General features: G+C 71.1%; 47 protein-coding genes, 1 pseudogene and 1 riboswitch (2 of these 49 running past the window's edge). Of the genes and pseudogenes, 21 read left to right on the top strand and 27 right to left on the bottom strand.

Annotated features, from left to right (window positions below):
* From MCHT01_RS19290 to MCHT01_RS19240, 11 genes are all read right to left on the bottom strand, one after another.
* Window positions 1-6317, bottom strand: partial view of a filamentous hemagglutinin family protein gene (locus MCHT01_RS19290; protein WP_067067487.1) — the beginning only. 7375 nt of this gene lie to the left of the window's left edge; only the first 6317 of its 13692 coding nucleotides appear in the window; its start codon is at window positions 6315-6317; the stop codon falls past the left edge of the window.
* Window positions 6318-6504: 187 nt separating this feature from the next.
* Entirely contained in the window at window positions 6505-7521 is a 1017-nt protein-coding gene (locus MCHT01_RS19285) for a FecR family protein (protein ID WP_067067484.1), read from the bottom strand.
* A 206-nt stretch (window positions 7522-7727) separates the two neighbouring features.
* Window positions 7728-8264: an RNA polymerase sigma factor gene (locus tag MCHT01_RS19280; RefSeq protein ID WP_067067481.1), complete on the bottom strand. Its 537-nt coding sequence runs from the start codon at window positions 8262-8264 to the stop codon at window positions 7728-7730.
* A 57-nt stretch (window positions 8265-8321) separates the two neighbouring features.
* On the bottom strand, window positions 8322-9194 hold the full coding sequence (locus MCHT01_RS26400) for an STN domain-containing protein (RefSeq protein WP_067067478.1): 873 nt from the start codon (window positions 9192-9194) through the stop codon (window positions 8322-8324).
* An 87-nt stretch (window positions 9195-9281) separates the two neighbouring features.
* Window positions 9282-9815: a YbjN domain-containing protein gene (locus MCHT01_RS19270; RefSeq protein ID WP_084453000.1), complete on the bottom strand. Its 534-nt coding sequence runs from the start codon at window positions 9813-9815 to the stop codon at window positions 9282-9284.
* 134 nt (window positions 9816-9949) lie between these two features.
* Window positions 9950-10780, bottom strand: a complete 831-nt coding sequence (locus MCHT01_RS19265) for a hypothetical protein (protein WP_067067475.1) — start codon at window positions 10778-10780, stop codon at window positions 9950-9952.
* Between the two features lie 10 nt (window positions 10781-10790).
* Window positions 10791-12569, bottom strand: coding sequence for a putative porin (locus MCHT01_RS19260; protein WP_067067472.1), 1779 nt, complete (start codon window positions 12567-12569; stop codon window positions 10791-10793).
* A 63-nt stretch (window positions 12570-12632) separates the two neighbouring features.
* Window positions 12633-13409, bottom strand: a complete 777-nt coding sequence (locus MCHT01_RS19255) for an energy transducer TonB family protein (RefSeq protein ID WP_245643424.1) — start codon at window positions 13407-13409, stop codon at window positions 12633-12635.
* Window positions 13410-13419: 10 nt separating this feature from the next.
* Window positions 13420-13827, bottom strand: a complete 408-nt coding sequence (locus tag MCHT01_RS19250; RefSeq protein ID WP_067067469.1) for an ExbD/TolR family protein — start codon at window positions 13825-13827, stop codon at window positions 13420-13422.
* Between the two features lie 2 nt (window positions 13828-13829).
* The gene (locus MCHT01_RS19245) at window positions 13830-15614 is read right to left on the bottom strand and encodes a DUF2341 domain-containing protein (RefSeq protein WP_067067467.1); all 1785 of its coding nucleotides are present in this window, start codon (window positions 15612-15614) and stop codon (window positions 13830-13832) included.
* A gap of 79 nt (window positions 15615-15693) precedes the next feature.
* Window positions 15694-17367 (bottom strand): ShlB/FhaC/HecB family hemolysin secretion/activation protein, encoded by a 1674-nt coding sequence (locus MCHT01_RS19240; RefSeq protein WP_067067465.1) that lies wholly within the window; start codon window positions 17365-17367, stop codon window positions 15694-15696.
* A 240-nt stretch (window positions 17368-17607) separates the two neighbouring features.
* Here MCHT01_RS19240 and MCHT01_RS19235 point away from each other — a divergent pair, with 240 nt between their 5' ends.
* On the top strand, window positions 17608-18027 hold the full coding sequence (locus tag MCHT01_RS19235; protein ID WP_067067462.1) for a hypothetical protein: 420 nt from the start codon (window positions 17608-17610) through the stop codon (window positions 18025-18027).
* Between the two features lie 36 nt (window positions 18028-18063).
* Window positions 18064-18376 (top strand): annotated as a pseudogene (locus tag MCHT01_RS25760) (IS21 family transposase); the annotation flags it as partial.
* 374 nt (window positions 18377-18750) lie between these two features.
* Here the strand turns inward: MCHT01_RS25760 and MCHT01_RS26395 are convergent.
* From MCHT01_RS26395 to MCHT01_RS27500, 3 genes are read right to left on the bottom strand one after another with little or no spacing between them, the layout of a single operon-like run.
* Window positions 18751-19416, bottom strand: coding sequence for an RHS repeat-associated core domain-containing protein (locus MCHT01_RS26395; RefSeq protein WP_148661614.1), 666 nt, complete (start codon window positions 19414-19416; stop codon window positions 18751-18753).
* A 37-nt stretch (window positions 19417-19453) separates the two neighbouring features.
* Entirely contained in the window at window positions 19454-19993 is a 540-nt protein-coding gene (locus tag MCHT01_RS26390) for a tetratricopeptide repeat protein (RefSeq protein ID WP_148661613.1), read from the bottom strand.
* Complete coding sequence (locus tag MCHT01_RS27500; protein WP_084452998.1) at window positions 19954-21435, bottom strand: RHS repeat domain-containing protein; 1482 nt, start codon at window positions 21433-21435, stop codon at window positions 19954-19956. The genes MCHT01_RS26390 and MCHT01_RS27500 overlap by 40 nt, the downstream gene beginning before the upstream one ends.
* A gap of 402 nt (window positions 21436-21837) precedes the next feature.
* Here MCHT01_RS27500 and xth point away from each other — a divergent pair, with 402 nt between their 5' ends.
* Window positions 21838-22602 carry an exodeoxyribonuclease III gene (gene xth / locus MCHT01_RS19220; RefSeq protein ID WP_067067550.1) on the top strand — a complete coding sequence of 255 codons (765 nt, stop codon included), beginning with the start codon at window positions 21838-21840 and terminating at the stop codon, window positions 22600-22602.
* 152 nt (window positions 22603-22754) lie between these two features.
* On the top strand, window positions 22755-24194 hold the full coding sequence (locus MCHT01_RS19215) for a methyl-accepting chemotaxis protein (RefSeq protein ID WP_084452996.1): 1440 nt from the start codon (window positions 22755-22757) through the stop codon (window positions 24192-24194).
* Window positions 24195-24274: 80 nt separating this feature from the next.
* On the opposite strand, the gene MCHT01_RS19210 is transcribed toward MCHT01_RS19215, so the two are convergent.
* Window positions 24275-24793 carry a MarR family winged helix-turn-helix transcriptional regulator gene (locus MCHT01_RS19210; RefSeq protein WP_084452994.1) on the bottom strand — a complete coding sequence of 173 codons (519 nt, stop codon included), beginning with the start codon at window positions 24791-24793 and terminating at the stop codon, window positions 24275-24277.
* A gap of 77 nt (window positions 24794-24870) precedes the next feature.
* Between MCHT01_RS19210 and MCHT01_RS19205 the strand changes: the two genes are divergently transcribed.
* Entirely contained in the window at window positions 24871-25437 is a 567-nt protein-coding gene (locus MCHT01_RS19205) for a PaaI family thioesterase (protein ID WP_067067446.1), read from the top strand.
* Here the strand turns inward: MCHT01_RS19205 and MCHT01_RS19200 are convergent, their stop codons facing one another.
* Window positions 25438-26073 (bottom strand): bifunctional 4-hydroxy-2-oxoglutarate aldolase/2-dehydro-3-deoxy-phosphogluconate aldolase, encoded by a 636-nt coding sequence (locus tag MCHT01_RS19200; RefSeq protein ID WP_174549069.1) that lies wholly within the window; start codon window positions 26071-26073, stop codon window positions 25438-25440.
* A gap of 94 nt (window positions 26074-26167) precedes the next feature.
* Window positions 26168-27988, bottom strand: a complete 1821-nt coding sequence (gene edd / locus MCHT01_RS19195; RefSeq protein ID WP_067067444.1) for a phosphogluconate dehydratase — start codon at window positions 27986-27988, stop codon at window positions 26168-26170.
* A 297-nt stretch (window positions 27989-28285) separates the two neighbouring features.
* On the opposite strand from edd, the gene MCHT01_RS19190 reads away from it, so the two are divergent.
* On the top strand, window positions 28286-28918 hold the full coding sequence (locus MCHT01_RS19190; protein ID WP_169806165.1) for a gamma-glutamylcyclotransferase: 633 nt from the start codon (window positions 28286-28288) through the stop codon (window positions 28916-28918).
* A 97-nt stretch (window positions 28919-29015) separates the two neighbouring features.
* Here the strand turns inward: MCHT01_RS19190 and MCHT01_RS19185 are convergent, their stop codons facing one another.
* Window positions 29016-29660 (bottom strand): nucleotidyltransferase family protein, encoded by a 645-nt coding sequence (locus MCHT01_RS19185; RefSeq protein ID WP_067067435.1) that lies wholly within the window; start codon window positions 29658-29660, stop codon window positions 29016-29018.
* 153 nt (window positions 29661-29813) lie between these two features.
* On the opposite strand from MCHT01_RS19185, the gene pdxH reads away from it, so the two are divergent.
* Window positions 29814-30449, top strand: a complete 636-nt coding sequence (pdxH, locus tag MCHT01_RS19180) for a pyridoxamine 5'-phosphate oxidase (protein ID WP_067067431.1) — start codon at window positions 29814-29816, stop codon at window positions 30447-30449.
* A gap of 223 nt (window positions 30450-30672) precedes the next feature.
* Here pdxH and MCHT01_RS19175 read toward each other — a convergent pair whose 3' ends face one another.
* The 7 genes from MCHT01_RS19175 to MCHT01_RS19145 form a co-directional block, all read right to left on the bottom strand.
* The gene (locus MCHT01_RS19175) at window positions 30673-32904 is read right to left on the bottom strand and encodes a TonB-dependent receptor (RefSeq protein ID WP_067067428.1); all 2232 of its coding nucleotides are present in this window, start codon (window positions 32902-32904) and stop codon (window positions 30673-30675) included.
* 180 nt (window positions 32905-33084) lie between these two features.
* Window positions 33085-33549, bottom strand: a complete 465-nt coding sequence (locus MCHT01_RS19170) for a hypothetical protein (protein ID WP_067067426.1) — start codon at window positions 33547-33549, stop codon at window positions 33085-33087.
* 67 nt (window positions 33550-33616) lie between these two features.
* Window positions 33617-34228, bottom strand: a complete 612-nt coding sequence (locus tag MCHT01_RS19165) for a DUF3299 domain-containing protein (RefSeq protein ID WP_245643422.1) — start codon at window positions 34226-34228, stop codon at window positions 33617-33619.
* Between the two features lie 266 nt (window positions 34229-34494).
* Entirely contained in the window at window positions 34495-35937 is a 1443-nt protein-coding gene (locus tag MCHT01_RS27495; RefSeq protein ID WP_084452991.1) for an ABC transporter permease, read from the bottom strand.
* The gene (locus MCHT01_RS19155) at window positions 35934-36761 is read right to left on the bottom strand and encodes an ABC transporter ATP-binding protein (RefSeq protein WP_245643420.1); all 828 of its coding nucleotides are present in this window, start codon (window positions 36759-36761) and stop codon (window positions 35934-35936) included. Before MCHT01_RS19155 ends, MCHT01_RS27495 begins: the two co-directional genes overlap by 4 nt.
* A gap of 2 nt (window positions 36762-36763) precedes the next feature.
* Entirely contained in the window at window positions 36764-37339 is a 576-nt protein-coding gene (gene msrA, locus MCHT01_RS19150; protein ID WP_067067421.1) for a peptide-methionine (S)-S-oxide reductase MsrA, read from the bottom strand.
* A gap of 104 nt (window positions 37340-37443) precedes the next feature.
* Window positions 37444-41478, bottom strand: coding sequence for a DUF748 domain-containing protein (locus MCHT01_RS19145; protein ID WP_148661612.1), 4035 nt, complete (start codon window positions 41476-41478; stop codon window positions 37444-37446).
* Between the two features lie 48 nt (window positions 41479-41526).
* Between MCHT01_RS19145 and MCHT01_RS19140 the strand changes: the two genes are divergently transcribed.
* Window positions 41527-42294, top strand: coding sequence for a YdcF family protein (locus tag MCHT01_RS19140; RefSeq protein ID WP_067067416.1), 768 nt, complete (start codon window positions 41527-41529; stop codon window positions 42292-42294).
* A 222-nt stretch (window positions 42295-42516) separates the two neighbouring features.
* Here MCHT01_RS19140 and MCHT01_RS19135 read toward each other — a convergent pair whose 3' ends face one another.
* Window positions 42517-44070 carry a UbiD family decarboxylase domain-containing protein gene (locus tag MCHT01_RS19135; protein ID WP_067067414.1) on the bottom strand — a complete coding sequence of 518 codons (1554 nt, stop codon included), beginning with the start codon at window positions 44068-44070 and terminating at the stop codon, window positions 42517-42519.
* 304 nt (window positions 44071-44374) lie between these two features.
* Here MCHT01_RS19135 and MCHT01_RS19130 point away from each other — a divergent pair, with 304 nt between their 5' ends.
* The 12 genes from MCHT01_RS19130 to MCHT01_RS19075 all read left to right on the top strand — a co-directional run bounded on the left by MCHT01_RS19130 (window position 44375) and on the right by MCHT01_RS19075 (window position 55447).
* Complete coding sequence (locus tag MCHT01_RS19130; protein WP_067067410.1) at window positions 44375-45223, top strand: lytic transglycosylase domain-containing protein; 849 nt, start codon at window positions 44375-44377, stop codon at window positions 45221-45223.
* A gap of 147 nt (window positions 45224-45370) precedes the next feature.
* A riboswitch (ZMP/ZTP riboswitch) is annotated at window positions 45371-45512 on the top strand.
* A gap of 83 nt (window positions 45513-45595) precedes the next feature.
* Window positions 45596-46846, top strand: coding sequence for a serine hydroxymethyltransferase (gene glyA, locus MCHT01_RS19125; RefSeq protein ID WP_067067407.1), 1251 nt, complete (start codon window positions 45596-45598; stop codon window positions 46844-46846).
* Between the two features lie 16 nt (window positions 46847-46862).
* On the top strand, window positions 46863-47306 hold the full coding sequence (gene nrdR, locus MCHT01_RS19120) for a transcriptional regulator NrdR (protein WP_067067404.1): 444 nt from the start codon (window positions 46863-46865) through the stop codon (window positions 47304-47306).
* A 250-nt stretch (window positions 47307-47556) separates the two neighbouring features.
* Window positions 47557-48180: a GspH/FimT family pseudopilin gene (locus MCHT01_RS19115; RefSeq protein WP_067067401.1), complete on the top strand. Its 624-nt coding sequence runs from the start codon at window positions 47557-47559 to the stop codon at window positions 48178-48180.
* Window positions 48177-48605, top strand: a complete 429-nt coding sequence (locus MCHT01_RS19110; RefSeq protein WP_067067398.1) for a type IV pilin protein — start codon at window positions 48177-48179, stop codon at window positions 48603-48605. Before MCHT01_RS19115 ends, MCHT01_RS19110 begins: the two co-directional genes overlap by 4 nt.
* A gap of 8 nt (window positions 48606-48613) precedes the next feature.
* Window positions 48614-49378: a PilW family protein gene (locus tag MCHT01_RS27490; protein WP_084452986.1), complete on the top strand. Its 765-nt coding sequence runs from the start codon at window positions 48614-48616 to the stop codon at window positions 49376-49378.
* Window positions 49379-49467: 89 nt separating this feature from the next.
* The gene (locus MCHT01_RS26840; protein WP_169806164.1) at window positions 49468-50565 is read left to right on the top strand and encodes a hypothetical protein; all 1098 of its coding nucleotides are present in this window, start codon (window positions 49468-49470) and stop codon (window positions 50563-50565) included.
* Between the two features lie 713 nt (window positions 50566-51278).
* Window positions 51279-52370 carry a bifunctional diaminohydroxyphosphoribosylaminopyrimidine deaminase/5-amino-6-(5-phosphoribosylamino)uracil reductase RibD gene (gene ribD / locus MCHT01_RS19095; protein WP_067067539.1) on the top strand — a complete coding sequence of 364 codons (1092 nt, stop codon included), beginning with the start codon at window positions 51279-51281 and terminating at the stop codon, window positions 52368-52370.
* Between the two features lie 46 nt (window positions 52371-52416).
* Window positions 52417-53535 carry a bifunctional 3,4-dihydroxy-2-butanone-4-phosphate synthase/GTP cyclohydrolase II gene (gene ribBA, locus MCHT01_RS19090; protein WP_067067390.1) on the top strand — a complete coding sequence of 373 codons (1119 nt, stop codon included), beginning with the start codon at window positions 52417-52419 and terminating at the stop codon, window positions 53533-53535.
* 12 nt (window positions 53536-53547) lie between these two features.
* Window positions 53548-54012 (top strand): 6,7-dimethyl-8-ribityllumazine synthase, encoded by a 465-nt coding sequence (ribH, locus tag MCHT01_RS19085; protein ID WP_067067387.1) that lies wholly within the window; start codon window positions 53548-53550, stop codon window positions 54010-54012.
* Window positions 54009-54524, top strand: coding sequence for a transcription antitermination factor NusB (nusB, locus tag MCHT01_RS19080; protein ID WP_067067385.1), 516 nt, complete (start codon window positions 54009-54011; stop codon window positions 54522-54524). The genes ribH and nusB overlap by 4 nt, the downstream gene beginning before the upstream one ends.
* Before the next feature lie 131 nt (window positions 54525-54655).
* Complete coding sequence (locus MCHT01_RS19075; protein WP_067067383.1) at window positions 54656-55447, top strand: SDR family NAD(P)-dependent oxidoreductase; 792 nt, start codon at window positions 54656-54658, stop codon at window positions 55445-55447.
* Window positions 55448-55495: 48 nt separating this feature from the next.
* Here MCHT01_RS19075 and MCHT01_RS19070 read toward each other — a convergent pair whose 3' ends face one another.
* Window positions 55496-56404: a LysR family transcriptional regulator gene (locus MCHT01_RS19070; RefSeq protein ID WP_067067381.1), complete on the bottom strand. Its 909-nt coding sequence runs from the start codon at window positions 56402-56404 to the stop codon at window positions 55496-55498.
* A gap of 247 nt (window positions 56405-56651) precedes the next feature.
* Here MCHT01_RS19070 and MCHT01_RS19065 point away from each other — a divergent pair, with 247 nt between their 5' ends.
* Window positions 56652-56957, top strand: the start of a protein-coding gene (locus MCHT01_RS19065; RefSeq protein WP_218017915.1) for a zinc-dependent alcohol dehydrogenase family protein. 693 nt of this gene lie beyond the right edge of the window; 306 of the gene's 999 nt are visible here — the first part of the coding sequence; its start codon is at window positions 56652-56654; the stop codon falls past the right edge of the window.

The raw sequence follows: 56957 nt of genomic DNA, 5'->3' as shown, positions 1-56957 counted from the left end.
GTGAAGCCGTCCGTTCGGCGGCCCCCCGCGGCCAGGATCTCGTAGCTGCTCGCGCCCGTCAGGCGGGCGACGATGCCGTTGCCGTCCTTGCCCGGGGTCTTGAGCAAGGTGGCGTCCATGACCAGCGCCGGGCCGGCCGGCAGGGTCGGCGTGGCCGAAGCCGCGCCGCCGGCCGCCCCGGTGGCGCCACCGGAGCCGGTCGGGGCCGTCACCGGCAGCGGCGCGGTCAGCGCCAGCTCCAGCGCCTTGCCGTCGCGCTCCAGCAGCGGACGCGGCGCGCCCGCGCGGGCCGCCTGCTGCAGGGCGAAGTCGGCGTAGCTGGTCTCGTTGTACTGGGAGTAGGCACGCAGCGTGTCGCCACTGGTGACGATGACCTGCGTGGGCAGCGTGTCGCTGTAGCCGGTGTTGGCGATGCCCATCCGCGCGGAGGTGCTCCACGAGCCGTTGCGCATCGGGCTGGTGCTGCCGAAGGCGGCGGGGCTGGCGGCCAGGCCGTTGAGCTCCACGCGGAAGGCGCCGGGCAGCAGCGCATAGGTGGAGGGCATCAGCGTGTAGGTGCCCGGGGGCAACCCCGGCACGCCCGCCCCGATGGTGATCTGGCGGCCGAGCGCCGGGTCGCCGGCGCCCTTCTCCGCGCCCACCGGCGCATAGCCGGGCTGCACCCCCGGCACGATGGCGTAGACGGGATTGGTGCCCAGACCGGGCAGCACGAAGCGGCCCTCGCCGCGCTGCACCAGGGGGTTCAGGCGCGCGTCGGTGGAACCGCCGCGGCCCGACAGGAAGGCCGCGCCGGTGAGCGTGCCACCGCCGGAGAGATCGATCACCGCGCCGGTCCGCGCGTCCAGCGCGTCCGAGCGCACCACCAGCGCGGGCTCGAAGCCCACGCCGTTGTAGGCCACGTCGGCGCCGTTGTAGGTGTAGCTCAGCCCGTCGACCGTGCCGCCGTAGGGCATGGTCAGGCCGTTGGCGCTGACCGAGGTCACACTGCCCGGCAGCAGGTTCACCTGCGTCGTCCTGCCGTTGCTCACGGCCCCCAGCGTGAGCTTGCCCAGCGGCGCGCGCAGCACGCCGCCCTGGTTGATGACGCCGGCCTCCAGCGACAGCGTGTCGAAGACGCTGTAGGGCACGGCCGGCAGCGTGGTGCCCACGCGCTCGATGTCCAGCGACACGTCCGGGTCGAAGCTGCGTTGCAGCGTGCCCCATTGATCCAGCTTGGAGACCGATCCCACCACCACCGTGCCGCTGCCGTAGACCTGCGCCGCCGCCAAGGTCGTGTGGCCGGGCGAGTACAGACCGGCGCCGCGCAGGCGCAGGTCGCCCTGGCTCTGGAGGCGCAGGTCGCCGAAGGCGTCGCGCTCGATCTTGAGCGGCCCGTCCTGGTTGCGGATGATCTCGCCGCGCGCGCCCATGCTGACATCGCCCACCACGTCCACCAGCTGGCCGGCCAGCGTCAGGCGGGCATCCTCGGCGACGAGCGGCACGCCCAGCGTGCCGGCGGCGGCGCCGGCGTTGCGCGAGCCGAAGACCGGGTTGGGCATCAGCGAGCCGTCGATCTGCCGCCGGCTGCTGCCCGACAGGCGCAGATACGGCGCGGCCAGCGACACGGCGCTGTCGCGCGGCGCGGCGGCGGACAGACCGACGCCGCTGGCCGTCAGGTACAGCCCCTGGTTCAGGCGCAGGTTGACGTCGCCGTCGAAGCTCAGCAGGCCATTGACGAACAGCGCGGCCGTGTCGAAGCCGCCCGCGCGGATCGCGTCCGCGCCGTAGCGGGCCTGGCCGTAGGCCAGCGTGGCGTGGGCCTCGCCGGCCTTGGCGTCGGTGGACAGGCCGCTGCCGCCGTAGGTCTGCTCGATCACCAGCTCGCGCGGCACCCGCACCCCGTCGTTCACCGCGGTGCCCAGCATGTCGAAGCGACCCACGCCCAGATAGACGGGGGTCTCCAGCCGCAGTGCCAGCGTACCGCCCAGCGCGCCGGCGCCACCGGCATCGGCCTTGAGCCGACCGTCGACGTACAGGCCGTTGGCGCCGCTCAGCGCGATCGTGCCGCCATGACTGGCCAGCGTGGTCGTGCCGATCTCGGGCAGATCCAGCGTGGCCTGCGCGCCGGACGCTTCCAGCCGCGCGCCGGGGCGCACCACCAGGAAGGCGTCGATGGCGTCGGCGTTGCGCGCGTCGATGTCGAACTTGCCGCCGACCTCGATCGTGCCGCCGTTCAGGACCTGGCCGTAGCGTCGGCCGGCGCCGTCCGTGGCGGTGTAGGCCTGACCGGAGGCGTCCAGCACCGCTCTGTCGCCGATCCACAGCGAGCGCGCGTTGGGCGTGCCGTCGGGCGCGTTGGCGGCGTTGCCTTCGCCCAGGTCGCCGGGCAGCACCGAGATCCTGCCGCCGTGCGCGGTCAAGGCGCCCTCGATGGTGATCTGACCGTTGCCCGTCAACGCGAGCGTCTTGCCCGGGTCCACGGTGATGCGGGCGCCCTCGCCCACCAGCAGGTCGCCGGCGCCGCGCACGTTACCCGCGCTCAGCGAGAGGCTGGCGCCGGCGCGGGCGGTGTGGGTCCGCGCGGCCGGGTCGTCCAGGCGCAGCGGCGGCAACCATTCGGTCAGCGCGCCGGCGGGGTCCTCGCCGCTGGCCAGCAGACGGCCGGCCTCGCGGTCCAGGCGCAGCACCGGCATGACGACGTCCAGCGCGGTGCCGGGCATCACGGTCAGGCCGTCGCGGCCGTTCACCGCATAGCTGCCGAAGCCGGAACGGAACAGCGCCGGGTCGATGGCGAGGAAGGACTCCACCGCCACGTCCTGCGTCCAGCGCGTGCCCGGCGGCAGCCGCGTGCCGCGCGGCACCACGAGGTCCTTCGCGGTCTTGCTGCCGGCCGTGTAGCTGAAGATCTGCTGCGGCACCGGCAGGCCGTTGGGGAAGGCCGCCGCCGGCAGCACGTAGCCGGCGGGCAGGTCGGAGATGCCCTGCAGCACCGTGCCGGCCGGCAGCGTGGTGCCGGCGTACACCACCGGGCCGTTCTGGATCTGCACCGTCACCGGCAGCACCCACGGCGCGGCCAGCGTGACCGGCTTGCTCGACGAGACCTCCGGACGCAGGGTGATCGGGAAGGCCTGGCCGCCCGCCACCCGCGTGAGCGTCACGCTGAAGCTCACCGGGATCACCTGGCCCGCCTTGACCGTGACGTCGGCGGCCAGGCGCAGGGTCAGCTCGCTGGTCTTGCCGGCGGGCAGGTGCTCGACGGCGTCCGGCAGGCTGCCACCGATGCTCACCAGCGTGCCGTTCTCGATGTTGAGCGCGCCGCCGCCCTTCACGCCCGAACCGCGGATCTTCCCGTCCAGGAGCAGCGCGCCGGAGCCGTTGTACTGACCCGTGGCCAGCGTCACGCTGCCGCCGCGGCCCCCATTGACCTTGTCGTTCACGTCCAGCGACGCGCCGGAGGACACGTCGATCAGGCTGCCCGCGCCAAGCGTCACGTTGCCGGTGCCGCGGATGGACACGGTGCCGCCGTCCACGAAGGCCAGGCCCGCGCGATGCTCGTCGTGCTGGCGGTTGGTCCACACCCCGCGCGCGTCCAGCATCACGCCGTCGCCCACCAGCACCTGGTGCGGGAGCGCGCCGGCGCTGAAACCGCCGATGGGCTTGTCCTGCCAGACCTGGCCGGAGTCGGTCTTCTGCACGACCATGTCGCCCAGGCTGATGCGCCCGGCGCGCGCGGTGAGGCCGGCGTTGATGCGGGTGTCGGTGGCATGCAGCGCCAGCTCGCCACCGGTGGCGACGGTCAGCGCCTGGTCGACCACCAGCTCACCGGTGGCATAGGCCTTGAACGCGCCCAGCTTCTGCGCGTTCAGCCAGGCCGCGTCCAGATCGATGCGGCCGGCCTGCGGCGTGGCGCCGGCCTTGACCTCACCGATGTAAATGCCGCTCGCCACCGCGCCGGGGCCGTGGCGAAGCTGGCCGGAGGCCTTGTCCCAGACCGGCGTGTCGCTGCCGATGATCAGCTGCGCGCCCTGCGCCATCGCCGTCTGGGCCTGGTTGTAGCCGTCCAGCGCGTCGTCGCGCGCGCGCTGCTGGCGATCGCCCTGGAAGGTGGCGCTGGCGAGGTCGCCCTGCAGCACCGCCGCCTTCGTGGCCACCACCAGGCGGCCGGCGTCGCGGCCGACCGTGTAGCCGTTCTCCAGCCGCGACGACGGCGCGATCAGCGGGTTGTGGAAGCTCTCGCTGGCCTTGGCGCCCCAGCGCGCATGCGAGGTCTCGTACCCGGTGTAGAGGCCGGTGTAGAGCAGGTCGCCGGGCGCGGTGGAGGCGTTGTAGAGCCGGCCGTCGGCGCCCTTGAGGAAGGTCTGGTTGACGCGGCCGTCCTGCACGTCCAGCGTGCCGCCGGAGAGGTTGATCGAGCTGCCGCGCGCGGTGGTGAGCGCGCCCCCGCCGAACTGCACGGTGCCGCCCTGCGCGGACCACTCGCCGATGCCGTGACCGGTGATGCCCAGGTAGCCGCCCACCTCGAGCAGACCGCCGGCGGTGTACCAGCGGTCGGTGTCGTAGCCCTTGCCGGCGGGCACCAGCACGAGGTCGCGGCGATCCAGCCAGATGTCGCTGTTGTTGAGCGACTTGTCGTCGCGGTTGCCCGCGGCGTCGCGCTGCTCGTTGCCCTGCACGTTGATCAGGACGTTGTTGGCCTCCATGGCCACGCGCACGCCCACGGCGCCCGCCACGTCCAGCAGCGCGCCGTCGGCCACGCGGCTGGTGCCGGCGGCGTCCACCAGGATCTGGCCGCCGGTGGCCAGCGTCAGCGAGCGCCCCCGGAAGTCCACATCGCCGCCGCTGACGATGCGCACCAGCGACTGGTCGCGCCGGTCGGGCACGTCGCCCACGGTCTTGTCGCTGTCCTTGACCAGCGCCTGGCGCTGCACGTCCAGCGCGGTGGTGGCGCTCTCGTCCAGCAGGACGGCCGTCACGCCGTCGCCGCCCAGCCTGACGCGGCTGGTGGTGTCGGTCGCGTCCGCCACCAGGTGCACCGTGCCGCGCGTGTGCACCGACGTCGTCGCCGCCACGGTGCCGTCCTGGCGGACGTCGTGGCCGGTGAGCGTGATGTCGCCGGTCTCGGCGCGGATCAGGCCCGTGTTGGTCACCTGGCCGGTGATGGACGGCGGCGGCGTGCCAGTGCCAGTGCCAGTGCCAGTGCCAGTGCCCGTGGGCGTCGGCAGCCGCAGCGGCGTCACCTCGTTGCCGCGCGTGCTGGAGGTCTGGTTCGCCTCGGTGCTCATGCCGGGCCGCACGACGAAGGCATCACCCGCGGCCAGCAGCGCCTGTCCGCTGGGCGTGGCGATGCTGCCGTCGTTGCGCACGGTCTGGCCCAGCAGCATCACGTAGCCGCCGCCCTCCGTGACGCCGGTCGGCGCCGAGGTGGCGATGGTGGCGCCCGCGGCTACCACCACCTGGCCCGTGGCCGCCGCGTGGCTGAAGCTGCTCGCGGTGCTGCTGAGCGCGTTGGCGAAGGTGGGGACATAAGCGCTGCCCTGCGCGTCGCTGAACAGCCCCTTCTTGAACTGCGCGTCGGCCAGGCCGACAGCCGCGGCCACCAGGTTGCGCGTGTTGACCTGGCTGGTGCCGCCGAACACGATGCCGTTGCGGTTGACGATCAGCACCGTGCCGTCGGCCTTGATCCGGCCCTGGATCTCGCTGGGGCGCGCCAGCGGGTCGTTGACGCGGTTGAGCACGCTCCAGCCGGCCTGCTGGTCGAACGCCACCGTGGTGTTGCGCCCGACGTTGAAGGTCTCCCAGTTCAGGATGGCGCGGTCGGCGGTCTGCGCGATGGTGACGGTGGTGCGCCCGTCCGCGGTCTGCTGTGTCGGCGCCTTGGCGTTGAGCCATCCGGCGGTGAGGCTGTTCGTGTCCACCTGCAGACCGCCCTTGCCCAGCCCGTCGGGCACGGTGGCGGGTTGCGCGCCCGCCTGCTGGCGCGCGTCGGCCTGGCGGGCCTGCTGCGCGGCGATGGCCTGCGCGGCCAGGCCCAGGTTGCGCACCGACAGCTGCAGCTGCTCGCGCGCCTTCTGCTGCTGCGCCTGCGATTGGGACAGCGCCGAGGCCGGGGCGCCGCTGGGCAGCCTGCCGGTGGCGGCGGCCTGGTTCTGCGCCGCGCCCTTGTTGGCGAACCACGCCGGACTGAAAGCCTGCTGCGCCCGCGCCGGCAGCGCGCCGGCGCCCAGCAGCACGGCGATGGCCACTGGCGTCAGCCGGCGCGACATCAGGCGCAGGCGCCGCGCGCGACGGCGCGCGAGGGAGTCAACCGGACGGCGGGACAGCGGGGAGCGGGCTTGCATGGAGAACACTTTCGTGTGGGGTCGTCGGACAGGGTCGGTGTGTATGCGGAGCGGACGGGCCCCTCGGGAGCCCTCCGTCCTGTCCGTCTGTGTCGTGTTTGCCGGGGCGGAAACTGCCACTTCGGCGCTTGAAATTTTTGTGACAGCGCCCGGGCTCGCCCGATGGCGAGCGCCCGGGCGACCGGACTCAGCCCAGCAGCACGAGACCGCCGGGCATGCGGCGCACGCGCGCACCCAGCGCGGCCTGCAACTGGTCGAAGACCTCGTCCAGCCGCTCGATGCGGAAGGTGCCGCTGAGGCGCCGGCGCGCCAGGGCCTCGTTCATCACGACGACGCGGCCGGCGCGGTAGCGGTTGATCTCGTCCACCGCCTCGGCCAGCGGCGTGTCGCGGAACATCAGCACGCCGTGGCGCCAGGCGCTGAGCCGTTCGATGTCGACCACCTGCGCGTCGCCCAGCACCTGCGGCGTGAAGCGCAGCCGCTCGCGCGGGCGCAGCCGCGCCAGCCCGGCGGGATGGTGCAGTTCCACCGCGCCGGCCAGGCAGGTGACGTACACGCCGTCCTCGGCCAGCCGCACCTGCATCTGCGGCGCTTCGGCGACGGCGTCGGCATCGCCGTCCGCCGCGCCGCGCGCCAGCATCACGCGCACCTCACCGGTCCGCACGCCGATGGCGGGGCCACCGGGGAGTCGCGGGCCGACGGCGATCAGCTCGCCGGCGATCAGGGTCACCCGCTCCTCACCCGGCGCCGCTTGATGACCCGCCGCCGTGCGCGTGTTGAGTTCCAGCCAGCTGCCGCCGGCCAGTTCGACCCGGCGGCGCTCGCCCGGCCCCGTGCGCAGGTCCGCGCGCAGCTCCTGCAGCGACGGCCACAGGCCCAGCGGCGGGTACACCGCCGCTGCCGCGGCCGCGGTGCCTGCCAGCGCGAGGCCCGCGCCGAGGAACAGGCGCCGCGCCGGTCGCGGCGCCGGGGTCGCGGCGGCGGTGGGCCCCATGACGCGCCACGCCTCGCCCACCGCGCCGAGCGCGTCCCAGGCCTGGCGCGCGCGGTCGAAGGCCAGCGCATGCGCGGGGCTCAGCGAGCGCCAGTGCCGCAGCGCGGCCACATCGCGCGCGGTCGCCTGGCCGCTTTTGATCTTGAGCAGCCAGCGGTCCGCCTCGCGCTGCAGGCGCGGCGATGGGGACTCAGAGGCGGAACGTGGCATGGTGGATGGCGGGAATGGATCGGAGGCGGCGCGGGTCGCTGCGCCGACCGCCCTCGCTAAGACGGATCGACGGCGCCAAAGCTGCCATCGGGTCGCCGGGCATGGCCCGATCGGGCGGGTCGAGCGGACCGCGCTCGACCGCGCGCCGAGCCGACCCCGGCAAGGACCGCGGTGGAGGGATGGGGGCGCGGCGCGGCACCATCGCGTCAGACCTGGCGCATCTGCTCGACGCAGAACGCATAGGCCTTCTCCAGTTCGCGATCGACGGTGCGCAGCGAGATCTGGTAGCGCGCCGCCAGTTCCTCGCGCGACAGGCCGTCGAGCCGGAACGCCAGCAGGATGTCGCGACGGCGTTGCGGCAACGCCTCCAGATCGGCCAGTACCTGGCGCAGCCGCTGACGGTCCTCCGCGATGCGGGCCGGGCCGGGTCCGGGGTCGTGCAGCTCGTGCAGGTCCAGCAGGTCCTCGGCCTCGCTGCAGGTCAGGCGGCGCTCGGCGCGGCGCTCGTCGTCCACGGCGATGTGGAAGGCCATGCGGAACAGGTAGGCCGCCGGATGCGCCACGGTGGGCTCGTCCAGCGCCTGCGCGCCCTCCTTGGCATGCAGGCGCAGCCAAGCCTCCTGCATCGCGTCGCTGGCCATGTCGGCGTTGCCCAGACGGAAGGTCAGGCGCTGCTTGAGCTCGTCGTAGTGCGAGACCAGGAAGGCCTTGAGCGTCGCCAGCGAGGTCGTGCCGGTGCTCATCGACGTGGCCTCTCTCCGACGACGCGGGCCACGACCCACGCGAGGTCCACGCGCGCGTCAGTCATCGCAGAACCCCAGGTCCGGCGCGTCCTCGCTCGGCCGCACGATCAGCGTCACCGGCTGGCGGATCGCCGCGGCCGGCGGCGGCGCGGTCAGGCGCATCTCCCGCAGGCGCTGCGTCAGCCGGGCGTCGCGCGCGGCGGTGCCGCTGGAATCCAGCAGCAGCACCTGGGTCACCCGGCCGCCGCCACCGATCCACAGGCTCAGCGCGAAACGCCGTGGCGGCGCGGCCGTCTCGAACTGGCGGCACAGGGCGCGGTGCACCTCCTGCTGCAACTTGGCGAAGTAGTCCGCGCGCAGCTGGATCGGATCCTCCAGCTCGGGCTCGGCCGGGCGAGGCGGCAGACCGGCGGGTACCGTCAGCGTGAACACGTCCGGCGCGGTGTAGCGGACCGTCAGGCCGGTATCGGCGACCAGCTCGCGCAGCGCGGCCTCCGGCACGCGCGCGCCGCGCAGCGGACGCGAGGTCCACCCGCGCACGAGCGTGCTGTCGTAGAGGCCGGAATGCGCGGTCTGGGTCATGAACTGCTCAAGCGCGGTCGCCAGCGGCTGGGCGGGGATGTCGAACACCTGCGACGAGGCCGAGGCGCCGGGCGGCGCCGGCACCGAGGCCGACGCGGCAATGGACGCCCGCGCGGGCGCGGCCGACGCCGTTCCCGCGGTGGCCCTGGTCGCGGGCGGGGTCGTGCCGCCGGCCAGGACCGCGGCGCTCACGCCCAGTCCCGCGGCCAGCGCCGACGCGCGCCTCAGCCCTGCCGCCATGGCTCCCACCGAGATGTGCCTCTCCCACTTCCGTCGCGAGCCGGCGGCGCGGGCCGCCGCGCCCGGTCCGGTCGCGCGTTGCGTGTTGTCGTCGGCCATGCGGCGCATGGCGACAGCAACTTTTCCCAACGCAAGTGAAACGGGAATGACACATCGTTGGCAGTCCGCCGCGTCGTGCGCGTCGCGTGCGAATGCTCAACCGGCGGTGGCGAGCGACGGCTCGACGGCGGCCGGCGACACGGCGCCGGTCTCGGAGGCGCGGTAGTTGCGCAGATGCACGAAGTACTCGCCCATCATCTGCATCCACAGGCGCAGCGCCACGCCGACGTACTCGGGGCCGACACCGCCGGCCACCACCACGTCCATCTCCAGCACCAGCATCTCGCCGTGGCGCGCCAGGCGCGCGAAGCGACGGGCGCGATGCCATTCGTCGGTCAGGCCCTCGGGCAGCGCCCCGCCCTGCACGCGCAGCGGGCAGCTCAGCGTGAAGTCGACGAAGCGGTCGGCCGCCGCGCGATTGCCCCACAGCACCTGGAACCCCAGGCCCTGGCTGGCGCTGTGCAGGTGGACGATGCCGTCCTGCTCGATCTCGGACACGGCGCAGCCCGACGCGCGGATCGCGTCGGCCACCTCGCGCGCGCTCACGGCGGTCCGCAGCGGTGCGATCAGGTCATCGGCGGGAAGGGTCGCCTGGTCGGCGCGGGAGGGGGTCGTGATCGTCTCGGTCATGGAACAACTCAAGGATGAAAGCTGAAAGAGGAAGACCGCGGACACCGGCAAGCGGGGACGGCTCGATGTCGGCGTCGGGGGTGACGTGAGGGGGTCGGGTCTTGCGTCCGACCCTCCGGGCGCCTCGGCGCCGTTCAGGGCGCCGAGGGCGTCGACGGCGCACGGGCCCCGTCGCTCGCGGGGGACTCCGCCGGCGCCTGGGCCGGTGCCGGCACCTGCGCGGGCGTGCTGCCCTCCACCTCGCTCTTGACAGCGCGGGCGTCGAAGCGCCCCGCGTGCAGGCGGTCGCCGAACTGCTGGGCCACCTCCTCGAAGCGCACGCGGATGCGGCCCGCGAAGGGTTGCCGCACCCGCAGCAAGGTGGTGGCGTCCATGGTCTCGTAGGCGCGCAGCAGCTCCTGGCTCACGTCGTACACCTGCGCGTTGTGCGCCTCGCACCGCGCCACCACGCCGCGCTGCGCGACCAGCTCGGCGCCCAGGCGCTGACGGTCGGCGTCCGAGGCGCGGGCCAGACGCAGCAGCTCGTCATAGGCGGCGCGGTACTGGTTGAGCTGCTCGGCCGCACGTTGCATCGCGGCCTCGGTCTGCGCCTTGAGCTGCTGGCCGTCGTCGCGCTGGCGCTCGCGCGCCTCGCGCTCGGTGGCCAGTTGGGCGCGGGCTTGCGTCAGGTCCTTGCGGAGCGCCGTCAGCGCGCCGTCGTCGGCCGGGGCCGCCTTGCCGGGCTTGGCGGACTTGCCGCCGCCGGCGCTCTTGAGCTCGGCGAGCTCCGCCTGCGCCTGCTGCAGCTGCGTGGTGGTGGCGCGCAGCTGGGTGCGCAGCCGCTCCTCCATGCTGGGGCCGCCGGACTGGGCGGTGGCGACACCGGCCTGGGCCAGCAGCACCAGCGCGCCGGTCCACAGCCAGCCGCGCGCGGGCCGTCGGCCGTCCGCCCGGGCGGGACGGGGACAGGGAATGGGATGGCTCATGGCGAGCTCCTCAGAAGCGGGTGTTGAACTCGACCTGCAGCAGGTCGATGGCCACCGGCGGGCCGAAGACCTCCTTGCTGGAGATCCAGCGGCCGGTGAACCAGGCGTCGCGGTCGAAGGCGTAGGACCCGCCCAGCCAGTAGCCGCGCGCGTTGGTGCCGCCCAGGTGGAAGCTGGAGTCGTTGTAGGCGTCGGGCAGCGCGTCGGGTTCGATGCGCTTGTAGCCCAGCTGCAGGTTCCACTGGCCCGCGCGCGTGGGCGCGCCCGCGCCCAGCGTGGCCTGCAGGTAGTAGGCGTTGCGGCCGCTGCGCAGCGCGCCGGACGGTCCGCCCGCGCCGAAGTTGTTGACGATGCCGCCGTTGGACCGCGCCAGCATGCGCTTCGTGTCGAAGGCCATGTTGCGGATCAGGTTGGCATCCAGGCGCAGGTCCATGCCGTCGGCCACCCGCGTGTCCCAGCGCGCGTTGAAGTCCAGCAGCTCGAAGCGCGAGGCCAGGCCCACGTACTGCGGCATCCGCGTGTTGGCCGGGTCGGTCGGGTTGCTGGCGATGTTGCGCAACAGCATGAGCGTGTTGCCCTTCTGCATGAAGGCCGGACGCGTCCAGTCGGTGCTGCAGTGGTCCTCGCCGGCGTAGAGCTGGCAGGCGGTGGACAGGCGACCCGCGATGTTGTCGAAGTCGTACCAGGCCAGGGCCGCGCGCAGCCGGTTGGCCTCGTTGACGCGCCAGTCCGCGCCGATCTGGGTGCCGAACAGCACCTTGTTGTCGCTGCGCATCTTGGTCTGGCTGGTGCGCGGGAAGCTGTCGGCGCTGTACTCCAGCGGGATCACGCCCACGGTGCCGAACACCGTCGTGCGCGCCACCGGGAAGGCCTTCTCGAGCTTGGCCGCGACGCCGTCGAAGTTGAGATCGCTCGAGAACAGCGTGTCGGTGGACATGAAGGGGTTGCCGAAGCGGCCGCCCTGCAGCGTCAGCCAGTCGACCGGCTTGTGGGAGAGCCAGGCCTGGTCCAGCCAGATCGACTTCTTGCCCAGCCCGCCGCCCAGCGTCTGCGTGGTGGAGACGGGGCTGTCGTCGCCGCCGGTGGCCAGGCGCACGCCGGCCTGCGTGGCCTCGGACAGGTCCGCCACCACGCCCAGCCGCGCGCGCGTGCGCCACAGCGACCGGCGGTCCTGCCGCGTGTTGACCAGCGGCGGCAGCGCCACGTTGGTGTTGCTGTTGACGTCGTAGCCGCTGCCGGCGTTGATGGCGGCCCAGTCGATCTCGATGTTGCTGTTGTTGGCCGAGAACAGGCGCGACTCGTTGCGCACCCGCACATCGCCCTCCACGCGGATCCGCTTGGTCCAGGGCGCCACCTCGTTGGGCGCGGCCCAGCCCTCGGTGCGGGCCTGCGCCATCACCTCGGTCTTGATTTCGTCGCGCAGCTGGTCGCGCACCGTCTGCGGCACGTGGGCCACGCGCACGTCGCCCGGCTCGGGACGGAGCGCGGCGGGGCCCGCGGCCACGGCGCCGGCGGCAGCGCCGGCCGCCATCGGCCCGCGCGCCTGCTGCCCGGCCATCGCCTCGGCCTGGGCCTGCGCCAGCAGCGCCTCGCCGACGTCCTTGGCCAGCGCGCCGCTCTGGATGAGGCCGCGGATCAGCCGGATCATGGCCGTCTCGGACGGCGCGGCGGCGGTCGGCGCCGGGGCCTGCGCCAGCGCGGCGCCGGTGGCCAGGGTCAGCGCGGCCGCGACGGCGGTGGCCAGCGCGCGGCGCGCGGGGCGGCCGCGTTCGGGGAATGCAGAGTTCATGGGATCGTCCAACAAGGAAATGGAAGAAGGCATCGGGCGACGGTCGGTGGCGCGGCGCGCGCCTCAGCCCGGACGGCGCCCGGTGACGGTCAATCGGATGGGGAAGCTCAGACCGGCGGGCGGCTTCTCGCCGATGCCGTCCATGCCGCGGACCACGGCCAGCAAGGCCTCGTCCGTGGCGGCGTTGCCGGAGCCGCGCGCCAGTTCCACGCGCGTGGGTCGGCCCTGCTCGTCCAGCCACAGCAACAGCCGCACGTCCTGATAGGCCAGCGTGCGGGTGCGCGCGTCGCGCGTCACCGCCTGCTGCAGCACGCTGGACACGTAGCGCCCGTAGCTGCCGCTGGCCAGGCCGCCGCGGCCGGCGCCGGCCATGCCGCCGCCACGCCCGGCGGAGACGCCGAATCCGTCCGTGCCGGCCTGCGCGGCGCCGTCGATGGTGACCGGGTCGCCCAGGTCCTGCGACGGGTTGGGCGGCGCGTTCTCGACCGGCGCCTCGAGCGGCTCCACCGGGGTGGGCTCGGGGGGCACGACCTCGGGCTTGATCGGGTCGGGCTCGGGCAGCTTCTCCGGCTCGGGCGGCGGCGGTGGGGGCGGCGGCAGCATCAACGTGGGCGGCGCGGCGACTTCACGCCGCTTGGCCGCCGTGTCCGACAGCAGGTACCAGACGCCGGCCGCCAGCAGCGCGACCAGCGCCACGCCGATCGTGCGGCCACCGTGACGGCGCCAGAACACCAACAGCGGCGACGGCGCGGGGACCGGCACGCCCGCGGACGGACGCGACGGCGGCACGCCGGTCGCGGCGGGACCGGTCGGACGCGAGAAGGGAGCGGGTTGGCTCACGGTCGCTCCCTCAGGCCGGTTTGCCGGTCACCAGGCCGACCTGGTTGAGCTCGATGCGACGCAGCAGGTCCAGCACCTCGACCACCTTGGCGTACTGCACCGAGGCGTCGCCGCGCACGATGACGGGGAAGTCGGGCGACAGCGCCTTCTCGGTGCGCAGCCGCTCCTCCAGCTCCGGCAGCGTCACCGGGTAGGCGTCCAGGAAGACCTGGCCGGCGTTGTCGATGGTGATGGCCTTGGTCTTGGGCTTCTCCAGCGGCACCGAGGCGCTGGCCTTGGGCAGCTCCACCTTGATGCCGGGAATGCTGGCGTTGCTGGTCAGGATGAAGATCACCAGCACCACCAGCAGCACGTCCACGAAGGGCGTGATGTTGATGCCGCCGCCGCGCCGCTTGACGCCGAACTTGGGGGCGGCCATGGTCAGGCGCTCCGCAGGGTGGCGCCGCGCTCATGGCGGCCCTCGCCCTGCTCTTCGGCCAGGCGGGTGGAGAACTCGTCGACGAAGACGGCCATGTCCGCGCCGATCGCCTCGGCCCGCGAGGCCAGCCAGTTGTAGCCGAACAGCGCGGGGATCGCCACGCCCAGGCCCGCGGCCGTGCACAGCAGCGCCGCGGCCATGCCCGGGGCGACCGAGTTGATGTCCACCGCGCCGGCCATCGCCGCGACGACGAACACCAGCATGATTCCGATCACCGTCCCGAACAGGCCCACGTAGGGCGCGCCCTCGATGGTGGTCGACAGCCAGTTCATGCGCCGGTTCATCTGCTCGTTCTCGCGCACCATCACGCCGTCCATCGCGGCGCGGATGGCGCCGATGGTGGCGGCGGACACGGCGTTGAGGTCGTAGCCCAGGTCGTGGCGGCGGCGCAGTTCCTCCACCGCGACCTCGTACAGGCGCCACAGCGAGGAATCGCCGCGCACCCCGGCGTCGACGCTGCCATCTCGCGCGAGCTGGTCCAGCGGCGCGCCGGCGGCGGCGCGGAAGTGCTGCATGAAGGCCTGGTTGGCGCGGGAGGTGGCGCCGAAGCGCCGGCCCTTGCCGATCATGATGGCCCAGGAGCCCAGCATCATCAGCCCCAGGATGGCCACGACGATCCACGCGTCCAGGGGCATCGCCGCGACGATGAAGCCGAAGTGGCTCTTGCCGGCCTGGCGCTCGTCGGCGCCCATCGCGATCAGGCGCGAATCGGCACCCTGCGACACCGCGTCGGCCAGCAGCAGCGCGTCCGGCCTGGCGACCTTGGACACGCGCAGCTCGTCGATCAGGCCGTTCAGCGCGGTCAGGCGCGCGGCGCCGCCGTCGGCGGGCAGGTCCGCGCCGATCGCGGCCGACCCGCTCAGCGCCGGCGTGGTGGCCTCCAGCGTGGCGGCGACCCGGCCGCCGACCAGCAGCGACAGCCGGTGACCGTCCGAGCGCAAGGCCACGTGCGACCACTGGCCCGCCTGGATGGGCGTGCCCGGCGCGCTGCGCCGGCCGTCCACCTGCACGAAGGGCACGCCCTGGTCCACGCCCAGCAGCAGCTCGTGCGCGCCGTCGCGGCGCACGAACAGCGCCTGCTGCGCGCCCAGCTGCTCGGGGCGCACCCACAGGGACACCGTCAGCGGCGCGCCTTCGCGCCAGGCCAGCGAGGGCGAGCCCGGCAGGCGCAGCGCGTCGCCGCCCATGCGCGCGCCCTTGCCGATCACGGCGGCGTCGGCGCTGACGATGGACGTCTGACCGTGGTTGCCGTAGGCGGTGGTGTCGCGCGGCGCGGCGTTGGACTCGGCGAAGTGATAGACCAGCGCGTAGTCGGGGTCGAAGGTCAACTGGCCGTTGCCCGAGGACGGGGCCTTGGGATTGCCGTAGTACATCCACAGCGACTGCGACGAATCGGCCGGCAGCTGCGGCAGGTCCACCCAGATCAGCGCGATGCCCAGCAGCGGGTCGAACTGCTCGATCTGGTGGTTCAGCACGGTCTTGTCGTCACCGGCGACGAAGCGCAGGTCCGAGCCGTTCTCGTTGACGCCGTCGAAGCTGAAGTTGCCGGTGTGCAGGCGCACCAGCACGGGCGCGCGGCCCGCGGCGCCGCCCAGCGGCGCGCCCTTGGCGGTGGCGTCGATGGTGATGGCCTTGCGGTAGGCCCAGTCGGGCTGCCACCAGGCGTGGGCCAGGCCCGGCAGGAACGCGCTCAGCAGCGTGAGCGCGACGAGAAGGAAGCGTCGCATGAAGGATCTCCGGGTGCTCCGGGAGGAGCGGCTGGGGGTCAGGTGTTGATCTGGAAACGCGGGCGCCGGGCGGCCGCGGTCAATAGGTCGCCGTGAGGCTGAAGTTCAGGCGCCGGTCGTGGCGCTCGGTGCGCTGGCCCTGACGCAGCGGCACGCCCAGGTCCAGGCGGCCGGACGCGCTGGTGCCGATGCGGATGGAGCCGCCCACGCCCACGGAGCCGAGCGTGAAGCGGCTCTGCTGCTCGGGCAGCGGGTCGTGCAGGCGCAGGTGGGCGGCGTCGGCGAAGAGGTAGCCGCGGGCGCTTTCCAGCCAGCCGCGGGACAACGCCGGCGTGCGCAGCTCCACCGACATCACGGCGCCGTAGTCGCCGGTGGATTCGGCCGACAGGTAGCCGCGCACCGAGTTCTGCCCGCCGGCGGCGATCTGCTCGCTGGAGATCAGCGCCGAATCGCTGATCTGCGCGCTGGCGCGCACGGCCAGCTGGGCGTTGGCCAGCCAGCCCAGGTCCACGCTCAGCGTGGTGTCGCCCTTCAGGACGAGGAAGCTGGGCGAGGCCTTGTAGCGCTTGTAGTCGAAGGCGGCGCCGCCGCTGCCGTAGCCGAAGAGGCTGCGCGTGCCGGCCACCAGCTGCAGGTTGATCGACGCCTGCGAGGACGGGCCCTGCACGAAGCCCGCGTAGGCGGCGGTGAGCGGCGCGTACTTGAGCGGCACGCGGTCGCCGCTGGTGCCCATGCGCAGCTGTTCCTCGTTGTCCTTGAGGTCCAGCCCCAGGCTGAGCGTCTGCCACCAGTCGCCGCCACCGGGCACCGTGTACGTGGTCTTCAGCCCGACGGCGTGGCCCTTGCCCAGCACGGTAGTGCCGCCGGTGGTGCCGACGTTGCTGTCGGACAGGTAGCCCGACAGCTCCCAGCCCCAGGGCGTGCCGGCCACCGGCGCGGCGTAGGAGCCGGACCAGACCTTGCTCTGCCCGAAGTCCTGCGGCGCGCCGAAGAAGCTGAGCGACAGGCTGTGGCCCTTCTGCCAGAGGTTGTCGTGGCTGAAGGCCAGCGACAGGCGCAGCGGCCGGGTGTCGGCGCTGCGATCGTTGTTCAGGCTGGCGTTCAGGCGCCAGGGCTTGCGGTCCTCGACCTTGAGGTCCACGTCCATGGTGCCGGGCAGCGCCCCGGGCTTGACCAGGGGCACGACCTGGCGCCCGCTCTGGTTCAGGGTGGCGAGCTCGGCCTGGGCGCGGTTGAAGTCGGGCACCTGCCCTTCCCGCAGCGCGCTCACCTGGTCGCGCAGCGCGATCGGCGAGCTGTACTCCGCGCCGGAGACGCGGAGCCGGCCGACGCGGGTCTCGCTCACCAGCAGGAAGATCAATCCGTCCTGGCCGGACTGCTCCGGCAGGTCGACGTACACCGACTGGAAGCCACGCGCCTGATAGACGGCCAGCAGCGCGTCGCGCGCGGCCTCCAGGTCGCGCTGGCTGCGGTCGGCCCCGAGGAAGGGCATGACGGCGGCCTCGATCGCGCGGATGTCCAGCACGGTGTTGCCGCGCACGATGTACTCCTGGACGTCGAAGCGACGCTCGGTCGCGTCGGCCCCGTTGGCCGCATGGGCTGCTGGCGGCGCGGCGGGCGCGTCAGGTGGCGTGGCCGCCGAGGCCGGCGGCGCATCCTGCGCCGCGGCCACTCCCGATCCCCCGACGGCGGCAGCCGCCAGACAGAGCGCGCGCCATCGGCTCCAGGGCGCGCCGTTGTTGTGCTTGTGCATGGATTGACTCGATCGTTCCCAGACGGGGTCCGATGGCGCCCCTCTTCGGTGGCGGCCCTCGGCCCGCTCGAAGCGGCGCCGGGTCGGGCACCGCCGTGTACGAGTGCCTAGACGGGTGGGACGGGCGCGGACTGCCGTTTGTCATGAAAAGTTCATGGCAGCCCCGGTCGATGGCCGGATCGGCGTCGGGGTCATGGCACGGTCACACGCGATCGGGTCGCGGCGGCGCACACTGCCGGGATGAACAGGCATCCCGCGAAGCGCCTCGCCCTGCTCGCCCTGGTGACGAGCAGCGTTCTCCTCTCGGTGTCGGCGTCGGTCCGGGCGCAGGGACGGGAGCAGGCGCCCGGTCCGTCGGCCTCGGCGCCGGCCCGGGAGCCCTCCTGCGTCAGCGTCGAGGTCAACGGCGAACGCGCGCCGGCCTACGACTGTCTGACCCGGCAGTTGATGCCGCCGGCCGCGCGGGCCGGCGCGTCGGATCCGGCGGGCGATCCCCGGCTGGCGGCCGAGCGCATCGCGCAGCGGCCCAACAACGCGCTGGGGCAGGCCAACATCGCCGCGACGCAGACCCGCATGGGCAATGGTTGGGGCAAGGGCGTGACGCCGCAGCGCCCGCCGCCGGCCGAGCCGGTCTCGCCGGTGGTTCCGGGGAGGCGGTGAGAGAAAGGCGGGGGGCAGGTCAGGAGCATTGGAGGGATTGACGTGGCGACACTTGGTGTCAACAGGCGATGGGGCCTGCGTGAACAGTTGTCCATCCGAGAAAAGCCCGGCGCACCAGCCTGTCTCGCAACACCATCCGGAAGTACCTGCGCAGCGACGACGAGGAGCCGTCGTACGCCAAGCGCGAGAGCCACAGCCGGCTCGATCCGCTCGCGGAGAAGCAGGCGCAGTGGCTCAAGACCGAGTCCGGCAAGATCCGCACGCAGCGGCGCGCCTTGAAGCAGATGCACGCTGAGCTCATGGAGCTCGGCTACGGCGCTCCTACAACCGCGCGGCTGCCTTCGCGCGGGGACTGTGCGCTCAAGCGCCAGGAAGCCCAGAAGATGCGGCAACTTTTCTCCAGGGACCCATTCTGCGGCCCGCGAAGCAGGCATCAGAGCGAATCAGACTAATTAACCGGGAAGAACAAGAAGCCTTCGTTGCGAATAAGTCTCCAAGGAGGCATCCGAGGCTTAATGTCTTCCACTTTTAGAGTGAACGGCTTCCCCTCAATGAATCGGATGCCCTTGCGTTCAAGCCGCCTCGTCGTCTTGGCCTTTTCTGCAGCGACGGCTCGCCCCTCCGACAAGGCCGCGACATACTCGTTTCTATAAAACCCGAACTCTTCGGTATCGCCTTCGCGAAGAAGTGGCTCACCAACCAGGAAAACGCAAAACATTTGAATCAATCGGGGGCTCCAATGCCTGTCAGGTCCATCAAGTCCGTGGACAGCGATAGCGGATTGAAGAAATCTTGCCCCTCCGCAACATAGGCCAAAGCGCAGTCCTCACAGTCCACATGGCCGGCGAGCGTGACAGCTGCCGCGATGCTGTAGAAGAGGTGTCCACCGTTTCTAGGGTTCACGTGATAGTGGGGGCGGCGTCCCTCGGTGCTTCCGGTCAACCTGTCACGGCGCACCTCATCCTTGATTACCGGACGGCCTTCGCTAGCAGTGGTTCCGACCTGCTCCATCACCTTGCGACTTGATTGAAGGGCTTCGCCCTTCTTGGCAAGTTGCACCGCCTCTTCAAAATTGACTAGGCGGATTTTCTCGATGCCCTTCTTGCAAATCCTGACCAACCAAATGACTGCCTTCGTCGGTGCTAGCCCGCGTGGGCCGGTATGGCTTAGAGGATTGCCGTTGACGTACGCGTAGGTGTTAATGCCACCCGCCAGCCCTATGGGGTCAGATTGACCGTAGCTCCGCCCAGGCACCCATCCGCCGTAGTTGCCGGCGTTTTCCTGAGGCGCGACGCGGGGTTGCGGAACGAAGACGAAGGCGGCCTCCCTGGCTGCGGCGGTTTTTTCTGGGGGACTATTCCGCCAGACAACGCTGCAGCCGAAGTCCATCTACTGCTCTATTAGCGAACGACACCGCTTTACGAGGCTAACGGCCAATTAGGGCAAGCAGTTCTTCCCGAGACATAACTCGCCAACCCAAGCTTTTTGTTTCAACCCCCATATCAAAGCCCATAGGCACGCGCAAACAATCAGCCATGGCCTCCACCTTTTTTCCAAGGTAGCAATTGGCTAGCGCTCTAATAAAATATGCAGATGAGAGAAAATACTCATCACCAGAGGCAATAATGAAGCCCGCATCAGCAGCGGCCAACTTTTCATCTCCCAACGCCAGGCTCCACCTAGCCCTGGTGTAATACGGGCTAGGGCTCTCGGGGCGCAACTCCATTTGCTTTTTCACATCCTCGAAAGCCTCTTGGTATCTTGCAAGAGAATAATTGAGGCGAGCTCTCTCCGCATAAGCAGCAAAACATGAATCGTCCGCCCTGATAAATGCATCGCAGGCGTGAACGGCTTCTTGAAATTTATCTTGCGCTCGAAGGATGGAAACCTCTTGCCTCAGGTCTTGAATAGATTTCATATCACCAGTCACCAGAATTTTCTTTTTGGTTGCTTGCGAGGCTCCCATTCAACCGGAGTTCCGCCACACCTCTCTGATATTCGCCCTCTAATGCAGGTCTGGATGTCCGTATCGCCAATTCCTCTGCCACCGCGCGTTGGCTTATAGCCCCCGTCGTAAAGGTCTTGGCAATATTGCTCTGCAGCTTCCCGCTCTCGTTTGCACTCTTCCGAATCTTTCCCCGTGTCTGAACCTGTGCCTGATTCCTTACAAGTCAAGCTGCCGTAAGCAGCACCGACAGCAGCGCCAAAAATCGCTCCTTTAGCAGCTCCGGCAGTTGCTCCAGCGACTCCCCCTGCCGCGCCACAACCCACAGTTCCGACGCCTGGGGCAACAAGAGTGCAAGCCGCACCGCCGCCGACGGCTCCAGCTGTTCCTCCTGCCACCCCACCAACGACACCACCGCACGAGGCCCCCACTGCGGCGGCTCGCGCAACACAAGCCGCGTCGGGAGCTAGTCCGAGAGGGTCAATACTGCTTAGCGGATTGCCATTGACGTACGCATACGTGTTGATGCCCCCGTTCAGCCCGATGGGGTCACTTTGAACATACCTCCCCGTCGTGCCGTCGTAATCCCGGAAGTAGTTGTAGCTCAGCCCCGACTCCTTGTCGAAGTACTGGCCGGGGAAGCGCAGGTTGACGACCAGGTTTTCCAGCGAGTTCGGGATCGTCTCCGGCACCGCCGTGCCGAAGGGCTCCGAGAACCACTTCCAGCGTACGTCCCCCGCCGCGTTCACGATCACCCGCGGCGCGTTGAGGTGGTCCGAGTACGCGTAATACACCCGCGGCTCGGCCGTCGTCGAGTTGGTCAGCACCGCCATCAGCGTGCCGCCCAGCCACACGAACTCCTGCAGCGCCGAGCCCGTGCTGTTGTACTCCCCGAGCAACTGCCCGTCCTGGTCGTACACGAAATGCGACTTGGACGCGCCCGTCACCTTGCGCACCCGCTGCCCCGCCGCGTCGTAGTTGAAGGAAGTCGTCGCCCCCGCCTTCGTCAGCGTCGCCAACCGGTTGTCCAGCCCGTAGCTCGCCGTGTAGGCGATGCCCGTGTCGTTCAGCGTATTGCCCGCCGCGTCGTAGCCAAAGCTGCGCGTGGGGTTGCTGATGCCGGAGAGCCGGTTGCTCGTGGCCTCCGTTGAGTACGTCGACGCAGCGCCGTTGAGCGTCACCCCCGTGCGGTTGCCGTTGGCGTCGTAGCCGATGGTCCAGCTCGCCGACGGCGTGGTGATGCTGGTGAGTCGGCCCAGCTCGTCGTAGCCGAAGCTCTGGTTCAGTGCCTGCGCTTCCGCCGTCACCTGGCCGGTGGCCACATCCAGATGCGTGTAGCTGGCGATGCGATCAGCCGCGTCATAGGTGATGTCTCGCACCACCGAGCCCAGCGGATAGCGCACCAGGCGACCGTACGGGTCATACACCCGCTCCTGCAGTTTGGCGCCCGTGTTCAGCGGCATCTGCCAGCTGCGCACACCACCGAAGGGCTCCCACTAGATGTCGCTGATCAGCGGGTTGGCCGTGTTGCTGGCGTCCTTGGCCAGGCTCATGCTCACCGGCACGCCGTTGTTGTAGGTGATCCGCGCCGGGTTCGCCCCTCACTTCGTCGCCCACCACCCCGCCACGAAGAGCCCAAGTCCGCTCGGCGACGGCAAGGAGACTCACGCAAGACAGGCCAATCGGGTGCCGCACATCGCCGCCGACCGCGACGTGAATGGATACGATCGGGCATGGTGGCGCGTCAGCAGGAGCCCAAGGCTCCCCGCCAAGGCGTCCGCTGGCAGCCGGGCCGGTCGCCAACCCATTTCCCGAAAGACGGTCATCCGTCTTTCTTCAATGAATTCAAGAACTCACAGAACACCATGCAATTCGCCACCTGGAACGTCAACTCCCTGGCCGTGCGCCTGCCGCAGCTGCTCGACTGGCTGAAGGCGAATCCTGTCGATGCGCTCGTGCTGCAGGAAACCAAGCTCACCGACGACAAGTTCCCGACGCTGGAGATCGGCGAGGCCGGCTATCAGGTCCAGTGGTTCGGTCAGAAGACCTACAACGGCGTCGCCCTGCTGAGCCGTACCCCGGCCACCGACGTCGTCAAGAACATCACCGGCTACGCCGACGAGCAGGCGCGGCTCATCGCGGGCACCGTCGGTGACGTGCGCGTGATCGGCGCCTACTTCCCCAACGGCCAGGCGCTGGACAGCGACAAGTTCGTCTACAAGATGGCCTGGCTGGACGGCCTGCGCGCTTGGCTCGCCACCGAGATGCAGCAGCACGAGAAGCTCGTGATCATGGGCGACTTCAACATCGCCCCCGAGGACCGCGACTGCTACGACCCGGCCGCCTTCGTCGGCCAGACCCACACCTCCCCGCAGGAGCGCGCGCACTTCCAGGCGCTCATCGACCTGGGCCTGACCGACGCCTACCGGATGTTCGAGCAGCCGCCCAAGAGCTACAGCTGGTGGGACTACCGCATGCTCGGCTTCCAGAAGAACAAGGGCCTGCGCATCGATCACATCCTCGTGAGCCAGGCGCTGAAGTCCCGCGTCACCGCCTGCACCATCGACCGCGCCATGCGCAAGCTGCCCAAGCCCAGCGATCACGCCCCGGTCATCGTCACGCTCGACTGAGCGACCTCGTCTTCGCGGCATTCCTTCACGCCGCACGTCCCGCGTTCCTGGCAAACCCGCAATGACTTGATATTGCTCAAGTTGGCCCCGGACTGACTCATCGATGCTGCGTCTTGATCCAAGTCAAGAGCTACCGTACAGGGGACGCATCGATGAGAACCAATCTGCCGGTCACGCAACGGGAGTTCCCGCTGCCCGAGGGTCGCGCGCTGGTGTCGACCACCGACCTCAAGGGTCGGATCCTGCATTGCAACGACGCCTTCGTGGCGGTGAGCGGCTTCGCCCGCGAGGCCCTCATCGGCAAGGCGCACAACCTGATCCGCCACCCCGACATGCCGGAGGAGGCCTTCCGCGATCTGTGGGCGACGATCCAGGGCGGCCGCCCCTGGTCGGGCGTGGTCAAGAACCGCCGTCAGGATGGCGACCATTACTGGGTCATGGCCAACGTGACGCCGCTGCTGCAGGGCGACGTGCCGGTGGCCTACCTCTCGGTGCGGACCGCGCCGTCACGCGAGCAGGTTCGCGTGGCCGAGGCCCTCTATGCCCGCATGAAGACCGCCGAGCGCGACCGCGTCGCCGGCCCCACGCTGCGCGGCGGCCAGGTCCGCGCGCCGATGTGGCGACGGGCGCTGGGCGCGCTCGCCGCGCTGCTGCAACCGGGCCGCCATCGCGCCGCGCTGCGCCAGAGCCAGCGGGTCGCCTACCGGTTGGCTGCGGGCGATCTCAGCCAGCCGCGCGCCCATCGCTCCGTGGACGGCAGCGATCGGAGCCGCCCGACCGTGGCGCTTGAGGGCGCGCTGGGCCAGTTGCGCGTCAACCTGCGCGCGCTGGTGTCGGACACCCAGCATGAATTGACGCAGATGCTGCGCGTCTCCGAGACCATCGCCCAGGGCAACCACGACCTGGCGCAGCGCACCGAATCACAGGCCGCCAGCCTGGAGCAGACCACCGCCAGCATGGCCCGCATCACCGACGAGGTTCGCGGCAATCGCGACACGGCGCATCGCGCACGCGAGGTCGCGGCCGAGCTGGGCGCGGCGGCGCGGCGCAGCGACGGGAACGTGCGCTCGGTCAACGACACGATGCAGGCGATCGCGCAGGCCTCGGCCCGCATCGGCGAGATCACGCAGCTCATCGAGGGCATCGCCTTCCAGACCAACCTGCTGGCCCTGAATGCCGCGGTGGAAGCGGCCCGGGCGGGTGAGCATGGCCGTGGGTTCGCGGTCGTCGCCGGCGAGGTGCGCGCGCTCGCGCAGCGCAGCTCCGACGCGGCGCGCGAGATCAAGCAGCTGATCGCCGCTTCCGGCGAGAAGGTCGAGGCGGGCGCGCGGCAGACCGACGAGGCGCGCCGCAGCATGGCCGACACCCTGGCCACCGTCGAGCGCTTCGGTGGCGTGATCGAGGACATCGAGCGCAGCGCGCAGACGCAGCTGGACGGGATCTCGGAGGTGTCGGGCGCCGTCCGTCACCTCGAAGGCATCACCCAGCAGAACGTCGGTCTGGTCGAGGACCTGGCGCGATCGTCAGATCACCTGCAGGCGCAGACCCGCGAGGTGGGCGCGGCGCTCGGCGTGTTCCGTCTGGAGGCCTGAGACCCAGGACCTGCGGCCTGAGCGCAGAGACCTGAAACCTGACACCTGAGACCTGAGACCCGAGCGCGGGAGCGTGAGGGTCAGGTGTCGAGGCCGTCGAGCTCCTCGACGGCCACATCCCCGCGCATCAGCGCCGCGCATTCATCGAGCAGCGCATGCAGGCGCTGGACGCGCTCATCGCCCAAGCGCTCGTTGAGCGAGAGCTGGGCACGCTTCCAGGTCGCCTTCATCTGGCGGCGCCGGGCGTGCCCTTCCTCCGTCGCCTGCAGCTGACGGCTGCGGGCGTCGGCACCGGGCAGCATCTCCACGAGCCCCATCGCCAGCAGCGGCTGGATGTTGCGCGAGAGCGTCGAGAGGTCGAGGTCCATGCGACGCGCCAGCTCGCTCGGCTGAATCGGGCCGAGCACGACGATGTGCGACAGCAGCGCGTACTGGGTGGTCTTCAGGCCGGTCTCGGCGAAGTGGGTTTCGCAGTGGTTGGAGACCAGGCGGGTCAGCTGGCGAAGCTTGAAGTTGGTACAGCCCTTGGGCGAGAGGGGCTCGCCTTGCGAGGCCGGCGCGGCGCCTGCGGCCCGGGAGGAAGTAACCGTCGCGTTCATGGGGTGTCACCTCGCTGCTTGACAGGCAATGATTGTAGCTGCAACCATTGCAGGCACAAGCATTCGACGGAGTTCACATGAACGCAGCAGTCCATCCCACGGCGACGGCCGAAGCCGACGCGATCCTGACGCAGTGGTTGGAGGAGGAGAGGCAGGTACGGGCCAAGATCCGGCCGGAGCATGGCGTGGCCACGATGGCGGAGATCGCCGGGCTGACGGGTCTGGAGCAGATGCAGGCGATGCTGGATGGGAAGCTCCCTCCCCCGCCCATCGCGCAGACCCTGGACTTCACGCTGCTGCGTGTCGCCAAGGGCGAGGTGATCTTCCAGGGCACGCCGAAGTTCCGGCACTACAACCCGATGGGCACGGTGCACGGCGGGTGGTATGCGACGCTGTTGGATTCAGCCCTGGGCTGTGCCGTTCACACGACGATGGAGCCGGGCCGCGGCTACACGACCTTGGAACTGAAGCTGAATCTGGTCCGCGCCCTGAACGAGCGCGTGCCGGTCGTCCGCGCCGTCGGACGGGTGCGTCACGTCGGCCGCCAGATGGCGACCGCCGAGGCCGATCTGATCGGCCATGACGGCAAGCTCTACGCGCACGCCAGCACGACGTGCCTGGTGTTCGATCCGCCGAAGCGCTGATCAGCCGCGCAGCGCGGCGGCCTCGCGGGCCAGTTGCGTGATGCGAGCCCAGTCGCCGGCCTTGACGGCGTCGGCCGGCGTCAGCCAGGACCCGCCGCAGACCTTGACGTTGGGCAGCTTCAGGAAGTCCGGCGCCGTCTGCACGGTGATGCCGCCGGTGGGGCAGAACGCCACATCCGCGAAGGGGCCCGCCAGCGCCTTGAGCAGGTTCACGCCGCCGACCGCCGTGGCCGGGAACAGCTTCAGGAAGCGATAGCCCGCATCCGCCGCCATCATGACCTCGCTGGCGGTGGACACGCCAGGCAGCAGGGGCAGGTCTTGCGCCTCGCAGGCCTTGGCAAGTTCGAGCGTGAAGCCCGGGCTGACCGCGAAACGGCTGCCGGCCTTCTTCGCGGCGGCGGCGTCAGCGGCGGTGCGCAGCGTGCCGGCGCCGACGATGGCCTCCGGCACCGCCTGGGCGATGGCGGCGATCGCCTCCAGCGCGACCGGCGTGCGCAGCGTCACTTCCAGCACCTTCACGCCGCCGGCGACCAGCGCGCGTGCCAGCGGCACGGCGTCCTCGACGCGATCGATGACGATGACGGGGATGACCGGACCGTGGTCGGCCAGGCTCAGGGTGTCCAGCTTGGAGCTCATGCAGAAATCCTCAGAGTCGAATCGAGTGGGGCGACGGGGTCGACGCGACCGCTCCCGAGGAGCCGTTGCCGCGTCGACCGGGCGATCGCCAGGATCACAGCCAGGTGACGGCGCCCTCTTCCGCCGAGGTGACATTGCGGCGCATGCCGGCGAACAGCTCGCGGCCCAGGCCGGCGCCGTTGTCGATGACGGCGTCGTCGGTGATCAGCGCGTTGCCGCGGGCGTCCCATTCGGCGGCCGGCACCAGCGCGCTCAGCTCGCCGCTGTTGGCGCACACGCGCACCAGGTCGCCGTCGCGCAGCTTGGCGAGCGGGCCGCCGGCCAGCGCCTCGGGGCTGACGTGGATGGCCGCGGGCACCTTGCCCGAGGCGCCGCTCATGCGGCCGTCGGTGACCAGCGCCACCTTGAAGCCCTTGCCCTGCAGCACCGCCAGCGGCGGCGTCAGCTTGTGCAGCTCCGGCATGCCGTTGGCCTGCGGGCCCTGGAAGCGGACCACGACGACGACATCGCGCTCCAGCTCGCCGGCCTTGAAGGCCGCCTGCATCGCTTCCTGGCTGTCGAAGATGCGCGCGGGCGCCTCGACGGTGTGGCGGTCCTCCGGCACGGCGGAGACCTTGATCACCGCGCGACCCAGGTTGCCGGCCAGCAGCTTCAGGCCGCCCGTCGGGGAGAACGGCGCCGCGGCCGTGCGCACGACGGTCTCGTCGCTGCTCGCGGCGGGCAGATCGGTCCAGCGGACCGAGCCATCCTCGGCGCGATGCGGCAGGCGCGCGAAGGCGCTCAGGCCCTGGCCCGCGACCGAGGTCAGCACGTCGCCGTGCATCAGGCCGGCGCCGAGCAGCTCGCGGATCACGAAGCCCGGGCCGCCGGCGGCCTGGAACTGGTTCACGTCGGCGCTGCCGTTCGGGTAGACGCGCGACAGCAGCGGGACGACCGACGACAGGTCGGAGAAGTCGCTCCAGTCGATCAGGATGCCCGCCGAGCGCGCCACCGCGACCCAGTGGATCAGGTGGTTCGTGGAGCCGCCGGTGGCCAGCAGCGCGGCCATCGCGTTGACGATGGTCCGCTCGTCGACCATGCGGCCGATGGGCGTGTAGTCGGCTTGCGGAATGATCTTCAGCGCCTGGCGCACCGCCTCGCGGGTCAGCGACTCGCGCAGCCCGTCATGCGGATGGACGAAGGCCGCGCCCGGCACGTGCAGGCCCATGGCTTCCAGCAGCATCTGGTTGCTGTTGGCCGTGCCGTAGAAGGTGCAGGTGCCGGCGCCGTGGTACGCCTGGGACTCGGCCTGCAGCAGCTCGTCGCGCCCGACCTTGCCTTGCGCGTAGAGCTCGCGCACCTTGGCCTTGTCGTTGTTGGACAGGCCGGAGCTCATCGGCCCCGCCGGCACGAACACGCAGGGCAGATGGCCGAAGTGCAGCGCGCCGATCAGCAGGCCGGGGACGATCTTGTCGCAGATGCCCAGCAGCAGCGCCGCGTCGAACACGTCATGCGACAGCGCGACCGCCGTGCCCATCGCGATGGTGTCGCGGGAGAACAGGCTGAGCTCCATGCCCGGCGTGCCCTGCGTGACGCCGTCGCACATGGCCGGCACGCCGCCCGCGACCTGCGCGGTGGCGCCGTGGCGATGGACCTCGTCGCGGAGGAGGGCCGGGTAGCCCTCGTAGGGCTGGTGCGCCGACAGCATGTCGTTGTAGGCCGTCACGATGCCCAGGTGGGGCGCCTTCTCCGCGACGATGCGGAGCTTGTCGTTGGCCGGCATCGCCGCGACCGCGTGGGCGACGTTCGCGCAGCCCAGGCGCTGCACGCCGCGCTGGCGGCCCGCCATGCGCTCGATGAGGTCCAGATAGCGCTCGCGGGAAGCGGCGCTGCGCGCCTTGATGCGCGCGGTGACGTCGAGAAGCGTCTTGTTCATGCCGACTGCCGATGTAACTCGGCCAGGGTTTGATTGGTAACCATATTACACGCCCCGGAGGCGTGGCGCCCCTCTCCGACAGGCAAATCCAGGTACAAGCGAGTTACAAGCGCATCGGGATGGGCGATCGGCCCCGATGCGGCAGGGCGCGTTCCCGGGCCTCGGCCGGGGCGAATCCGCGCGCGCGCCCCCATGCAGACCTCGATGGGCGCCGGGGAGCCGTCGAGTCCTCGCGAGGCGCGCGGGCTCGCCGCGCTCCGCTCCCTCGACGGCCACCCTGTGGCAGCATGGCCGCCCATGTCGTCTGTCTCTCCCGATCCCCTCGAGGGCGCCCGCCTCGAGGACCTCCCCGCCCATTGCCAAGCCCTGCTCGCCGTCGCCGAGCGTCAATGGGACCGCGAGCACGGGCTCATGATGTTCGCCTACGGCTCGCTGATGTGGAACCCCGGTTTCGTGCCGGCGCAGACCGTCGTGGCCAAGGTCCAGGGCTATCACCGGGCGCTGCGGCTGCGCTCGCTGGTCAACCGGGGCAGCGCGGAAGAGCCCGGCCTGGTGATGACGCTGCTCTCCGGCGGCAGCTGCCGCGGCCTGGTCTACCGGGTCGCGCCCGAGGACAGCGAAGCCACCCTGCACCGGCTGTGGCTGCGCGAGATGGTGGTCGGCACCTACGTGCCGCGCTGGCTGGACTGCCATTGCGGCGACGGCCTGGGCGTGCGCAAGGCGCTGGCCTTCACGCTGTCGCGACGCAGCCCGGGCTGGGTCGGCGACATCCCCGACGAGCGCCTGCTGCACATCCTGCGGCATGCGCGGGGTCGGTACGGGACGACGCTCGACTACCTCCAGCGCGCCGTCACCGCCCTGCGCGAGCACGGCATCCATGACCGCGCGCTCGAGCGCCAGCTCGCGCTGGCCCGGACGAACGGGCTGTGAGGTCGGCATGGCCGGCGGCGCCGCGGATGCTTCCAACGATCGGCGTGAAGCGCCCGCTATCCATCAGCGCGCGAGACGCGGCGGGTGACCGCGGCGCTCAGCCCGCGGCGCGCAGCCCGGTCCCGGTGGGCTGGGGCTGGCTCGGATCGCCTTGCACCTGCCGCAGGTCCTCGACGGTGTCGATGTCCACCAGCACGCCCGGATCGTCGACGTCGACCGCCTGCGCCGGGTAGCGCGCCAGCAGGCGCCGCGCGCCCTCGTCGCCCTGCAGGGCGGCGAGCTCGGAGAACAGCTCCGCGCTGAAGCCCACCGGATGACCGCGCCGGCCGCGGTACTGGGCGAAGGCGATGGGGTCCTTCTCGAGCGCCTGCGCCACCGCCAGCAGCGTGCTGGCGCGCAGCATGGGCATGTCGGCCGGCAGGATCAGCCAGCCCGGCGCATCGCCGGTGGCGGCCACGCCAGCCGCGATGGAATGACCCATGCCCAGCGGCGCGGGACGGCCGAGGCGATCCTGGTCGGGCAAGACCAGCATGTCGCGCGAAGCCACATGACGTCGGACCAGCGGTGCCAACGCGGATGAGGTGACGACCAGCAACGGCAAGTCCGAGGCCATCGCCTGGCGCAGCGTGTGCGCCAGCACGGTGTCGTTTCCCAAGACCTGTTCCAGCTTGTGCCCCTCGCCGCGAAAGCGCTGTCCGCGCCCTGCCGCAAGCACGACGACGACGGGTCGTCGCTGATTCATGCGTACTTCCTTCTGGTGTGGTCCCGATCCCCCTGAGGCCGGCTTCTGAGGCGCGGCTCCGATGGCGGCAAGCATGCCCGCCCTCCCGGGGCGCCCGCACCCGGAGTTTCACGAGTGGGAGCTTTACTTAAGGATTCGCCCGATACTCCGCCGATGGACAAACTCTCCGACCTCCGCAAGAGCTACGAGCGCGACGAGCTCGACGAGCAGCAGGCCGCGCCCGAGCCGCTGCGCCAGTTCCGCCTCTGGTTCCAGGAAGCCCTGGACGCCCAGGTCCCCGAACCCAACGCCATGACGCTGGCCACCGTCGGCCCGCAGGGGCGGCCCTCGACCCGCATCGTGCTGGTCAAGGACATCGAGGACCGCGGCCTGGTCTGGTACACGAATTACGACAGCCGCAAGGGCCGGGAGCTGGACCAGCACCCCTTCGCCGCGCTGCAGTTCCACTGGGTCGAGATGGAACGGGTGGTGCGCGTCGAGGGCCGCGTCGAGAAGGTCGACGCGGCGCAGTCCGATGCGTACTACCAGTCCCGCCCGCTGGACTCGCGGCTCGGGGCCTGGGCCTCGCCGCAGAGCCAGGTGATCTCATCGCGCGCGGTGCTGGTGGCGAATGCCGCCAAGGCCGCGGCGCAGCACGGCCTGAACCCGGCGCGCCCGCCGCACTGGGGCGGCTTCCGGCTGGTACCGGAGCGCTGGGAGTTCTGGCAGGGACGGAAGTCGCGCTTGCATGATCGGCTGGTCTATCGGCTGGACGAGGGCCGGTGGATCAGGGAACGACTGGCGCCCTGACGCGAGCCCCCGCCCTCTGCCGCCCGGCGGGAGAGGGCGTGCACGGTGATCGGGCCTCACGATTGGCAGCGAGCCGCGCGGCCCCCTCGCCCGCGGCGCGGGAGAGGGCGGGGGGTGAGGGACGGGGCAAGCCGAGAGCGCCAATCGCAGTAGCCGGGAGGCTCTGGCATGCGACCGCCCTCACCCCAACCCCTCTCCCACGCAGTGGGAGAGGGGCCAAGCGTCAGAACCGGACTTGCAGGCCCGCAAAGATGCTCCGACCTGGCAAGGGCGACAGCTCGCGGATGGTCTGGACGCTGGTGGCGCTGTAGGCCAGCTTGTTGGCCAGGTTGTCCAGCTTGACGTACCACATCGCGTCCATGCCACCGAGCTCGAAGTGCCGCGCGACATTCAGTCGCAGCAGGCCGTAGCCCGCCGTCGGCGTGTCCAGCGCCGGCACCTTGTCCTGCCGCGCCGCGCCGATCAGCGTGGCCTGCAGCAGCCACGGCCCCTGCTCCGCCTGCAGCGACAGCGACGCCCGCATCGGCGCCAGACGCGGCAGTGCCTCATGCGTGTCGAGGTTGGTGCCACGCACCAGGTCCAGCGTCGTGCCCAGCGTCAGGTTCCAGCCCGCCAGCGACGGCAGCGGCTGATGCCCCTCCAGCTCCACGCCATGCAGACGCGCGCGCACGCCGCGGTAGACGTACTCCGGGAAGGTCTCGGAGCCCCCATCCTCGCCCGGCTGCGTGATGTCGCGACCGCTGGCGTCCAGCGCCAGGTAGTTGGAGAAGCGCGTCTGGTACACCTGCACGCTCCACTTGGACTCGCCCTGCTTCCAGTGCAGGCCCAGGTCGACCGCCCTGGCGCGCTCCATCCCCAGGTTCGCATCGCCCACTTCATAGGCGCCCGAGGCCACGTGCACGCCGTTGGCGAAGAGCTCGTAGAAGGTCGGCGCGCGCTGGCTGCTGCTCGCGCTGGCCGACAGGCTGAAGCCACCGCCCACCTCGACCGCGCCGGTCAGCGAGAAGCTGTTCGGACTGAAGCGCTTGGTCACCGGCGCGCCGAAGCGCTCCTCGTCGCCGCCGGTCGAGGCGACCGAGACCTTCTCGCTGCGCGCGCCGGCCTGCAGGCTCCAGGGGCCGGACTTGAACTGCTCGATCAGGAAGAGCGCGTTGTTGCGGGTCTTGGTGCTGGGCACCAGCGCCTCCTCGCCCAGCGCCGAGAAGTCGCTCAGCTCCCATTGCCAGCCCAGCACACCGGACAGCGTGCCCGCGCCGGTCTGGATCGCGGCGTGCTGCGCCTCGACGCGGCCGTCCTTGCCGGTGGACTGGAACACCGTGCCGATGGCGCCACTGCCCTCCACTTCCTGGTGCTTGTAGCGGCTGCTCGCGAACTGCCAGTTCACGCGCGCCAGGCCCGGCAGCGGATCGCGCCATTCACCGGCGGTGGCGAGGCGCTGGCGCTGCATTTGGATGCGGACGTCGGGCTCGACGGTCACGCCGTACTCGTTGTGATAGTCCTCGACCGACACGCCGGCATAGCCCTGCGAGAACAGCAAGGAGCCGCCCAACGCGCCGCTGCGGCCATGGCTGTCGGAGTTGCGGACGCGGCGGGAGAAGCCGTCCTCGGTCTCGAAGCGCGGCACGCGCTGGTCGTCGGTGCGGCGATCCGCCGCGTCGACGTGCCAGGCGAACTGGTTCGTGCCGCCGTCCAGGACGACCGCGCCGCCGCGCTCGCTGGACGCGCCGCCCAGGCGCACCTCGGCCGCGCCGTTCAGGCCGGGCTGGACCAGGCGCGGGATGCGGTTGTCGATCGCGTTGACCACGCCGCCGATGGCGTTGCCGCCGTACTGCAGCGCCGCCGCGCCGCGCAGCACCTCGATGCGAGTCAAGACCAGCGGATCGATGGGCAACGCATGGTCGAAGCTCAGGCTGGACGCGTCCACCGAGGCGCCCGAGTTGCTCAGCATGCGGACCCGGTCGCCGTCCAGGCCGCGCAGGGTCGGACGGTTGCTGTTGGGGCCGAAGTAGGTGGAACTGACGCCGGACATGCCATCCAGCGTGTCGCCCAGGCTGGCGCCTCGCTTGAGGGTCAGCGCGTCGCCGCTGAGCGATTGCACCGGGGCGACGACATCGCGCAGGTTCAGCGGATTGCCGGTGACCACGACGGACTCCAGCTGCTGCTTGCGCTTGGCGCCGCCGCCAGCGGCGGCACCGCCGTCGGCGGTCGCGGCCTCGGGCGCGTCGGCGGGGCCCGTGGCCGGGGCCTGCTGGGCCCAGACGGCGGTCGCGCCCAGGCTCAGGGCCAGACCCACGGCCTGGATCAGCACCGTGGCGCGGAACGGCACGGCGGCGCGCGCGGAGACCACGGCGATGTCGGTCAGGTCGGACGCGTGGAAGGCGCCGACAGCGGGACGGGCCACGGCGCTGGACGCCGGGTGGGAAACGACGGGGACGGAAGGGACGATGGTGGACATGGACACGCTCTCGGAGCGCCGCGCGCGGACGGACGTCGGTCGACGTCATGGGCAGCCGCGGCGGCGCCATCTGATTCTTCGAAGGGTTCCCGACGCGAAGCGGCCAGGGCCACGGTCGCGGCCGACCCGGGCGCACGCGGGCGCGGCGGATCGATCAAGGGACGGATGGAAGGGGCGGTGTCAGGCCAGCGGCGGCGCGCGGGCGGCCTTGCGCCAGACCTGCGCGAGCGAGGCGTCGTGGGGCTGCGGCCCGGCGACCGGGAAGTCCGGCAGCAGCGCGGTCCAGGCGAGCGCCTGGACGATGGGGCTCAGCGCCTGGCTGAGCTGGTCCAGCAGCTGGCAGTCCGAACTGCCGGCCACGTGACCGAAGGAGAGCTTGACCGCGTCGACGCTGACGTCAACGGCGTCGGAGATGCCCACCACGTCGGCGATGTCGCCGACCTCCACCGGCAGCGCGCGCGCGCCATCGGCGGGCGCGACCAGGGTCGCCATCGCCAGGGCGATGCGCACGGGCTGCGCGACCGCACCGCCGTGCTGGGTGCGGTGCACCAGGCCCATGGCCTGGAAGCCCAGCACGCCGACCAGGCACAGCCACACCCACCAGCGCTGCGGGCGCGTGAGCGGAGAGGTGGCGGATCGGGTCATCGGGCGGAGGCGATCGAGTCGGTGTCGGCTGCGGTGCTCGGGCGGCGGTCGGTGGCGGCGGGCTGGCTCAGCGCGCCGGCGTGGCGGTCTGCACCGCCTGCGTCACGCGATAGAACATGCCGTAGGGATCGTCGTTGAGGACCGTCATCTGGCCTTCGACGGTCACCACGTCCAGCGTGTAGCGGACCGGCTTGCTGCTGCGGACCTCGACCAGTCCCTCGGGGCCGGCGGGGACGCAGAAGGAGCAGCTGGTCGGGACCGAGGACAGCAGGAAGTGGCTCTGCTTGTCGCCCGGCTCCAGCGGCATCATGAAGCCCTGGACCTTGACGGTGCGCTTGTCCAGCGCGAGCACGCCCGCGGGATAGCTCGGGATGACCTTGCTCTTGTCCGCCTTGACGGTGACCGAGGACAGCAGCTTCCAGCTGACGACGCCATCAATCTCCTGCAGCGGCTTGAAGGGGCTGCGAGGGTCGTGATAGCCGGGGCCGGAGCCCATCGGCACCGCCGCGCCACCGGCCTGCGCGCGGGCCGGCGTGCTCGTCGCGAGCGCCAGACCGGACAGCGCGAGCACCGCGGCCATCGTCGCCGTGGCGGCGCGCGCGGCGCGGCCGAAAGGCGGGCTCGGCATCGGGCGCGACGGGGCGAGGATCGTGTGGGAGCGCATGGTGGAGGCGGACATGAAGCGCGACATTGTGCATCGCAAATGTTGCGACTCGATTCGCATCAGGCGCGACTAGCGAACGCGCGCCAACGATCCGCTCATTCGAGCGGGTCCCGATGGTCATGCCGGACGGGGATCGGCAGCGACGGAGCGGATACCAGGGCAAGCGGCGCGGCAGCGCGCTCGTTGCGCGAGTGCCAGACCGCGGCGACTGGGTCAGCGTGCCGCCTGGCTCGCCTTGCCGCCTGGGGCAGCTTGGCGCCTCAGCCAACGGGGCGGCTTGGTCAGCGGGGCGTCTGCAGCAGCTCGGTGACGTCGAGGCGATAGCCGCGCCAGGCCGGCCAGGCGGCGGCCAGCAACGCCAGCCACAGGGCGAGCGCGGGCACCAGCGCCTCCCAGGCGGACAGCCAGGTCCCCGAGATCCGGACCGACTGCTGTGCCGCCAGCACGGCCCCCAGGCCGCCCGTGAGCGCATGCGCCAGGGCCAGCGCCAGCACGGTGGCCAGCGCCGCCAGCATCAAGGCCTCCAGGGCGATCAGGCCAGCCACGCGGGCGGGCGTCGCGCCGAGCATGCGCAGCATGGCGAGATCGCCCTGGCGCTCGCGCACCGCGTGCAGCAGCGCCACAAGCACCGAGAGCGAGGCCGCGATCAGCAGCACTAGGCCGAAGCCCCGCAGCACCTCGATGCCGACGCCCAGCATGCTCAGCAGACGCGCGGTTTCCAGCGCCGGCACCGAGGCCTGGAGCCCCGGCTGCGCGTTCACCCAGCGCGGCAGCATCACCGCGGCCAACGGGCTGCGGTAGCGGACCAGCACCATGCTGACCTCGAGCGACGGATCGTCGACGGTCTCGGCGCCTTGGGAAGTCGATCCGCCCACCTTCGCACCGGAGCGATCTCGATCCTCGTGGTGGTCGCGGCTCTTCTCGTGGTCGCGATCCTGGCTGCCGTCGTGGTCATGGTCGTGGCCCTGGTGCTGGCCGTCCTTGTCCTCGCCGCCGTAGTGGTCGTTGCTGCCCTTCTGGTCAAGGCCTTGGTCGTGGTCGTGGTCGTGGCCTCCCCGAGCCTCGCCCGCGACACCCGCCGACGGGCCATGGCCATGCGCCGCGTGCGCCTCCCACACGGAGGTCAGATCGGTGAGCACCAGCCGGTCAGCGACGCCACCGGTGGGCGCGAGCACGCCCGTGACCTCGTAGGCCTGCTCGTGCTCGTCGCCGCCGGAGGCGAGTCCGTGCGTGCCATGGAAGCGGTCGCCCGGCTGGAGTCCGGACAGTCGCGCCACCTCGGCGCCGAGCACCGCCTGCATCGGCCGGGCCCAGCCCTGCCCTTGCGCGAGGCTCAGGCGGTACAGGCCGAGGTACTCGGGCGTCGTGCCGACGATGCGATGCCCGCGGTAGGAGTCGCCCAGCGAGATCGGCACCGCCTGCGCCACCAGCGGCTGCTGCCGCAACTGCCGCACGGTGGCGAGCGGGATGTTGCCGGTCGACTGGTCCAGGTGGAACACGCCGGCCAGCAGGATCTGCATCGGGCTGCCCTTGGCGCCGACGACCAGATCGATGCCGGCGAGGTCGCGCTTGAGGCCCTGCTCGAGCTGCTCGCTCACCAGCACCACGAAGCCGATGGCGGCCAGCCCCAGGCTGAGCAGCATCAGGTTGAGCGCCGTCAGCATCGGACGCGCCCAGAGGTAGCGCCAGGCCAGGCGCGGGAGGTTCAAGGGAGAACGGCTCATGCGGCGGGAGATGACGGAGCGTCGTTCACGGGCGCGATCGGCGCCGGCGCCCGCAAGGCCTCGCCCCGATCCGCGATGACACCTGGACCGCGGGCCGAAGTCAGGTGGAGGCGGTGGAGGGCCGGCCAATCGGCCCAGGCCGTCTCGATCCGCGCGTCGTGGGAAGCGATGACCAGGCACAGGCCATGCTGTTCGGCCGCGCGGCGCAGCAGCGTCAAGGTCGCGTCGCAGGCCTCGTCGTCGAGGTTGGCGGTGGGTTCGTCGGCGAGCACGAAGCGCGGCGCGCGCAGCAGTGCCCGCGCGAGCGCGACGCGTTGGGCCTGGCCCTGGCTCAGTTGATGGGGTCGCCGGTCGAGCAAGGCGGCGACGCCGAGTTCAGCCAGCACCGCCTCGATGCGGGCGAGGTCCGGCGCGAGGCCGGCCGCGACGTAGGGCAAGGAGAGGTTGTCGCGGACGGACAGCGAGGCGCTCAGATGCAGGCGCTGCGGCACGAAACCCAGGCGCGCGCCGCGCCAGGCGTCGCGCGCGGCCGGCGCCAGCGCGGCGACCTCCTGGCCGTCCATCGTCAGGCGACCGGCGCTGGGCGTGAGCAGGCCCGCCATCAGCGCCAGCAGCGTGCTCTTGCCGCTGCCGGAGGCGCCGCGCAGAAGCAGGTGGGCGCCGGCGGGCAAAGAGAAGTCGGGGAAGCGGAGCTCGTTCGCGCCGTAGCGCATCCGGACGTCGTGCAGCTCGATCAGCGAGGGACCGTCGCCCGGCGCGGCAGCTCGAAGACCCTCACCCCAGCCCTCTCCCGCAAGCGGGAGAGGGGGTACTCCGGTCGCCATCGTCAGGCGGGCGAATCGGACTTCACCAGTTCCCGGAACTTCAGCAGGAACTTGTCGACCTTGGGCGCGACGACGAAGGCGCAGTAGCCCTGCTCCGGGTGGTTGGCGAAGTAGTCCTGGTGGTAGGCCTCGGCGGGCCAGTAGTTCTGCTCGGGCTGGACCTCCGTCACCACCTTGCCGCCGTGGGCGCGCTGCGCCTCGTCGACGACCTGGCGGATCTCGGCCAGTTGCTCGGGCCGCGTGTAGTAGATGCCCGAGCGGTATTGCGTCCCCACGTCGGCGCCCTGGCGGTTGAGCGTCGTCGGATCGTGGATGGTGAAGAAGACCTGCAGCAGGTCGGTCAGGCTGACCACCTTCGGGTCGAACCGCACGCGCACGACTTCGGCGTGGCCGGTACGACCGCCGCAGACCTGCTCGTAATTCGGGCGCTCGATCTCGCCGTTCGTGTAGCCGGACTCGACCGACAACACGCCCTTGACGCGCAGGAACACCGCCTCGGTGCACCAGAAGCAGCCGCCGCCCAGGGTGATCAGGTCCTCGCCGGGGCCGAGCGGGGCGGGATTCGGGGTGGTGGTCATGGCGATGTCCTCGAAAGTTGGCGACAGCCCCACATCGGGCCGCGCGGCGCCGGTTCAAGCCCGGCGGGTGGCGAGCATAGGCGAGCCCATGCCCGCCGCCGCGGTCACTGTGCGCTCAGCGCCAGATCCACGCGCGGCTGCCAGGGCTTGTCCTTGTCGCCGCCGCGATCGTCGCCCGCCGCGTGCTGCTTGGGCGAGGCCAGGAACATCCGCGCGTTGGGCACGCCCCGCGCGATCAGCGCGTCGCGCACGACCACCGAGCGCTGCAGCGCCAGCTCGCGCAGCTGCTCGTCGGTGACGACGTAGCTGTCCATCAGCAGCTGTCGCATCTGGTCGGCCGGGATGTCCTTGGCCAGGCCGATGAGGTTGCGCGGCTTGTTGGGCAGCTTGGCGCCGTCGTAGACGACCTTGAGCAGCCGCGTCCGCTGCGCGTCATCCAGCGTGATGGGGGCGGTCGCCGGATCGGCGGCGGCGTCGGAGGCACCGCTCACCACCTGCGTGACCTGCGAGCGTCGGAGCTCGCGGCGGCGCTCCGCCACCATCGCGTCCTCGAGCCGCGCCGCCTGGGCCGCGCGGCGCTCTGCCTGCGGATCGACCCAGCCGGTGATGCTCAGCTGCAGCGCGGGCTTGTCCGTGAGGGCCTTGGCCACCGGCTCCAGCCGTTGCGCGGCCGCCGGCGCCAGCACCGCGGTGCCGGGCTGGAACTCGAGCTGGCTCATGTCCGCGCCCCCGCCGCCCGAGAGCAGCGAGAAGGGAGCCGTCAGCGCCTTGGTCAGCAGGTTGACGATCAGCTTGAGCACCAGGCCGCCGACGCTGAACTCCGGATCGTTGAGGGAGCCGCTCACCGGCAGGTTGACGTCGATGACGCCGTTGCGGTCCTTGAGCAGCGCCACCGCCAGCCGCACCGGGAGCTTGGTCGCCGTCGGGCTGTCGATGCGCTCGCCGAAGCTCAGTTGGTTCAGCACGATCTTGTTGTCCGCCACCAGCTTGCCGCCCGGATCGATCTGGTAATGGACGCGGGTCGAGAGCTTGCCGCGCTCGATCGCGTAGCCGGCGTACTTGCCGGCGTAGGGCGACAGCGGCGCGAGCTCGATGTCGGTCGCGCTGGCGGTGATGTCCAGCGCCAGCGGCGCGCCGCTGGGGTTGAGCTGGCCGCTGATGTCCAGCAGCCCGGTGCCCTCGACCTTGCCCTTGAGCTGCAACGGCGCCATCGCCGCCGAGCCCGCCGAGAACGCGCCCAGCGTGCCGGTCAGCTCGCTGAGGTTGGCGCTGTAGTTGGGCTTGATGAAACGGTCGTTGAAATCGACGCGACCGCCGTTGACTCGGGTCTCGCCGATGCTCAGGCGCAGCGGCGGCTCGCCGGCCGCGGCGGCCTGGGCCGCGCTGGCGGCGCCGCCCGGCGCCGACGTGGCGCTCGCCACCGTGACCGCCACCGGCGCCGAGGCCGCCGGCGTGCCCGCGACCGCGGCCACCGCCTGACCCTGCTCGGTCTGGCGCAGGTCGCGCAGGTTGAGCCGGCCCTGCTCGTTGACGATCAGGCGGGCGTAGACGTCGTCCAGCACCGCCTGCTGGATGGTCACGTCGGGCGCGCCGCCGGGCGAGAGCTTGAGCTTCAGCCCGGCGAGCTTCAGGCCGGTCCAGCTGAGCAGGTCCTCGGCCGAGCGCCGCTGCCCGTCCTGCAGGCGCGCCTGGCGCAAGCGCAGATCGGCGATCAGCAGCTCGCCGCCGGCCTGCACGTCGGGGCCCTTGGGCGTCTGCGTGAAGCTGAAGCCGGCCCGCACCGAGCCTTCGGCGCGCTGCAGGTGGATGCCGATGGACGGATCCAGATACGGGTCCGCCCAGTGCAGGGGCAGGTGCTCGGCGCTCAGGCGGCCGTTCACCTTCAGCGGCGCCAGCGCCACCTGCCCCTCCCAGCGGAGCTTGGGCACCTCACGCGCGTTGCGGCGCGTCGCATCGGGCCGGCGCAGCGTCGCCGCGACCGTCACCGGCAGCGGCTTGCGCAGCTGGCGGCCGTCCCAGTCGATGCCGGTGACCTTGATGCCCAGCTCCTGCACGCCGATCGGGCGCGCCGGCTCGTCGGCCAGCACATGGGTGGCGAGATCGAGCAGCGTCGCCTGCCCGCCCTCGACGGCGATCTCGCCGATCTGCGCGGACCAGGCCGGACCCGCGTCGCTGGTCGCTGGGGACGAGACCTTGGAGGCCTGCGCCGGTGGCTCCAGCGTCAGTCGATCACGGCCGGGCGCGTCCCGGCGAGCGGCGCGCGCGCCAGCGCCCTGCCCCACTGTCGCGGTGCTCGGCATCCACGCGTCCCAGCTCCAGCGGCCGGCCTTGTCGCGGCCGATGCTGGCCTCGGGCGCGACGAACGCCAAACGTCCCGCCGTCAGCTTGTGGGCGTCGAGCGCGATCTCCGCCTGATCCAGGCTCAGCCGCTTCATCGCCAGCACGGGCGTGCGGCCATCGGCGACCTTGAGGCCGTCCAGCGACAGCGCCTTCAACGAAATCCTGGGGTCCTCGCCGTTCGGACCGGCACGCAGCGCGCCCTGCGTCGCGAAACTGCCATCGACCAGCAGCGGCGTGGTCGCCTTCAGATAGGGCGACAAGCCGGACAGCCCCAGATCCTTGAGCGCCCAGTCCAGCGCGATGCCGGCGCTGCCGAGCTCGCCCTTGGCGCTCAGGCTGGCGCCTTCCTTGGCACCCTCCGGCGCGATCCGCGCCGCCAGCGTGACCGGGGCGGCCTTGGCCGTGAATGGCCAGTTCAACCCCGTGCCCTGGATGTCCAGATCGTCGACGCGCCATTGCGCGGCAGGTCGCACGGCCTGATCCTCCCAGCCGACATGACCGTCGGTCAGCGCCAAGCGCTGCACACCGACATGCCAGGGCGCGGACCTGGCGGAGGCATCGGCGGCCTTCGTCGCGGCGGCACCGGAGGCCGGCGCCGAGCCCGCGGCCGCCTTGGCCGCGGCGACCGTCTTCACGGCGGCGGCGACGGTCTCGGCCGGGACCGATGCCGCGACCGCCGGGCCGGCCGCCCGATCGCCCGAGGCGGATCGGGCCGGCTTGCTCGCCGGCGCCGCGCCATCGGCGACCGGCAGCCACAGGCGCCCTTGCGCATCGCGGCCCATCATCAGCTCGGGCTTCGTCAGGGTCACCGCGCCGAGCAGCACCTGCTTCTTCAGCGGCTGCACATCGGCCAGGTCGATCGACAAGGCCTGCCAGCGCAGCCAGTCCTCCCAGGCCTCGCCGTCACGGCGCTGCAGCGACAGGTCCCGCACGGCCGTCTTGCCGCTGAGCTTCACCGACGGCGCCTGCTGGGGCGGCTGCGTGAAGTCCAGCGTCAGCTGCGCGTCCACCAAGCCCTTGGCGAGCCGCATCGGCAGCTCGCTGGGCCAGTAGGCGCGGTAGGCCGACAGATCCAGCGCGTCCAGCTTGACGGTCAGACTGGCGCTGCGGGTCTCGGCGAAGGGCTGGGCCTGACCCTCGCTCTGGAAGCCGATGCCGTTGAGCTGGCCCGACAGGCGGGGCTGCACATGCACCTCGACGTCCGCGTCCAGCGTCGACAGGAAGGGGATGCCCAGGTGCAGCGCCTTGAGCTCGTGGACCATGCCGGCGGTCCGGTCGTCCAGGCGCAGCTCGCCGTCGGTCAGTTCGATGTTGTAGAGGGCGGCCTCGGCCGGACCCTCGTCGGCCGCGGGGGCCGGCTTCGGCGCGGCGGCGAAGCGCTTGACGATGTCGTCCAGGTCGGTCCCGCCGCCGGCCAGCAGCGCCACGCGCACCCGCGGCGACTCGACCTTCAGCGCCGACAGCACGGGGGCCAGGTGCCAGATCGAGCGCGGCGACACCGCCGTCTCGAGGCGCCGCACCGCGAGCAGCGGCGGCGCGTCGGCGGTCGGGCCGGCGATGCTCAGGCCGTCGAGCTCGAGCGCCAGGCGCCAGGGCTTGAAACGCGCGTCGCTCAAGGTCACCGCGCGGCCGAGCTGCTCGGTGGCCAGACGCAGGCCCGGTCCCTTGATCCACATCGGCAGCGCGATCCAGGCGATCAGCAGGACCGCGACCAGGAACAGCACCAGCCCGAGCGCGACGCGCGCGATGCGACGGGGCCAGACGGGAAGAGCGGAGAACAGCACGAGCAAAGCCCACAAGTCGTCAAGGAAGGTGATTATGCTGGCGGGCTCAACACCTGGCACCTGATGAACGAACTGACACACGCGGTCGCGGCGCTTCTGCTACCCCCGACCGGCGCCTTCCCGCTGCTGCTGCTGGCCTGGTGGCTGCGCCGGCGCCACCACTGGCTCGCTCGCGGGCTGTTCGTCCTCGGGCTGGTGGCCGTCTGGGTGGGCAGCACGGAGTTCGGCGCGCTCTGGTTGCAGGAGCGTCTGCTGGGCCCGCAGCAGGCGATCCGCGTCCAACAACTCCAGGACCTGCCGCCGCAGCAGAGCGTCATCGTCGTCCTTGGCGCCGGCGCGCGCAAGCTGATGCCGGAATATGGGTCGGCGCAGCTCAAGCCGCTCTCGATCGAGCGGCTGCGCTACGGCATCTGGCTGTCGCGCCAGACCTCGATCCCGCTGCTGTTCACCGGTGGCGCGCCGCCCGCCTCCCACCACGAGGGCTCCACCGAAGCCGGGCTGGCCAAGCGGACCGCGCAGCAGGAGTTCGGCTTCCACGTCACCTGGGTCGAGGACAAGGCCCGCGACACCCGCGAGAACGCGCTCTACACCGCCGCGCTGCTGCGCGGCCAGCCGATCCGCCGGGTCATCGTCGTCACCCACGACGTGCACATGCGCCGCGCGCTGCGCGCCTTCCGCGAGGCGCTGCCGCCGGACGTGCAACTGGTCGCCGCGCCCATCAACGTGCCGCTGCCGGACTGGGAATGGCGCGACTTCCTGCCGTCGCAGGAGGGCGCGGCGCGGGCCCGCTACCTCGGCTACGAATGGCTGGGCTACGTGGCGGGGCACTGAGCCCTCGGCCGCGACGCCGTCCCAAGAACGAGAAACCCCTCCGAGCCGGGTATGCCGAACTGGGAGGGGTGGGCGGACCAGCCGCCTTTGGGGCTCCACGGCGATTTGCCGCAGGGCTCCTGGCGCGCAGAGACTGCGCCAGAGGAAGTGCCGGAAAGGCCTGACAACCTTAGGCAGGCGCCATGGCTCTTTCAAGCCCTGATCCCTAGGAACCAGGGAATCTCAGCCCCCGAACAAACGCCTATATAAATCGGCGGCGCGGGTCTTCTGCTCGTCGGGCATCTCGATGATCCGACCCCACTCGCGGGTCGTCTCGCCAGGCCACTTGTTGGTCGCGTCCAGCCCCATCTTCCCGCCCAGGCCGCTCACCGGCGAGGCAAAGTCCAGGTAGTCGATCGGCGTGCCCTCGACCAGCGTCGTGTCGCGCACCGGATCCATGCGGGTCGTGATCGCCCAGATCACGTCCTGCCAACTGCGGATGTTCACGTCCTCGTCCACGATCACGATGAACTTCGTGTACATGAACTGGCGCAGGAAGCTCCACAGGCCGAACATCAGCCGTTTCGCGTGCCCCGGATAGGCCTTCTTGATCGAGATGACCGCCATCCGGTAGCTGCAGCCCTCGGGCGGCAGATAGAAGTCGACGATCTCCGTGAACTGCTTCTGCAGGATGGGAACGAAGACCTCGTTCAGCGCCACGCCCAGCACGGCCGGCTCGTCCGGCGGCTTGCCGGTGTAGGTCGAGTGGTAGATGGCGTCGTCGCGCTGGGTCAGGCGGCTGACCTCGAACACGGGGAACCAGTCCTGCTCGTTGTAATAGCCGGTGTGGTCGCCGTACGGCCCCTCCAGCGCATGCAGGTAGCCGCCCTTCTCCTTCAGCGGGATGCCGTCCTCGCTGTGGCCGGTGAAACCGGCCGGCGCTGGCGGGATGTGGCCTTCCAGGACGATCTCCGACGAGGCCGGCACCTGCAGCATGCGCCCCCCCTCACCCACCGCGGTGTCGGCGACCTCGGTCCGGGACCCGCGCAGCAGGCCGGCGAACTGGTACTCGGAGAGCGAATCCGGCACCGGCGTCACCGCGCCCAGCGTGGTCGCCGGGTCGGCGCCGAGCGCCACCGCGATCGGGAAAGGTTGTCCCGGATTCGCGATCGCGAAGTCGCGGAAATCGAGGGCGCCGCCGCGATGCGCCAGCCAGCGCATGATCAATTGCCGCTTGCCGATCAGCTGCTGGCGATAGATGCCGAGGTTCTGGCGCAGGCGCGGATTCGGGATGCCCTGCGGGCCGCGCGTCACCACCAGGCCCCAGGTCAGCAGCGGGCCGACGTCGCCGGGCCAGCAGGTCTGGATGGGCAGGCGCTTCAGGTCCACGTCCGGGCCTTCGAAGATCTGCTGCTGGCAGACCGGCCGCTTCACCTGCGAGGGCTTCATGTCCCACAGCGCCTTGGCCATCTGCGCCAGCTTGCCCACGTCGCGCAGGCCGCGCGGGGGCTCGGGCTCCTTCAGGCTGGCCAGCAGCTGTCCGACCTCCCTCAATTGAGTGGTGGACTCGGCGCCCATGCCCAAGGCCACCCGGCGCGGCGTGCCGAACAGATTCGCCAGCACCGGCATGCGGTAGCCGGTCGGCTGCTCGAACATCAAGGCCGGTCCTTCCGCTCTGAGAACCAGGTCGCTCAGGGCCGTCATTTCCAGATTCGGGGACACCGGATCGGCCACGCGGCGGAGCTCGCCCATGCCTTCCAAAGCGTCCACAAAGTCACGCAGATCTCGGTACTTCATAACCAAAAGTATTTAAGAACAAGCCCCATACGGTTGACGGGTTATTGATGATCCATAGAATCGCGGCCTGCCCTGGCCCCCAGGGTTATCCCGGTCCTCGCATGGGAAGCGAGAACCGACGCTGCCAATGGACGCTGGATCGCCCGTTTGTCGCACCAGTCGCCTGGAGCCCTCTGAGAGCCCTCCAGGCCGCCGACGACGCCCGACCCGGCCCATTATCGCCACGCCCCAGAGCTGTCCGCCCGGTGAACCGCATCCGCGCACCGGCCGACTCGCGATGGGCGTGAACGGAGAAAGGAGTCGCATGACAGCGCGTTCAGACCTGCTATCCCTCCCCCGCCAGGCCCGCACGGCCCTGGTGCTTTTCGTCAAGGACATCGGCCAGGGCCTCCTGGTCGTCAGCCACAACACCCTCGCCCTGCTGGGCTTCACCGTGGTCGCCATCGGCCTGGTCTTCGCCAGTCAGCCGGACATGCGCCAGCAACTGGAAGGCCAGGTGCTGGGCTGGCTCAACGCGCGCCATGAAGCCCGCGTGGAAGCCTCCGGCGACACGCTCGCCCTGATGGTCGAGCCCGACGCGATCACCCGCGCCACCGCGGTCGATCCCAAGGAGCTGACCCGCCAGCAGGCCGCCGTGGCCAATTACCTGGCGCGCCGCTACAAGGTCGCGCCGGAACCGGTCAGCCGCCTGGTCAAGGAAGCCTGGGACGTCGGCCAGCGCGCCCGCGTCGATCCCACGCTGATCCTGTCGGTGATGGCCATCGAGTCCGGTTTCAATCCGTTCGCCCAGAGCGCCGTCGGCGCGCAAGGCCTGATGCAGGTCATGACGCGGGTGCACGACGACAAGTACGAGGCCTTCGGTGGCAATCTGGCTGCCTTCGACCCGATCACGAACCTGCGCGTCGGCGTGCAGGTGCTGAAGGAATGCATCCAGCGCGCCGGCAGCCTCGAGGAAGGCCTGCGCCGCTACGTCGGCGCCGCCAACCTGCCCGACGACACCGGCTACGCCGGCCGCGTGCTGGCCGAGCAGGAATTGCTCAAGGCCGTCGTCTCGGGCCGCAGCGTCAGCCCGTCGGCGCCGCGCCCGATCCGCGAGCCGGCCTCGGCCCCGTCCACCGGCGGCGAGCAGGTCGCGATGACCGTGATGCGCTGAGCCCGAGGGCTCCCGACCGACAGGCTCCGACGGAGCCTGTTTTTCATTGGCGAGCCCGCGCTCGCCGCCCACCCGCGCGTCACCCGCGCGCGCGACGCATGAATGGCGCGCCCTCGGTCGGCGCCCCGCATCGGTGCGGCTACACTGCACGCTTCGCGCAACTGGCGATCAGGGCGCCCGGACTCGTGATCCGCACGAGGTCGGCGTCGCCCGAGGTGGGTCACCACCGGGAAGCGCGAGCGGCTGGGGATGTCCTCCGGCCGTCGTGCCGTTCGCCTGGGCCTCCATCGTTCCGGACCGACCTCGGGTCGCACAGGCGACCGCGCGGCTCGCGATCCGGCCGGTGGCGCCAACCCTTGAGACGACATCATCATGTTTGACCGCACCCAACAGACCCTCGCCAACGTCGACGCCGAAGTCTTCCAGGCCATCCAGCAGGAAACGCGTCGCCAGGAAGAGCACATCGAGCTGATCGCCTCGGAGAACTACACCTCCCCGGCCGTCATGGAGGCGCAAGGCAGCCAGCTGACCAACAAGTACGCCGAGGGCTATCCCGGCAAGCGTTACTACGGCGGCTGCGAGTACGTGGACATCGTCGAGCAGTTGGCCATCGACCGCCTGAAGCAGCTCTACGGCGCCGAGTTCGCCAATGTGCAGGCCAACAGCGGCTCGCAGGCCAACCAGGGCGTGTTCTTCGCGCTGCTGCAGCCCGGCGACACCATCATGGGCATGAGCCTGGCCGAGGGCGGTCACCTGACCCACGGCATGTCGCTGAACATGAGCGGCAAGTGGTTCAACGTCATCTCTTACGGCCTCAACGACAAGGAAGAGATCGACTACGACGCGATGGAAGCCCTGGCGCGTGAGAAGAAACCCAAGCTGATCATCGCGGGCGCCTCGGCCTACGCGCTGCGCATCGACTTCGAGCGCTTCGGCAAGATCGCCAAGGAGATCGGCGCCTACTTCATGGTCGACATGGCCCACTACGCCGGCCTGATCGCCGCGGGCGTCTACCCGAACCCGCTGCCGCACGCCGACGTCGTGACCTCCACGACCCACAAGAGCCTGCGCGGCCCGCGCGGCGGCATCATCCTGACCAACGACGAAGCGATCTCCAAGAAGATCAACTCGGCGATCTTCCCCGGCATCCAGGGCGGTCCGCTGATGCACGTCATCGCCGGCAAGGCCGTGGCCTTCAAGGAAGCGCTGTCGCCCGAGTTCAAGGCCTACCAGCAGCAGGTCGTGGCCAACGCCAAGGTCCTGGCCGACACGCTGATCGAGCGCGGTCTGCGCATCGTCTCGGGCCGCACCGAGAGCCATGTGATGCTGGTCGACCTGCGCCCCAAGAACCTGACGGGCAAGGAAGCCGAGGCCATCCTGGGCGCGGCCCACATGACCTGCAACAAGAACGGCATCCCGAACGACCCGCAGAAGCCGATGATCACCAGCGGCATCCGCCTGGGCACGCCCGCGATGACCACGCGCGGCTTCAAGGAAGAGCAGGTCCGCGCGACCGCCCACCTGATCGCCGACGTGCTGGACAACCCGCACGACGAGGCCAACCTGGCCAATGTGCGCGCGAAGGTGGCCGAGCTGACGCGTCAGTTCCCGGTCTACCGCTGATCGAGGACCGCGGCGCATGCGTTGCCCCTTCTGCGGCCACGGCGACACGCAAGTGTCGGAGACCCGCGAGTCCGACGAGGGCGACGTGGTGCGCCGCCGCCGGCGCTGCCAGTCCTGCGACAAGCGCTTCACGACCTACGAGCGGGCCGAGATCGCCCTGCCCATGGTGGTGAAGAAGGACGGCACGCGGGCCGACCTGGACGTGAGCAAGCTGCGCGCGTCGATGTCGCTGGCGCTGCGCAAGCGGCCGGTGAGCATCGAGCAGATCGACGCCGCGCTGGAGCGCATCCAGGAGAAGCTGCTGACCAGCGGCGTGCGGGAGATCCCGTCGACCAAGCTGGGCGAGCATGTGATGCGCGAGCTCAAGCGCATCGACAAGGTCGCCTACGTGCGCTTCGCGTCGGTGTACCGGAGCTTCGAGGACGTCGACGAGTTTCGACAGCTGATCCGGGACATCTGACCCGGACCGGCAAGTCGGCCCCAACGGCCCGCGCTTGAGCCCTTCATCATGAAACGCGCCCCCCAGGGCGCGTTTTTCATGGCCGACCGCGACGCGATTCGGTTCGGTCTGCACGCCTCCCCCAAAGGCGGCCCCTCTTCAGGCGGCCGGCCCTCCCCCCCTTCGAGGCGACGCGCGCTCGCGCGCCGATTCCTAGAGTTCTCGTCATCGCCGATCGCGGCGACAACGACGACCTTCCGGGAGTTCCGACGTGCCCTTCGCCCTCGCCTCCGTGATCCGCCCCGGCCACTGGCCGACTGCCCGCGCCTGCCGCCGTCACCGGCGACGCACCCGGCTGCGTCGTGGGCGAGCCCTCGGCTTCAGCCTGATCGAGGCCCTGGTGGCGCTCGCGCTGATCGCCATCGTGGCGACCATGGCGGCGCCCGAGCTGCGTGAATGGCTCTGGCGAACGCGGCTGTCCAGCGCGGCGCGGACGGTGCTCTCCGATCTGCAACTGGCCCGCAGCGAGGCGCTGCAAGGCGGCCGCAACGTGATCCTGCGCTTCTCCGACGATGGCGCCGGCGCCACCTGCTACGTGCTGCACACCGGACCGCTGAACAGCTGCAGCTGCCGCATGCAGGCGCCTCCCACCTGCGAGGGCGAGGCCCAGGCCATTCGTCAGACCAGCTGGCCGGCCGCTCGCGGTCGCGCGAGCGTGAGATCCAACGTGCCGTCGATGCTCTTCAGCGGTCGCCAGGGCACGGTGTCCGTGGCGGGCTCCATCGACGTCGCGATCGAGGGCATCGGCACCGTCCGCCACGTCGTCAGCCTGACGGGTCGCGTCCGCAGTTGCTCGCCCGACCGCGGGACCAACCTGCTGCCGAGGTGCGCATGAGGTCGCTCGTGCATCACGGTTTCTCGTTGATCGAGCTGCTGGCGGCGGTCGCCATCGCGGCGGTGCTGACCGCAGTGGCGCTGCCGAGCTTCCGCCAGCAGGTGCTGAGCAGCCGCCGCGCCGAGGCCCGCGAGGCGCTGCTCGCCGCGCAGCTCGCGCAGGAGCGCCATCGCTCGCAGCATCCGCGCTACGCCGAACGATTGGACGAGATCGGGCAGCCGGCGCTGACCCGTAACGGCCTCTATCGGCTGCGCATCACAGGCGCCGACGCGACGCGGTTTGGCATCGAAGCCCAAGCCCAAGGCAGCCAGGCCGCCGACCGCGGCTGCCACACGATCTCGTTGCGTCTGGAGGACGGTGATGTTCGCCTCGCCGCCTTCGACGACCGGGGCTCGGTGCAGGCATCGACCTGCTGGCCACAGTGAGCGCCTCGATGAGCACCCCATCAAGCGCGCCACAGGCGCCGCCGCAAGCGCCTGCGCTACCTCTACCTCTACCTCTACCTCTACCTCTACCTCTACCTCTACCTCAGCCTCTGCCTCTGCCTCTGCCTCGGTCAACGGCAACGGCAACGGCAACGGCAACGGCAACGGTACGCCGCCATCGCGGCCGTGAAAGAGGATTCACGCTGATCGAGCTCCTGGTGGGCCTGGCGGTCGGCCTGATCCTGATGGCCGGCGCCTTCGCGATGGCGGGTCTTCAGTTGGGCGAGCAGCACCGTCTGATGCTCGAGCTGCAAGTCCAGCAGGAGCTGCGAGCCACCGCCGAGTTGATGCAGCGCGACCTGCGCCGCTCCGGCTACTGGGAGCGCGCACAGGATGGCCTCTGGCGCGAGGACAACCCCTCGCCCGCCCGCAATCCCTTCGGGACCATCAGCGTGGACGCCGGTGGCCAGCGCCTCGGCTACCGCGCCAGTGCGAGCGACACCTCCGGGTTCCGCCTCGCCGACGGCCGCGTCGAGCAGCTCGTCGGCGGCCGGTACCAGCCGCTGACGGATCCGGCGTTGCTGCGCGTGCTCGCGTTCCAGGTCTCGCTCAATCCCGTCGAGGTGCCCGTGGGCAGCCCTTGCGCGACGTTGAGCGTGCTGGAGCTCCGGATCCTCATCGACGCCGAGGCCGTGCACGACCGCCGCGTCCGGCATCGCCTCGACGCCCTCACCCGCCTTCGCAACGATCGCTTCTCGGAGACCTGCCCATGATGTCGCGCGCCGCTCCCACCCCCACCAGGCCCTCGCACTCGCGCAAAGCCCGGCATCGTCTTCGTGGCCTGGGAACGCTGACGCTGTGCGTGGTCCTGCTGACCACCCTGGGGCTGGCGGCGGCCTGGGCCGCCCGCCAACTGGCGAGCGCCCAGCGCGTCGCGGCCAACGATCTGCGCGGGGCCGCGGCGGCGGAAGCCGCGGAGGCCGGGCTGGCCTGGACCCTGGCCATGCTCAACACCGGCCGCGTCGATGACCACTGCCGCCCCGCGCTGCGCGACGCCGCGAGCGATGTCGCTCCGGACACCGGCGGGTCGGACGCATCAGGCACGTCGCCCCCATCGGCCACAACGGCCAATGCCTCCCCACCCCCAGGTGCCGCGGCCAGCGACTTCCGCGAGCGCTTCCTGAGCATCGGGAGCGACGGCCACTACCGCGCCGCGTCCAGCGTCGCCGACTGCGTCAACACCGGGCCACTGCGATGGGTCTGTCGCTGCGGCGCCACCGCCGCGAGCGCATCTGGACCCGCCCCGGCAGCCCAGCCCTTCTTCTCCATCCGCTTCGGCAACGGCGCCGCCGCCGGCATGCTGCTGCTCGTGGCCAAGGGCTGCAGCGACGTCGCCATCGATTGCGACGACCTCCGCGACGGCCCACGCGGTGTCGCGGAAGTCTCGCAGCAGATCGCCCTGCTCAGCGCCCTGCGCCACCCGCCCTCGACACCGACCCTCGAAGGCGTCGACGCGTTCACCCGCGTGTTCGGCATGCCGCCTGCGCGCTATCGCAGCCAGCCCGCCGTGACCCGCTTGCGCTGCGGTCCGGATTGCGGGCCCGCGATATCGCAGGCGCTGGCGCGCGGACGACGCCTGCTGTGGGTCGACGGCGATGCGCGCCTGTCGGACCTGCCGTCCGTCGCGACGGATGGTCGGCCGCTGGTGCTGATCGCCACCGGTCGCCTCGATCTGTCGACCGCAGCGCCCTTGCGCGGCCTGCTCTACGCGCGCGACGGCGTGCGCTGGCACCCGCCCGCGGGTCTGGCCGCGTCGATCCGTGGCGCCGTCGTCACCGACGGTGTGATCGACAGAGGCTCGAACGTTGCGCTGGTCCACGACGCCGCCGCACTCCAGCAGATCAGCCGCCGCATGGGCAGTTTCCTGCCGGTGCCGGGCGGATGGACGCCGACGCGTTGACGGATCACCCCAGGGATCTCACCATGCCCGCCGACACCCCCTCCCCACGCGACAAGCGACTCCAGGCGCGCGACGCCGACGGCGCGAAGGCCCATGCCCGCGCGATCCCCGGCATCGCCCCTCGCGGCATCGTGCTCGTGGAAGCTCTGGTGTCGCTGGCGCTGCTGGCGATCGGCATGGCGTCGCTCCTCGCCCTGCAGTTCCACATGCGCCTCGCCGCGGACGACGCGCGGCAACAGGATGCCGCGCTGCGCCTGGTCCGCAATGAGCTGGAGCATTGGCGCGTCGACGCGCGCCGGCCTGACCCGGCCTTGATCTGGGAAGGTCCCTCGGCGACATACCAGCTCGCGGGGCGGTCCGCCGCGGCCGAGACCCTGCCGGATCCCTCCGCGATCCCTGCCGCCACACCCGACCTCGACGAGGACCCGCTCCCCGCCCGCTCCGTGCACCTGCGCGTGACCTGGACCGACCGCGCCGGTCGAGCCCGCGCGCTGACCCTGGACAGCCTGGTCTCCGCCCTCGACCCGGCCCTTTCCGGTCTGCTGCTGCTCGCGCCCGACCGCACCGCTAGACTGCGTCCCATGCAAGTTCCCGGCACCGGCCAGCCCCCCATTTCTCCCTCTAACGGGGACACCCTCCGCGCGACTCCCCACATCGCCGTCGCCTCCCCCGATGCCGACGCCGCAGCCCCTTCCCCGGCCGACGAGGCCTGGATGGCCCGGGCACTCGCCCTGGCCGAGCAGGCCGTCGGTCTCACCGACCCCAACCCGCGCGTCGGCTGCGTCATCGTCGACCGCGACGGGCGGGTGCTCGGCCAGGGTCACACGCAGGCGGCAGGCCAGGCCCACGCCGAGGTCATGGCCCTGCGCGATGCCCAGACCCACGGCCACGACGTCCGCGGCGCCACCGTCTACGTGACGCTCGAACCCTGCGCCCACCACGGCCGCACACCGCCCTGCTGCGACGCGCTGGCCGCGGCCGGGGTCGGCCGAGTCGTCATCGCGCTGGGTGATCCCAACCCGCTGGTGGGCGGACAAGGCACCGCACGGCTGCGCGCGGCCGGCATCGTCGCGGAGGTGATCCCGCCCTCGCACCCGCTGGCCGTCGGCGCCGCCGAGCTCAACATCGGTTTCCTGTCCCGCATGCGCACCGGTCGCCCCTTCCTGCGCCTGAAGGTCGCGTCCTCGCTGGACGGCCGCACGGCGCTGGCCAATGGCGTCAGCCAATGGATCACCGGACCGGAGGCCCGGCGCGACGGCCATGCCTGGCGCCGCCGCGCGGGCGCCGTGCTGACCGGCATCGGCACCGCCCGCGAGGACAACCCGCGCCTGGATGTCCGCGACGTCGAGACCGCGCGCCAGCCGCGACGCGTGCTGATCGACTCCCGCCTGGAGCTGGCGACCGACGCCCGGCTGCTGGCCCCGCCCGGCGAGCTGCTGATCTATCACGCCCTGCCCGACCCGGGCGACCGGGGGCGCGCCCTGCAGGACCGCGGCGCCGAGCTGGTCTCGCTGACCGATCCCCGCGGCAAGGTGGATCTGGCCGCCGCCGTCCGCGACCTCGGCGCCCGCGGCGTCAACGAGCTGCACATCGAGGCCGGCTACAGGCTCAACGGCTCGCTGTTGCGGACCGGGCTGGTGGACGAGGTGCTCGTCTACCTGGCCCCGATGCTGATGGGCGACGGCCGCGGCATGGCGGACCTGGGCGCGCTGACGGCGCTGGACCAGGCGCCCCGCTACCGGATCGTCGACAGCGCCCTCCTGGGCGGCGACCTGCGGCTGCGCCTGCGGCCGGGCGCCGTGTAACCCTGGCGGCCCGGACGAACGGCCCGCCCGCCTACAATCCCGCCCTATGCCAATATCTCCGATTCCCGAGCTGGTCGCCGAACTGGCGGCCGGCCGCATGGTCATCCTCGTCGACGAGGAAGACCGCGAGAACGAGGGCGACCTCGTTCTTGCCGCCGACCACGTCACGCCGGAAGCCATCAACTTCATGGCGAAGTACGGCCGGGGCCTGATCTGCCTGACGCTGACGCGCGATCGCTGCGAGCAGCTGCAGCTTCCGCCGATGGCGACCCGCAACGGCACCAAGCACGGCACCGCCTTCACCGTGTCGATCGAGGCCGCCACCGGCGTCACGACCGGCATCTCCGCGGCGGACCGCGCCCGCACCGTGCAGGCGGCGGTCGCGAAGAACGCCGTGGCCTCGGACCTGGTCCAGCCCGGCCACATCTTCCCGCTGCAGGCGCAGGACGGCGGCGTGCTGATGCGCGCCGGCCATACCGAGGCCGGCTGCGACCTGTCGCGCATGGCGGGCCTGACGCCCGCCGGCGTGATCTGCGAGATCATGAACGACGACGGCACCATGGCCCGTCTGCCGGACCTGGAGATCTTCGCCAAGGAACACGGCCTGAAGATCGGCACCATCGCCGACCTGATCGAGTACCGCAGCCGCAACGAGTCCATCGTGCAGCGCATCGCCCAGCGCCCGCTGGAGACGCGCGAAGGCCGCTTCGAATGCCACGTCTTCCGCGACCGCTCCGACAACCTGCACATGGCCCTCACGCTGGGCCAGTGGACGCAGGACCAGGAAGTGCTGGTGCGCGTGCACGAGCCCTTCTCCGCGATGGATCTGCTGGACGCCGGCCGCTGCGGCCACAGCTGGCCGCTGCCGGACGCGCTGGCCGCGATCCAGCGCGAGGGCTCCGGCGTCGCCGTGCTGCTGAACTGCGGGGAGGACGCGGAATCGCTGCTCGCGCGCCTGCAGCCGGCCGCGTCGGCCGAACCGCGCCAGACCATGGACCTGCGCACCTACGGCGTGGGCGCCCAGATCCTGCGTGAGCTCGGCGTGCAGAAGATGAAGCTGCTCGGCAGCCCGCGCCGCATGCCCAGCATGACCGGCTACGGTCTGGAGGTCACCGGCTTCCAGGCCTCGGAACGGGCGCCCGGCTCGTCCCCCTCCAACTGCTGAGACGAGGACCCCATGCAAGGATCCGACAAGGGCCAGACGGCCGCCCTGGACGGACGCGGACTGCGCGTCGGCATCGTCCAGGCACGTTTCAACGAGACGCTGACCTCGACCCTGGCCAAGGCCTGCCTGGCCGAGCTCGAACGCCTGGGCGTGCAGTCCGGCGACATCCGCCACGTGACCGTGCCCGGCGCGCTGGAAGTGCCGGTGGCCCTGCAGGCCATGGCCGTCAGCGGCCGCTATGACGCGCTCGTGGCGCTGGGCTGCATCATTCGCGGCGAGACCTACCACTTCGAGCTGGTCGCCAACGAAAGCGGCGCCGGCGTGACCCGGCTGACGCTGGATCACCGCCTGCCGATCGCCAACGCGATCCTGACGGTGGAAGACGAGCCGCAAGCCTGGGCCCGCGCCGAGGAAAAGGGCCGCGATGCCGGCACCGTCGCCGTCGAAATGGCGCTGCTCCTGAAAGAACTCAAGTGACCCAGAACGACAACACCACGCCCGCCGGCAAGCCCGCGGCCAAGTCCAACGCCAAGCCGGGCGCCAAGCGCGCCCCCGCGAAGTCGGCCCGTCGCCGCTCGCGCGAGCACGCGCTGCAAGGCATCTATCAATGGCTGGTGACCGGCGAGGAACCCGCCGTCATCGACGCCCACACCCGTGAGCAGGACGGCTTCGACAAGGCCGACCGCGGCCACTTCGACAAGCTGTTCTACGGCGCGATCGAGGAAGCGGCCGACCTGGACGCCGTCCTGGCGCGCCACGCCGACCGCAAGACGACCGAGCTGTCCCCGATCGAGCACGCCATCCTCATGATCGGCGCGTACGAGCTGAAGAACTGCATCGACATCCCCTACAAGGTCGCCATCAACGAGGCGGTCGAGCTGGCCAAGTCCTTCGGTGGCACCGACGGCCACAAGTACGTCAACGGCGTGCTGGACCGCTCGGCCATCGACCTGCGGCCCGTCGAGGTGAAGGCCGTCCGCGGCGCGTGACGCCACGCTGACCGCTCCGGGAGCCTGCCCTTTCGGCATAGGCCGGGCCTGAGCTTCGTGTGGTTACCGTGCCGCCCGCCAGCGCCTACGCTAGCCTCCGGCATCGACACCACCACGCCTGGAGCATCGACATGGATCTGCAACTCAAGGGCAGGCTCGCCCTGGTCAGCGGCAGCACGGCCGGCATCGGCTACGCGATCGCGCGCACGCTGGCCCAGGAAGGCGCCCGCGTCATCGTCAACGGGCGCTCGGCCGCCTCGACCGAGGAGGCCGCCGCCCGGATCCGCGCGGAGACCGGCGGCCCGGCCGAGGCCTTCGCCGGCGACCTGAGCGGCGCGGAGGCGGCCCAGGAGGTCGTGCGCCGCTTCCCGGGCATCGAGATCCTGGTGAACAACCTCGGCATCTTCGAGCCCAAGGCCTTCGAGGACATCCCCGACGAGGACTGGATCCGCTTCTTCGATGTCAACGTGCTGAGCGGCGTGCGCCTCTCCCGACTGGTGCTGCCGGCGATGAAGCGCGCGAACTGGGGCCGCATCATCTTCATCTCCAGCGAGAGCGCGGTGCAGATCCCCACCGAGATGATCCATTACGGGATGAGCAAGACCGCGCAGCTGGCGGTGTCGCGCGGCCTGGCGGAATCGGTCGCGGGCACCGGCATCACGGTCAACAGCGTGCTGCCGGGCCCGACGAAGTCGCGCGGCGTCGGCGACTTCGTGCAGGACATGGCCCGCGTCAACGACAAGCCCTTCGAGCAGGTCGAGGCGGAGTTCTTCGAGCATGTCCGCCCGACCTCGCTGATCAAGCGCTTCGCCAGCCCGCAGGAGGTCGCCTCGCTGGTCGCCTACGTGGCGAGCCCCCTCGCGTCCGCCACCACCGGCGCGGCGCTGCGCGTGGACGGGGGCGTGGTCAAGAGCGCGTTCTGAGCCTCGGCGCCCGCCCCGCGGGCGCCCGCCCGGACCGCGCGGCCCGTCTCAGCCGCGCGCGCCGCCCAGCCGCTCCACCAGGAAGTCCACCGCCACCTTGATCTTGGGGATGCGAAAGCGCGGCTGCAGGTAGAGCAGATAGATCCCCGACTCCCCTTCCCGGCTGACCGACACGTCGGCGGCCATCTCGACCCGCGTCAGGCGGCGCTCGCGGAACGCCGCCTCCAGCGACCACTCGGGCAGCAGCACCAGGCCGCGATGCTCGCTGGCCAGGCCGATCAAGGTCGCGCCGTCGTTGGTCACGAAGGCCGGTGACATCGGCAGCTCCCGCCAGCCGTCCGCGTCGCGCCCCTGCCACTTGATGATCGCGTTGGGACCGCGGTACATCAGGGCCGGATGCGCCACCAGATCCTCCAGCGAGGCCGGCCGGCCGTGGCGCTTCAGGTAGGCCGGCGAGGCCGCCAGCACGAAGCGGTTGGGATCCAGCTTGCGCGCCACCACGCGGTCCTGTGGCTGGCGCCCGCCGCGGATGGCGAGATCCACCTGATCGCGCCCCAGGTCCACCACCGCGTCGCTCAGGTGCACGTCCAGCACCAGGTCGGGATGCAGCGCCTGGAACTCGCGCAGCACCGGCATCACGCGCGATTGCCCATAGCCCTGCATCACGCTGATCCGCAACGTGCCCCGCGGCGCATCGTCCCGTTGGGTGACCGCCTCGTCCGCGTCCTTGAGCAGGTCCACCGCCGCGCGGATCTGCTCGACGTAGAGCCGGCCGACCTCGGTCAGGCGCACGGTGCGCGTGGTCCGGTGCAGCAGCTCGACGCCGAGCGCCGCCTCCAGGTCGGCGATGCGGCGCGAGACCGAGGAAGCGGGGATCCCCAGGGCCTGCGCCGCGCGGGAGAAGCTCAGCAGGTCGGCCACCTTGAGCAGGTAGTGCATGGCGCGCAGTCGGTCCACGGTGGGGCTCCTCGGAGGACGGTCGAAAGCCGGAACGGGGTCCGGCGCGGCATCAGGTCCCGGCGTCGGCACGCGGGCCGGGCCGGGCCGGGTCGCGTCGGGTCGGGTCGGTCAGGGCAGACCTCAGGATCGGCATTGTCGTTTCGACAAAAGAATTTGGCCATTGCACCATCTTCCGCCAAGGGTCCGGAGTTTTTACGATGCCACCCATCCCACCACCTTCCGCCGCCCACCCGGCCCTTTCCCCATGACGACTCTGCTCAAAGCCCAGTACGACAGCCGCGGCCCGGTGCCGCAGGACGTGATCCGCGCCGTGCCGTTCGAGGCGCCCGTGCTTGCCCAGGGCGAGGCCCTGGTCGCGGTGCTCGCCGCGCCGATCAATCCCAGCGACGTGCTCACGCTGACCGGCCAGTACGGCATCCTGCCGCCGCTGCCCGCCGTCGGCGGCAGCGAGGGCGTCGGCCGCGTCGTCGCGCTGGGCCCCGACACGGCGGGCCCCGCCGTCGGCCAGACGGTGCTGCTGCCGCCCGGCCTGGGGACCTGGGCGTCCCAC

Source organism: Mitsuaria chitosanitabida ATCC BAA-476 = NBRC 102408, from assembly GCF_001598255.1.
In the GTDB taxonomy this organism is placed as follows: Bacteria; Pseudomonadota; Gammaproteobacteria; order Burkholderiales; family Burkholderiaceae_C; genus Roseateles; species Roseateles chitosanitabidus.
Note: the sequence above shows the minus strand (reverse complement) of the source record. Positions and strands in the feature narration are given on the sequence as shown.

What these genes read in the sequence shown, in the direction of transcription:
- MCHT01_RS19280 (WP_067067481.1), bottom strand. Translation starts at nt 8,264, where the DNA reads ATGAGCACCGGCACGACCTCGCTGGCGACGCTCAAGGCCTTCCTGGTC.
- edd (WP_067067444.1), bottom strand. Translation starts at nt 27,988, where the DNA reads ATGAACAAGACGCTTCTCGACGTCACCGCGCGCATCAAGGCGCGCAGC.
- MCHT01_RS26400 (WP_067067478.1), bottom strand. Translation starts at nt 9,194, where the DNA reads ATGCGCCGCATGGCCGACGACAACACGCAACGCGCGACCGGACCGGGC.
- MCHT01_RS19110 (WP_067067398.1), top strand. Translation starts at nt 48,177, where the DNA reads ATGAGGTCGCTCGTGCATCACGGTTTCTCGTTGATCGAGCTGCTGGCG.
- xth (WP_067067550.1), top strand. Translation starts at nt 21,838, where the DNA reads ATGCAATTCGCCACCTGGAACGTCAACTCCCTGGCCGTGCGCCTGCCG.
- MCHT01_RS19140 (WP_067067416.1), top strand. Translation starts at nt 41,527, where the DNA reads ATGAACGAACTGACACACGCGGTCGCGGCGCTTCTGCTACCCCCGACC.
- ribH (WP_067067387.1), top strand. Translation starts at nt 53,548, where the DNA reads ATGCAAGGATCCGACAAGGGCCAGACGGCCGCCCTGGACGGACGCGGA.
- MCHT01_RS19175 (WP_067067428.1), bottom strand. Translation starts at nt 32,904, where the DNA reads ATGTCCACCATCGTCCCTTCCGTCCCCGTCGTTTCCCACCCGGCGTCC.
- MCHT01_RS19260 (WP_067067472.1), bottom strand. Translation starts at nt 12,569, where the DNA reads ATGAACTCTGCATTCCCCGAACGCGGCCGCCCCGCGCGCCGCGCGCTG.
- ribBA (WP_067067390.1), top strand. Translation starts at nt 52,417, where the DNA reads ATGCCAATATCTCCGATTCCCGAGCTGGTCGCCGAACTGGCGGCCGGC.
- MCHT01_RS27490 (WP_084452986.1), top strand. Translation starts at nt 48,614, where the DNA reads ATGAGCACCCCATCAAGCGCGCCACAGGCGCCGCCGCAAGCGCCTGCG.
- MCHT01_RS19285 (WP_067067484.1), bottom strand. Translation starts at nt 7,521, where the DNA reads ATGCCACGTTCCGCCTCTGAGTCCCCATCGCCGCGCCTGCAGCGCGAG.
- nrdR (WP_067067404.1), top strand. Translation starts at nt 46,863, where the DNA reads ATGCGTTGCCCCTTCTGCGGCCACGGCGACACGCAAGTGTCGGAGACC.
- glyA (WP_067067407.1), top strand. Translation starts at nt 45,596, where the DNA reads ATGTTTGACCGCACCCAACAGACCCTCGCCAACGTCGACGCCGAAGTC.
- MCHT01_RS27500 (WP_084452998.1), bottom strand. Translation starts at nt 21,435, where the DNA reads ATGCCGCTGAACACGGGCGCCAAACTGCAGGAGCGGGTGTATGACCCG.
- MCHT01_RS19185 (WP_067067435.1), bottom strand. Translation starts at nt 29,660, where the DNA reads ATGAATCAGCGACGACCCGTCGTCGTCGTGCTTGCGGCAGGGCGCGGA.
- MCHT01_RS19075 (WP_067067383.1), top strand. Translation starts at nt 54,656, where the DNA reads ATGGATCTGCAACTCAAGGGCAGGCTCGCCCTGGTCAGCGGCAGCACG.
- MCHT01_RS19135 (WP_067067414.1), bottom strand. Translation starts at nt 44,070, where the DNA reads ATGAAGTACCGAGATCTGCGTGACTTTGTGGACGCTTTGGAAGGCATG.
- MCHT01_RS19265 (WP_067067475.1), bottom strand. Translation starts at nt 10,780, where the DNA reads ATGAGCCATCCCATTCCCTGTCCCCGTCCCGCCCGGGCGGACGGCCGA.
- MCHT01_RS19250 (WP_067067469.1), bottom strand. Translation starts at nt 13,827, where the DNA reads ATGGCCGCCCCCAAGTTCGGCGTCAAGCGGCGCGGCGGCGGCATCAAC.
- msrA (WP_067067421.1), bottom strand. Translation starts at nt 37,339, where the DNA reads ATGACCACCACCCCGAATCCCGCCCCGCTCGGCCCCGGCGAGGACCTG.
- ribD (WP_067067539.1), top strand. Translation starts at nt 51,279, where the DNA reads ATGGCCCGGGCACTCGCCCTGGCCGAGCAGGCCGTCGGTCTCACCGAC.
- pdxH (WP_067067431.1), top strand. Translation starts at nt 29,814, where the DNA reads ATGGACAAACTCTCCGACCTCCGCAAGAGCTACGAGCGCGACGAGCTC.
- MCHT01_RS27495 (WP_084452991.1), bottom strand. Translation starts at nt 35,937, where the DNA reads ATGAGCCGTTCTCCCTTGAACCTCCCGCGCCTGGCCTGGCGCTACCTC.
- MCHT01_RS19200 (WP_174549069.1), bottom strand. Translation starts at nt 26,073, where the DNA reads ATGAGCTCCAAGCTGGACACCCTGAGCCTGGCCGACCACGGTCCGGTC.
- MCHT01_RS19270 (WP_084453000.1), bottom strand. Translation starts at nt 9,815, where the DNA reads ATGACCGAGACGATCACGACCCCCTCCCGCGCCGACCAGGCGACCCTT.
- MCHT01_RS19210 (WP_084452994.1), bottom strand. Translation starts at nt 24,793, where the DNA reads ATGAACGCGACGGTTACTTCCTCCCGGGCCGCAGGCGCCGCGCCGGCC.
- MCHT01_RS19235 (WP_067067462.1), top strand. Translation starts at nt 17,608, where the DNA reads ATGAACAGGCATCCCGCGAAGCGCCTCGCCCTGCTCGCCCTGGTGACG.
- MCHT01_RS19155 (WP_245643420.1), bottom strand. Translation starts at nt 36,761, where the DNA reads ATGGCGACCGGAGTACCCCCTCTCCCGCTTGCGGGAGAGGGCTGGGGT.
- MCHT01_RS26390 (WP_148661613.1), bottom strand. Translation starts at nt 19,993, where the DNA reads ATGGGAGCCTCGCAAGCAACCAAAAAGAAAATTCTGGTGACTGGTGAT.
- MCHT01_RS19215 (WP_084452996.1), top strand. Translation starts at nt 22,755, where the DNA reads ATGAGAACCAATCTGCCGGTCACGCAACGGGAGTTCCCGCTGCCCGAG.
- MCHT01_RS19190 (WP_169806165.1), top strand. Translation starts at nt 28,286, where the DNA reads ATGTCGTCTGTCTCTCCCGATCCCCTCGAGGGCGCCCGCCTCGAGGAC.
- MCHT01_RS19240 (WP_067067465.1), bottom strand. Translation starts at nt 17,367, where the DNA reads ATGCACAAGCACAACAACGGCGCGCCCTGGAGCCGATGGCGCGCGCTC.
- MCHT01_RS19165 (WP_245643422.1), bottom strand. Translation starts at nt 34,228, where the DNA reads ATGTCCGCCTCCACCATGCGCTCCCACACGATCCTCGCCCCGTCGCGC.
- MCHT01_RS19245 (WP_067067467.1), bottom strand. Translation starts at nt 15,614, where the DNA reads ATGCGACGCTTCCTTCTCGTCGCGCTCACGCTGCTGAGCGCGTTCCTG.
- MCHT01_RS19130 (WP_067067410.1), top strand. Translation starts at nt 44,375, where the DNA reads ATGACAGCGCGTTCAGACCTGCTATCCCTCCCCCGCCAGGCCCGCACG.
- MCHT01_RS19205 (WP_067067446.1), top strand. Translation starts at nt 24,871, where the DNA reads ATGAACGCAGCAGTCCATCCCACGGCGACGGCCGAAGCCGACGCGATC.
- MCHT01_RS26395 (WP_148661614.1), bottom strand. Translation starts at nt 19,416, where the DNA reads ATGGACTTCGGCTGCAGCGTTGTCTGGCGGAATAGTCCCCCAGAAAAA.
- MCHT01_RS19170 (WP_067067426.1), bottom strand. Translation starts at nt 33,549, where the DNA reads ATGACCCGATCCGCCACCTCTCCGCTCACGCGCCCGCAGCGCTGGTGG.